Source organism: Enterococcus bulliens, from assembly GCF_053761865.1.
Window position 1 is genome coordinate 1 of record NZ_JBSMXK010000019.1, and the last position, 42,058, is coordinate 42,058.

The following is a 42,058-nucleotide window of genomic DNA, read 5'->3' on the forward strand; positions in this document are numbered from 1 at the left end:
AGTGTAAAATGTACTTGGGTCATGTAACGTCCTCCTGGGTATGTTTTTGTGGTTAAAAACATTGTACCGTAAAAGGGCTGTTACATGGCCTTTTATCTTTTACACAATTATATGGACGTAATCTAATCCCATGTGAAAAAAATATTAAAATAAGTTTTTTTGTTTATTTTAAAATATAAAAATAACTTATTTTTATATTTCATTTTTGTTAGTTTATCGTACGAAAACGTTTGGTTATTCGATTAATAATTTTTAATACAAAGACTATACTTAATACAAATAAAAAAATCATCTACTGACAATGAGCTAGTAGGGAATAGTGAATGCGAGGGGGAGCAGGATGAATGGAAATGAGAGTAAAAAAGAGGGGGATCATCATGAAAGAGGAGATGGCTAATGAAGAAACTAGTTAGTGGAGCACTAATGGCTTCTGTTTTAAGTGGCTTCTTCATGATACTACTCGCTTGTCCAGTACAGGCTGAAACAGAGAGCACAAACGTTACAATGATTGTACACGAAGATGAAAGTGACAGTGAACAAGCTGGAACTGGTGGACGTCAGGTCGCGTTGTACGATATCACTTCTATTTATTTAGAAGCAAAACAAGCGACTGGTTTTGATGAAAAAAAATTTAGCGAAACGTTGTCAGAAAAAGCATTGCACAGTGATGAAGGGTTACCAAAACCTTTGGAAACGAGTGTGACGAATGCTCAGGGTGAATGTCGATTTGTTGTACCGATGAAACAGCAAGGAGAATATGCTGTATATCTCATTCGAGAAAGCAGTCAAGCCCAAACCAAAAAAGTCTTACCTTCTGTAATTTTACTGCCCATTCGATCAGTCGATACCAATGAGATTTTAAATACGATCGATGTGTATCCAAAGTATATTGATGGACAGGTTCCAGAAAAACCATTGACACCAACAGAACCCAGTACGCCACAAGAGCCTTACACACCGACAGAGCCGAGTACTCCAGAAGAGTCCTATACACCAACGAGCAAAGAACCGACAAAATTTGGGCAATTTCCAAGTACGAATGAGCTGAAAACCAAAGCATCGTGGGTAGGTGCGGGGATTATTATATTTGCGGGAGTACTTATTGTCTTGCGTAAAAAACAAAAAGAAACTAGAGGATAAAAAAAATGAAGATGAAAAAACGAAATCTTTGGATGAGTATGATGTTATTATTACCTGTTCTTACAGGAATATTAAGTATGGGAAGCCATAATGTGGACGCCGCAGAAACCGATGATGTGACTGTTGTGATCAATAAAAAAGCATTTGATAGTGATCAAGCCATGCAAACCATTCAAAATACTGGTGTATCCATGTCAGAATTTGATAGTGCAAAACCACTACCTGGTGTAGGCTTTACACCATATAACGTAACAAGCGAATTTAACACACAATATAAAAAAGCTTTAAACGGAGTAGCTGCTCCTACAGCTGCACAACAAGAAGCAGCGATGAAAGAAGCGCAAAAAGCATTGGCTAAAATGTATACCAATGATAATTGGCCCAAAAAAGATGATGAAGATTATATTGAAAAAAATCAGAAGAAAACAGATGCTAATGGACAAGCATCATTTACATTATCATCAAAAGTTAACAATCAATATCAAGCGTATATGTTCTTTGAAACATTTGCACCATCAAATGTAAAAACCAAAGCGACACCAATGCTCGTTGTATTACCTGTTACGTATAAAGATCAAACGTTAAAAACGATTCAATTGTATCCAAAAAATATTGTAAAAGATGAGTTCAATAAAGAAATGGTAGGTCACATTAAAGGTGATCAAGAATCAGGTCTATCAAGTAACGAAACACAAGATCCATACACGATCACAACAGATACAGGGTACACACATGCTGTAGGAGATCAAATCAAATATTATGTTGATTTAACTATTCCAAATGGTATCGGTCAAACAATCAATCAAACAATCGATGACAAAACTGTAGCAGTACCTATGTATGATCAATTGCAAGTAACGGATAGCATGAACTACGCCGGAACAACATTAGCTGAAAACCCAATTGATAAAATTGAAGTTATTAAAACAAAGGATGATAAAACTACATTTGAAACCGTAGAAGGATTGAACAATCATTATACATTGGATGTAAATAATCATTTTAATGACGATAAAACAAAACAAACAGCCGGTTCAGAATTTACATTATCATTTAATTTAGCTTATAAAAATTCAGATGGCACTATCAATACAGAAAAATTAGCAACAGCATTAGCGACTGTAAAAGCATTAGAACCATATGCTGGTGAAACGATGCGTATTTACTATACGACAACGATTAATGAATTTGCAGTACCAGATCGTTATATGCAAAATACAGCCGTATATGAATTTAAAAAATCATCAGATTCAGAATCACATCAAGATACATCTAAAGCACCTCAATTAGTTGTGGGTGGTAAGAAATTCAAAAAAGTAGACGGTAGTTCTAAAGACGGTTTAGCAGGTGCTGAATTCGTTATCCAACTGAAAAAAGATGTTTATGGTGAGGAAGCAGTTGTAAACGAAAAAGGTGAAATCGTTTCTTCTAAAAAAGTCGTAGTGGGTAAAGAAGGACAATACATTCAGTACACAACAGAACCTGCTGCAACCTTAAATGGTGAAGGTCAAGGTAAAGCGTTAGAATCATATTACGATCCAATGAAAGCAAAAGGTGTAAGATATGTAACAGATCTTAAAAATGCTACAGTGATCAAATCTGGTGAAAACGGAAAAATTGAAGTAACAGGTTTACGTTATGCAGAAGAAGATGCCTATGCAATGGTGGAAACAAAAGCGCCAGAAGGCTACGCTGTTGTAAATAAAGAAACACTATTTACAGTTCAACCGGGTAGCTTTGATGGAACAGATAATTTAGCAGAGACCGTTATTATTGAAAACGTTCGTGAAGGCTTCTTACCTGGTACTGGTGGTAATGGAATCTATGCTTACTTAGCAGTTGGGGCACTTGTTGTAGCAGCAGCAGGTTTCTGGTTTGTAAGATCTAGAAAAGACGAAGCACATTTTTAATCAAACTTAATTAAATTGGGGGGGTGACACAGATGAAACGCACAAGAAAACGTTCAGGACCAAAAAATCAATTGTTTAGTCGCTTAATGGTCTTAGGATTGCTTTTGATTGGGCTGTTGATTATGTGTTACCCTTTTTATATTGATGCCGTTAATGGATATATCGATCAATATAGAATTGGAAAATACCAAAAAGAAATTGCAGAAACGAAAGCTGAAGATTTAGTTGCACAAAAGAAAAAAATGGAAGAAAAAAATAAAGAGATCGCCAAAAATGGGTTGGTTGCTAATTCAGATCCGTTTACGGATATTTCCGAAGAGGATATCACATCAAATGCGATGCGAAAAGAACACCTGATTGGATCGATCAGCATCCCGGCCATTAAAATTACGATTCCTTTATTTGATACGACCAATGATTTCTTATTGCAAGATGGAGCCACTGTTTTAGATGATTATTCTATGCCGACTGGTGGTGAAGGAACCCATGCGATTATTGCAGGTCATCGTGGTTTAGCGCAGCGTAAACTATTTACTGATTTAGATAAAATCAAAGAAGGCGATACCTTTGTTATTAATGTACTAAATGATAATTTAGCGTATGAAGTAGAAAAAATCCAAGTAGTGAAACCAAACGATATTTCCGCTTTAGCGATCCAACCACATCGCGATTTGGTCACGTTAGTTACATGTACGCCTTATATGATCAATAGTCATCGTTTATTGATTACAGGCCATCGCGTACCGTATACACCGGTGATTGCCAAAGAAGTTGCAAAAGGAAATCAAGGAATGAATTTGCAACGAATCTTGATTTTAAGTGCCTTTGTCACAGTTACTCTAACTATATTTGCTACGATGGGCTATATGATCTACCGTGCACGTCAAACGACAAGAATGATCACGATTCGTTTACTTGTAACTAATCAAGAAAATCAACCGCTGGCACATGAGCAAGTGTTGCTATATCCCAAAAAAGGTAGTCAACCATTGATGGAAAATGGACGCCGAATGATTCGGACGACAAACGCTCTAGGGATTGTAGAATTCAACTATTTAAAAGCAGATATCTATCGAGCAAAGTTAGTCTATCATGAAGATGTCGAAGTATTTGTTGGCATCAAATCGAAGAAACAAAAAGCAATCGAAGTCTATCAAGTACAAGTGAAACATCAAACACATCAAAAACAAAAGGATTGTCAAATCTAGCTTGTTCAACCAAGAACGTCATTTGCAATCTCTTAAAGAACACATCCGTTTAAAATAGGATGTGTTCTTTATTTTAGTCCGAAAAATATGCAAGATATAAAAAAAAATGAACTTTAAAATTTGTTATTTTTTGATAGAATTAAATTATCAAAAGTTATTGAAACAATATTTTTATAAATAACCTTATATATATTATTGTTTTTTTATTAGTGATTTTAAAGGAATCGAATACTGACAACCGTTATTCAAAAAAATATCTTCTTTTGCTTTTTAATCTAATAAAAATAAGTATCTTTTGATACCTCCCCAAAAACCTATGAAAACAAGCAGAGCAATGGATGTTTCGTTAAAACCATCCGTTGCTCTGCTTGTTTGTTATGCATAATAATGCCATAATTTTTTTAAATCACGTATACTAGATAAAAACAAGTGGGAGGAAATGACGATGACTTCAGTAATGTGGTTTCGTAAAGATTTACGACTTTCAGATAATAAAGCACTAGCAAAAGCTTGTGAGGAATCAGAGGAATTGATTTTATTTTTTCAATTAAATCCAGAACAATTTATCGAAGGCAGTCCTAATCATCAGGCCTTTTTTTCAAGTGTAGCGTATCTAAAAAAACAAATCGATCAACATCACCACTTGCATGTTCATTTTGGAAATCCTAAAGATTCATTTAAAGAACTATTGAAGGCTGTGCCAGAAATTACAGATATTTATTTTAATACTGATGAAACGGGATATGGTGCTACTCGTGATCAAGAAATGCGTACTTTTTTTAAAGAACAAAAGATCCAAGTCCACGAATTTATGGATGGGTATCTGCATGGAGCAAGAGAAATTACACGAAATGGTAACTATTACAAAGTCTATACACCGTACTATAAAAAATGGATCGAGCAAGTGAAGGAAAGTCCAATCGAAGTGAATTTAAGCAAAACGACAGTAAAAAGTCAGCTGATTTTTGAAAAAGAAGAAGCGCGATTCAAGAAGTTTTGTGAGCAATTACCTGTGCTTGATGATCAGCCTTTAGGTGAAGCCTATGCAATAGAACGACTGAAGAAATTTGTCAAAGAAGATCTTAAAGTATATGATCAAAAGCGCGATATTCCTGAAGCAGATCAAACCAGTCGTTTGTCTCGTCACTTGCGTACCGGTGAAATTTCGATTCGTACAGTTTGGCAAGCAGTTCAAAAGGCACCGAATTCGACCGGTAAAACGACATTCGAAAAAGAATTGTGCTGGCGTGATTTTTACCACATGATCTACGTAGCTTTTCCAAAACAAAAAGAAGAAAGTATCCAAGAAAATTATCGATATGTCGAATGGGAAAATAAACGAGCTGACTTTAAAAAATGGCAAGCTGGTCAAACGGGGTTTCCAATCGTGGATGCGGCGATGCGTCAGTTGAATGAAACCGGCTGGATGCACAATCGTTTGCGGATGATCACAGCTTCTTTTTTAACTAAGGATCTTTTAATCGATTGGCGCTGGGGTGAAAAGTATTTTCAGCAGATGCTAGTTGACTATGATCCGGCAAGCAATATTGGCGGCTGGCAATGGGCGGCTTCGACAGGTACCGATGCAGTTCCTTATTTTCGAATTTTCAATCCGACTACGCAATCCGAAAAATTTGATCCAAAAGGAGACTTTATTCGAACGTTTGTACCAGAGTTAAAAGCAATACCAAATAAATTTATCCATCAACCTGAAAAAATGACCGAAGCACAACAAAAAGAATATGGGATTCAGTTAGGTGAAACGTATCCGTTGCCGATAGTGGACCATAAAGAACAACGTAAAAGAGCACTTGCAAAGTATGAATTTAGTAAAGAAAGAGCACAAGAATAGTATTGCGAAAGGACTTACAGTACTGTAAGTCTTTTCTTTTTGTTTAATTCTTGACTTCAAAAAATAGTTCGATTAGAATAATAAATAAGAAGTGACGAAATGTCACTTTTGAAGGAGCGAGTAAAATGCCAACACAAACTTTTTATAATTTAGCCGATGAAAAACGTATGTTGATTGAAGGAAGCTTAATCGATTTGTTCAATGAATTCCATATTAGTCAAGTCAAAGTAGCGCAAGTCGTAGAAACGACTGGAATCTCACGAGCAGCGTTTTATAAATACTTTGTCAATCTAGAAGATGCCCATCGGTATATTGTCCAAAAATTTGCCAATCAGATCCATCATGATATTTTAGATGCAGTCATGGCGACACCAGAAGACATATTCTTTGGTTTGAAAGAATATTTGATAACAAGTCTGACGCTCGATCGTTTGAGCCAAGAATTCAAAGGATTACACTTATTGCTTAAAGGAGAGACGACGACTTTATATAAGCGCACAACAGTCGACGAGAGTAAACACTTCATCGGTCAGTGGATGCGTTTATTAAAACAAAACCAATTTAACATCGAGACGAAAGAAGAAGCACATGCGTTTTTATTCTTTTTAATGGATCTGGTGACAGATTCCATCACTTCAGCGCTCGTCAATGAATGGACTGAAGATGAACTAGTAGCTGATTTTGATTTTCGAACACAATGGTTAATTAAAGGCTTAGGATAAAATTGGAGGGATAAATGATGTTTTTAGCTTTAAACGAAATTCGACATTCAAAACTACGGTATAGTTTAGTGATCGGTGTGATGTTTCTGATTGCTTACTTGGTCTTCTTTTTAACAGGCCTATCTTATGGGTTAGCGCAAGAATTTCAAATGTCGATTGATAAATGGCAAGCCGATAATGTTATTTTAACAAGTGTTTCAAATGATAATTTAAATATGTCGATGATTACGCAAAAAGAATTCGATGCTATCAAAGCAAGTGACAAAGCAGGTTTAGTTCAAAAACCAGGTATTTTGGTCAAAGGTAATGATCAAGATGATAAGGTAAACGTTACGTTTTTTGGAATCGACAAAGAGCAGTTTATTGCGCCAAATATTATTGAAGGGAAAATGTTTAGCGAAAAGAATGAAGCAGTGGCCGATGAAAGTGTGAAAAAACAATATAACATCAAACTGGGGGATACAGTCAGTGTAGCTGGGACAAATGAAAAAGTAAAAATCGTTGGATTTACAGATAAAGCAAGTTACTCTGCCTCACCTGTTCTTTATGTATCGTATGCCACAACGACCGATTTAGGTGGTGCACCCACTAAAAATAACGAACAAATATATAATGCAGTCGTGACCAGAGGGACTGTCAAAGATCTACCAAAAGGTTTAGAAAAATTAACGATCGCAACATTTATTAATAAACTACCAGGATACAACGCACAAGTATTAACATTTAGCTTTATGATTGGCTTTTTAGTCGTGATTGCTGCTGTCGTAATTGGGATTTTCGTGTATGTACTTACGATGCAAAAAATCAATATCTTTGGTGTGATGAAAGCTCAAGGGATCTCAAGTACTTATATCGCACGCTCCATAATTGCCCAAACGTTCTTTTTAGCTGTCGTAGGAGTCGTTGTCGGGTTGCTTGCAACACTAGGTTCTGCATTGTTATTGCCTCAAGCCGTACCATTCCAAGTGAATACGATGTTCTTTGTAGGTATTAGTGTCTTGATGGTGGTCATTGCAATCTTGGGTGCGGTGTTCTCAGTACGCACGATCGTGAAAATCGACCCGTTGAAAGCCATTGGATAAGGAGGAGATTAGATGAAAGCTATTGAATTAAAAAATGTAAGCAAATATTTTAAAGACGGCGACGAAACGATCGAAGCCTTGAAACCCACTAATTTTTCGGTTGAAAAAGGCGAGTTTGTTGCAATCATCGGTCCTTCTGGTTCGGGAAAAAGTACCTTTTTAACGATCACTGGAGGCTTGCAATCACCTTCTGAAGGAGAAGTATTGATCAACGGACAACCATTTAGTGATAAAAAAGAAAAGGAACGTGCTAAATTACGATTTGATGAAATTGGTTTTATCTTACAAGCATCAAATCTCGTTCCATTTTTGACGGTCAAACAACAAATGAAGCTTGTGGATAAAGTGACACGGGCAAAATCTAAAATCGATGTTGAACAGTTATTCGAACAATTAGGCGTAGCAAAATTAAAAAATAAATATCCAGAAGAATTATCTGGAGGAGAGCGTCAACGAATCGCGATTATCCGAGCGCTTTACAATGATCCAACGATTATTTTAGCCGATGAACCAACTGCGAGTTTAGATACAGAAAAATCGTATGAAGTGGTTAAAATTTTAGCAAAAGAAACAAAAGAAAAAAATAAAGCAACGATTATGGTTACACATGATATTCGTTTAGTTGATTTTTGCGATAAAGTATACGTGATGAAAGATGGCGTATTGACACAAAAAGATCATGTAAAAGCCGAGGAAGTTTAGGGGGAAATGATGAAAAAACTAGTCAGAGTAAGTATGTCGTATATGATCATTGGATTATTATTTGGGGTTTATTATAGAGAATTGACTAAATGGTTTGATTTTAGTGGGAAAACACAACTAAGTACCCTACACACACATACGTTAGTCTTGGGGATGTTTTTCTTCTTGATTGTGTTATTATTAGAAAAAAATTTCCATATTACAGCACATAAATGGTACAAGCGATTTTATATCACGTACAATATCGGTTTGGGAATCACCTTATTACTTATGTTGATCCACGGAACAATGACCGTGATGGGGATTGAAAGTTCAGCAGCGATCTCAGGTATTGCCGGTCTAGGACATATTATCATGACGATCGGGTTAGGTTTTTTCTTTGCTATATTATTTGGTTCAGTAGAAGAGCATGCGTAGAGCATGTTCTTTTTTTGTCATAAAAAGTAACGTGTTATTTAATTAGTAGAAAAAAGCGCTTGAATTTGAGCAACAATCTAGGCATGAAAATGGAGATATGCTACACTTTGCTTATCAAGTGATAAGGGAAGGAGGAAGAAAAATGATGTATAGGATTGTTGCATTTGCATTACTCATCTATTTTATTTGTTGGTTTATTATTTCAACAGGTAAACGCAAGTATTCGTTAGTCGATATTGCTTGGGGTGGGGCGGTTCGTTGTAGTAGCTTGGGTCGGTTTGATTGCTACAGATTTGATTACATTACAACAATTAGCCATTTTAGTACTCGTGACATTATGGGGTGGAAGATTATTTACCCATCTTGCTCGTCGCAATTGGAACAAGCCAGAAGACTATCGCTATGTGAACATGCGTAAACGCTAGGGGACAAAATATGTCGATATCAAAGTGTTCTTAAATGTAATTCGTCTTGCAAGGCGTATTATTATTTATTATTGCGCTACCGATCACGTATACATTTGCTAACCCAAATGAATCCATGATGTGGTGGCAATGGCTTGGCGTTTTGATTTGGATGATTGGCTTTATTTTTGAAGTTGGCGGCGATCGTCAATTAGAACAGTTCAAAAAAATCCACAGAATAAAGGCAAATTACTAACAAGTGGTTTTTGGTCGATAACACGTCATCCAAATTACTTTGGTGAAGCCGTTTGTTGGTGGGGTGTATTTTTATTGCGCTGACAAGTTGGTCGACATTATGGCTGATTTTAAGTCCAATCTGTATTACATTGTTGTTATTATTTGTTTCAGGAGTTCCATTATTAGAAAAGAAATACCATTATTGTCAAGACTTTAAAGAATATGCAGCACATACTGCAAAATTCTTTCCAATTATTGGGAAAAAAGGGCTATAAGTTTAGCCTTTTTTTCTACTAAAAAGGGGGGGAAATCGATGTTTTTAGCATTAAATGAAATTAAACATTCTAAATTACGTTACACATTAGTCATTGGTGTGATGTTTTTAATTGCCTATCTGGTCTTTTTTTTGACAGGATTAGCTTACGGATTAGCTCAAGAAAATCGAATGGGAATCGATAAATGGCAAGCAGATAATATTTTATTATCCAGTGAAGCCAATGATAATTTGAATATGTCGATGATCGATCCTAAAGATTTTGATAAGGTTGATGTCAAAGACAAGGCTGAATTTTCACAACTTTCTGGTATCGTCTATCGTGAAGGGGATAAATCAGAAAAAGAAAATGTCAGTTTCTTTGGAATCAATTCAGATCAGTTTATTACTCCAGAAGTTACAGAAGGAAAATTATTTACAAAAGATAATGAGGTCGTTGCCGATGAAAGTTTAAAAATCAATGCAGGGTATAAAATCGGCGATACGATCATCTTAGCAACAAATGAAGAAGAATTAACTATCACAGGATTTACAAAAAATGCAAAATTTAATGTGGCATCAATCCTGTACACAATGCTAGATACGGTCCACAAACTAAAATACGGTGAACGTGCGCAAATGCAACCGATGAAATTAAATGCCATTGTGACAAAAGGGAAACTAACGGATGTACCAAGTAGTTTACAACGTTTAACGATTTCAACGTTTATCAATAAACTTCCGGGATATAATGCCCAAGTGTTGACTTTTGGTTTTATGATCGGCTTTTTAGTCGTCATCGCTGCAGTAGTTATTGGAATCTTCATCTATGTTTTAACGATGCAAAAAACGGCGATTTTTGGTGTGATGAAAGCCCAAGGAATCTCTAGTAGTTACATTGCCCGCTCTGTTATTGCTCAAACGTTCTTTTTAGCGGTTGTGGGTGTTGGGATCGGGTTGCTTGCTACGATCGGCTCAGGACTTGTGTTGCCAGAAGCGGTACCGTTTCAAAGTAATGCGTTATTTTTTGCCGCAGTCAGTATGATGATGGTTGTCGTTGCAATTATTGGAGCCTTTTTCTCGGTTCGTACTATTGTCAAAATCGATCCATTAAAAGCCATTAGTTAGGAGGAAAATAGATGAGTGCGATAGAAATGAAACACGTGACCAAGCAATTTCAGGATGGTGATGAGACGATTCATGCGTTAAAAGAAACGAATTTTTCAGTAGATAAAGGAGAATTTGTAGCTATTATTGGACCATCGGGATCTGGAAAAAGTACATTTTTAACCATTATCGGAGGCTTACAGAGTCCAACTTCAGGTGAAGTTTTGATCAACGGCCAACCATTTAGTCAGAAAAAAGAAAAACAACGAGCGGCTTTACGTTTTAAAGAAATCGGCTTTATTTTACAAGCATCAAATCTTGTTCCGTTTTTGACCGTCAAAGATCAATTGAAATTAGTCGATAAAGTCACGAAACAAAAAGCACGGTCAGTTGGAACAGAATTATTTACTCAACTAGGTGTCGAAAAATTAGTTTCAAAATATCCAGAAGAACTTTCAGGAGGAGAACGTCAACGAATCGCGATCATCCGTGCTTTATATCATGATCCTACGATTATTTTAGCTGATGAACCCACTGCAAGTTTAGACACAGAAAAAGCCTATGAAGTGGTCAAAATTTTAGCAAAAGAAATGAAAGAAAAACAAAAAGCGACGATCATGGTTACACATGACCTCCGTTTAGTCGACTATTGTGATAAAGTATATATAATGAAAGATGGAGAGTTAACCGAAAAAAAAGAAAAGTCAGGTGAATAGTACATGGAAAAAATTATAGTGGTTGGAGCAGGCGTAGCAGGATTAAGTGCAGCTGTTCGTTTACAAAATCTGGGTTATGCTGTTCATTTATATGAAAAAGACGTCAAGCCTGGTGGGAAAATGAATCAAATCGAAAAAGATGGCTTTCGTTTTGACGTAGGACCGACGATTGTGATGATGCCCGAAATTTATCGTGAGGTGTTTGAAATCTGCGGGAAAGATCCTGATGACTATATTCCAATGGAAAAAGTCGATCCAATGCTAGAATTGTTTTTTGCAAACGATGATCCATTGCTATTTTCAAGTGACCTTACGACGTTGACAAAAACGTTAGAAGATATCTCAGAAGAAGATGCGCAAGGCTATTTTGCCTTTTTAGCGGATATCTACAAACGATACTTGATTGCAAAAGAACACTTTATCATGAAATCGTTCCGTGGTCCGCTTGATTTTTATAATCCAAAATCATTGTGGGCGGGTGTTCGTTTGCGTACGTTTAGTGATGCCTATTCTTCGATCTCTAAATTTGTCAAAGATGACCGCTTGCGTAAATCGCTTGCCTTTCAGACATTGTATATCGGTGTTTCACCGTATCAAGGTCCATCACTGTATACGATTATTCCAATGATCGAGCTCTTTTATGGGGTGCATTTTATGAAAGGTGGGATGTACACCTTAGCAAAATCATTAGACCGATTGTTTAAAGAATTAGGTGGAACAGCTCATTATGGCACACCAGTCGATGAAATCGTCATCGAACAAAAGTCTGCCAAAGGAATCCGTATTGGCCAAGAAATGATCGCAGCCGATGCTGTCGTGTGTGGAGCTGATTTTCCATATGCAATGAAACATCTGATTCCAGATGAGAAAAAACGTGGGAAATATACCAACAAAAAAATCGATAAAATGGAGTATTCATGTTCTTGCTTCTTAATGTATCTAGGCTTAGATAAACATTATCCAGGAGAGACGTTACATAGTATTTATTTTGCTGAAGATTTTGAACGCAATGTGAGTGATTTGTTTGAAGACGGTGTACTTCCAGAAGATCCTTCATTTTATTTGTACCGACCAACTTTACTTGATAAAGATTTAGCACCAGAAGGCAAGGAAGGTCTATATGTCTTGATCCCAGTACCAGAAGTGTCAAAATATAATGACTGGTCAGATCAGGCGATTCAAACGTATCGCAATAAAATTGTTGAGTTGATCCAAACGAAAACGCAATTTACAGATCTAAATGATCATATCGTGTTTGAAGAATATTACACACCAGATAAATTCAAGCAACAATTCAATGCCTATAATGGTGCGACATTTGGGTTGAAGCCAATCTTGTCACAAAGTAATTACTATCGTCCACACAACAAATTTGATTATGCAGAAAATCTTTATTTCTGTGGAAGTAGTACCCATCCTGGAGCGGGAGTGCCGATCGTCATGCAAAGTGCTAAACTTGCAGTAGAGGAGCTGGTCAAAGATGATCAATAATCAATATACACTTTCTTCTCAGCAAGCTGATTTTTTAGCTTGCGAGAAAATTATCAAGCATCACTCGAAAACGTTCTATTTTGCTTTTTCAAAATTACCCAAAGAGCAAGCTCAAAGTATTTTTGCAATCTATGCATTTTGTAGAGAGGCAGATGATATCGTTGATTTAACTAAAGATCGCGAAAAACTAGAGACCTTATATCAAAAATTAGTTGCATTTGAGCAAGGAAATATTCCGAACGAACCGATTTTCAGAGCATTAGCGGTAGTTTTTCAACACTACCCAATGGACATCGCACCATTTTATGATATGTTAGAAGGCCAAGCAAAAGATCTAGAATTCAGACAACCTAAAACATTAGATGAGTTAAAAGAATATGCTTATTACGTTGCAGGAAGCGTCGGGTTGATGTTATTGCCATTGCTATCACGGTATCCTGAAAAAATCCAAGAACCAGCTAAAAAATTAGGAGAAGCAATGCAAATCACTAATATTTTACGTGATATTGGTGAAGATTATCGTATGGGACGGATTTATTTACCAATGGAAGACATGCTTCGCTTTGATGTTTGTCCATATGACTTGGGTAAAACTGAACCAACAGAAGCAGTGGTGGAATTATGGGAATTTCTAGCACAAGAAGCGGAACGGTTGTACGATGAATCATTTGAAATGCTGCCATTATTGGAAACTAAGGCACAAAAACCTTTATATCTAGCTGCGACAGTCTACCGTGAGATTTTAATGGAGATTCGTCATAAACAGTATCAAATGTTAACTAAACGGCAATCGGTCAGCCGATTTAGAAAGTTGGAGTTATTTCAACAAGCGACCAAACAAGTTGCGCGCCTGATAGCAGGTGAAGCGAATGTATGAAGAAATCTTAGATGTAGCAGAAGAATTATTTATGGTCCAAGGCTATCGAGCGACGTCCACAAGGCAGATTACCGAAAAATTAGGTGTGACACAACCAACGTTGTATTATCATTTTAAGAAAAAAGAAGATATCTATTATCATGTGATGTTGCGTTTATCCGCAACTGTTGAAGCGCAGTTGCGGATTATCGCGAATGACGAATCTCTACCAGCTGAAAAAAAAATCTTACATATGGCTTTATTCCTACAGCAAAAACATCCATTTAATCTTTTTGTGATGATGCATGATATCCAACATTCTTTATCCAAAGAAATGTCACAGAAACTATACCGATTGTGGACGACTTCTTATAAAACACCATTTATAGAGTTATTAGAACAAGCGGAATTTCATTTAAAATCAGAAATTGATCCGACATTTGCTGTCAGTCAATTATTTATCTTGATTGCTGCTTATTTAGAGACACCGAACCGACAAAGCGATTTAGCTAAAAGTGTTCAGGTATTTTTATATGGCGTTATGGCAACAGAAATTAAAGAGCAGAGGGAGTAGAGAAATGAAAAAGTGGCCCCGTTGGAAAAAAATTGTTGGAATTGTTGTGTTTGTACTACTCGTTGTAGTCATTGCCAGTACAGTTTTTATCCAAAAGAGTCGGTATCCTGCAACAGTAGAAGCACAAAAGCAAAGTCAAGTCGCTACATCAACCAAAAGTTATGACCTTTATACAAGTGGACAAAAAGGTGCAACGAGTATCATTTTCTATCCGGGTGCTTTTGTGGCCACAGCAAGTTATAGTAACTGGGCATCGCAACTGGCAGCGGCAGGAATCAATGTTTATGTGCTAAATGTTCCGCTTGATTTGACGGTATTAGCACCAGATGCAGCGAATACGATTCTCAAAGCACATCCTGACGAAAAATTTATTTTAGCGGGACATTCATTAGGTGGTGTAATGGCAAGTCGTTTTGCCAAAGAACATGCAAGTCAAGTAGCTGGAGTTATTTTTTTGGCGAGCTATCCAGATAAAAAAGGTAGTTTAAAAGAGGAAACGTTCCCGGTTTTATCCATTACAGCTTCAAACGATGGAGTTTTAAATTGGGATAAATATGATGAAGCGAAGCAATATTTACCTAAAGATACAACTTATGTCGAAATAAAAGGTGGAAATCATGCTGGCTTTGGAACATATGGGGATCAAAAAGGGGACAATACTGCAACGATTTCTAATGCGATGCAACAAACTAAAATCAGTACCTATATTATGGAATGGATTGCGCAGTATATTCTACCAAAAACTTCTTAATCTGTTCGATTAAGAAGTTTTTTTGAGGAGTGATCAGATGGAACAAGATAAAGAACACTTAAAAGCATTTCAACGTTCGTGGGCCTATCATAAATATTGGGTGATGCTGCACTCGCAAAAAGCCTATGAAGAAATTCGAAAACTGGCTAAACATAATGATTGGAACGAAATAAAACAAAAACGCTATGAAGAAATTTTAGTAAAATGTGCCACCCTAAAACCAACTCGGGGAAGTACAATCAATACCTGTTTACATGTTTGGGGGTACTTTAAAAAAGAGGCAACTGTTGAGGAGAAAACACAGTTTTTTACGTGGATTGAAGAAGATCCCATCCCTGTAATATTAATCTTTGATTGGTTACATGATCTTTCTATTAAATATAAAAAATGTTATTTAATCAATAACAAACTTTTTGAAAAAACATGTGAAAAAAAGACTTAAAAAGTTTAAATTTTTTATGAACTTCGCTGTAATTGGGGTGTAATTAAAGAATTTAACATGAATGAAATTATTTTGAGTATTTGCTAGTGATAGTGATATGAAAGATGGTTTGATTCATGTTTTTTTATCTATATTGTGAAAAATATTCAATAACTTTCGTTTTGTTAAAAGTGATTAAAAATAATTAAACCTTAAATTTAATGTTTTGTCACAAAAAAAGGAAGTGATGTAGTTACCTTTCGTTTGACACCAATCGCTCGTCAGATCAACCAATCAACGCAGATAAGATTGTGGGAAAAGAAGTGTTTCGCATCCCGGCAATCGGAGGTTGGCTATTGTTTATTCGTGGACATTTATTATTATCGCTTACGGTTCTAGTGGCTGTCTTAGCACTAGTTTGGGGAATAACGCAATTATTTTCAAAAGATCCATCCTCAATAAAGGAAACATAAGAAAAAATCAAGATTGGGAGGAAATAGAAATGAAGAAAAATAATCGGAAGAAGTGGATTGCAGCTGCAACTGCGCTCGCTGCACTCGGAGTATTAGTCGGAACATTTGCTTGGTTTACAAGTAATGACCAAACAGTCAATAAATTTGAAGGTGGCGTAGCCGGAAATGACGTAGAGATCGTCGAAACCTTTACACCACCAGAAGATTAGCAGCCTGGACAAACAGTAGATAAGAAAGTTAAGGTTGCAAATACTGGTGAATATGATTCTTTAGTAAAAGTTTCACTAGAAGAAATGCTACAAAAACTAGAACCGATATCTAGTGAAGACGATCAATCAGAATTTGCAGCATTTGCTAGTGATGGGACTGTTTTAAGCGGTAAAAATGTTTACCTCTATACTTATTCAGGTGACATAACTGGATTTACAAAAGTGACTAACGTAGTAAAAAATGAATCATCAGATACACTGAGCTTTACTGTAACAAATAATGCTACCTATAATGGAACTTATAATTTAGTCGTACTAAAAAATAGTACTAGTGGATTATATACATCTTATTGGGAACGTAACGACGCTAGGAAATGCTTCGTCAGAGATTCAGGTGTATCAAGCATCATTGACAAAAACAAATGATAAAGCCAAAACTGGTGCTATTGTTGGACAAACGGTAACATACACATTGACCGCAAATAATTTAGCCTCTTTTGCTGCTGAAATCAAATACATTACGACACTAGCTAGTTTAAATACAACGTCTTCTGATGCAGAAAAACAAGCCGTGAAAAAAGAAAATACAGCAAAACTGTTTAACGTAAAAAAAGATGAGCTGGCGACTGCAAAATCTGAGTTTCCGATCATCAAAGGCGAATTGACTACCCCAAATGATCAACCATTGGGGGTAGTCAAAGTTACCCAGAAAAAAGGTGAGAGTGACGCTGCTTATCAAACTAGAGTGAAAAATGATACGATTGAGTATACGTTGAAATTTAAAAATACCTCTTTGATTAATTTAAGTAATACATATATCAAAGATAAGTTACCTGAAGGATTAAGTGAACCTAAAACAATTCTTTTAAATGGTAAAGTACTCGCTAATGATGATACAGCGAAACTCGAAAATGGCTATTTGATTATCAATTTAAATTATACGGTACTTCAACCTAATGTCGAACAAACACTTACTTATAAAGCTTATATGACGTCTGATGAAGTGCAATCGCCATTTGTAAATACGGCAGAATTATTCACTCAAGACAATCACTCTTTAGCAACTGCAGATTCGACGGTAAACTTATTTAAGGGTAGTATTATCAAAGAAAACAATAAACCAAATGGAGCCTTCACAGGTGATGTAGTGCATTACACAATCAATGCAACAAATGCGAAAAATTCGTCAGTTTTAGAAAATTCTTATATTAAAGATAAATTACCAACAGAGATGTCTACGCCAACGAATATTATGATGAATGGTAAAGCATTAGTTGAATTTGACAAAGATACTTCAAATACTGAAAATCGTAACAACATCGATACGTATGAATTGGATACGAAAAACAATATTTTGATTATCCATATCAATGGTAGTGATATTGCACCAGGTGGAACCCTTAAGATCGAGTATGACAGTACGATTACAGCAATAAATAGCGGCGAAGTACAAAAGGTAAATACAGCCACGTTTTATAAACGGGGTAGCCGTAATGCAAATAATAAGTGGATCGATCACGAGCTAGATACTGACAATTTGACCGCTAAACTTGTGAAGCCGAACCGAACGGTCAAACTCAATATCAAACAAGAGTATTTTACCACTTCGCAAAATAATCGTTTAGTCTATCCAAAAACAGGTTATTTTAACTTAAAGAATCTATCGACGGCAAGTAATAAAGTCGTTGAAAGTTATTCTGTGACAAGCAAATCTTACGCAATCGACAGTCCGGATGCGGTGTATAAAACCGTTCAATTGATTTTATCTGAAGATGCGCTGAAAGTCGTACCAAATCTGATTATTCCAGAATTTTATCAATATGCTGGCTATAACGTAACGGATACGAATACAGCTCATGTGTCTGGAAATCGTACAGAAGCCGGCATGCCAACACTTGATTATACAAATAAAGATGAATATTGGGTGACGATGTACATCAAACCAGACGATTGGCTCAAACCAAAAAACGAAGAAGTCGAATCGCCAATGTATAATTGGGATTATGCGATAAATGAATTCAAATAAGAAAAACGATCGTGTATTTTGAAAGAATATACGATCGTTTTTTGTATATAAAATGGCTAATGTTTTTTAACTGTGAACTTATGATAGCTTCTATTAATTCAGATAAAACTTTGCTATCATTGAACAATAAAGAGTTTTAGTCATCAATTTGATAGAAAAGGAACGTAAAATATATGATTAAACAAAGAGAGTTGATGCAACGTCTAGTTTGGAGTGCGATGCTATTGACTGTTTTTCAAATTGGGCGGCATATCGATTTGCCTATGTTCTTATCTCAAGGAGCAAAAGGTGATAGTGCGAATTCTGTGTTGCGTTTTTTATCGACTGCCACAGGAGGGAATTTTTCTAGTATTACGCTATTTTCATTAGGAATGGGTCCTTATATGACAGCACTGATTATTTGGACGACGATCAGTATGATTGACGAAGAACGCGTCAATAACTTTTCGACAAAGCAAGTAGGCTACATTCAACGAGCATTAACGCTAGTATTTACTATTCTTCAAAGTATCGCGCTCGTTTTTCGATTCAAATCTTCAGTGGAACCTACCTCATTTTTAGCAGGTGATACTAGGGCCTTACTTGCTGGGGTTTTATTATTAACTACAGGTGGGCTATTTATTGCTTGGTTAGCTGATATCAATATCACTAAAGGAATCGGCGGACAAAGTTTGTTTATTTTACCAGGCTTGATGGCCAATATTCCTTCGATGTTGATTTCTGGTCAAACGGCTACAGTAGCGTTTAACAATCAGTTTATTATCGCTTTAATCGTGATTACCTTACTTTTTATTTATTTAACGATGTATCTCTATCATTCTGAATATCGGATTGTGATTGAGCGCACAGGTTTGGATACAGTATCAAAACATTCGTATATTCCGATTAGACTTCTTCCAGCAGGCGCGATGCCGTTCATGTTTGCTGTGACCGTATTTTCAATGCCACAACTTATTTTATTAAATGAAAAATGGAATGACACATGGTTCTCCAATTTTATTACGACTTATTTTTCATTCAATACGATCCAAGGAAGTATTATGTATGGAGTCGTACTTTATCTACTTGGTTGGGGCTTTAGTTTTATTAATATTCGACCAAATGATATTGCTAAAAACCTGAAAGAATCGGGTGATTATATTTTAAACGTACCACCTGGTGAAAAGACAGAGAAATATATCCGAGAAAAATTGACACGGATTGCTTTTGTAGGAAATGCATATCTAGTACTTATCTCGTTGATTCCAATGTTTATTGGACTTCGCTCACCTTTTATTTCAAATCTAGCTTTTTATTTTGGTAGTTTGTTTATGTTGATCATTATCTTAGATACGCTTGTACAAGAAATTCGATTTGTCTATTCGAAAAAAGAATATCGCTTATTCGAATAAAAATGAGGTGAGAAAAAATGGTTTATTTTATACCGCATTGGAAAAATAAAGAAGAAAAATTAGATGAAGATCGAGTGCTTAACATATTGAATTTATTCAAAGAAAATCAAGTGCCGGTCAATTTGATATCGATCGAGTACTTACCGTTCTTACGCTATGTATTAAATGAGTATCAATTACAACAAGTCAACTCATTATCGTTATTTGACTTTTTACAACAAGTCGATCGAAAATCGGGTTTTCCCATTACGATAGAAGATCTACAGTTTCCAGAAGATGTCGATCAAATTTATACACCCTTTGGGATCACTTTGATTCGACAGCAGCAACCATTTGGCTATGTTCGTTTTGAAAAACATGGTTTTATACGGCAAGTCGAATATCTGACAGAGAAAAAACGAACTGAAATTTATGATGATCGCGGTTTTTTATCTTCTATTATTTATTTTGATGATCATATGGATAAAGTAAAACAAGAATATTACAATCCACTAGGAAAGATGGTGATGACAGAATCTTTTGGTGAAGATCCGATCATCGAACTGTATCATCATCAAGAATTAAGATTGACTGTTGAACGATATCGTACATTTGCTGAAATTTTTGCAGAATGTATCAATCGTCAGTTGATCACTGTGGCGCTTGAGCCGTTGTTGATCGATGTCTGGCCTTTAGGACTAGAAGTACTTGATCGTGTAAAGAGCAGCCATCCGATTTTGACGATTTTAACAAACGAACAAAATATCCATGAATACTCATTAGCAGAACAGGAAATTTTATTTTTGAAAAGTCGGTTTATCGTGACAGATGCCGCCAAAAAGCGTGACCAACTAGTGGTAACTCAACGTCAATGGCCTAAATCAATGGCTAAAATATTAGATATTCCAATGTATCCCACTCGATTAAACTTAGGAAATAGTAATTCGGTCGAGCATTTAGTGATGTATTGGCGAAATCGACATCCTTTTGAAGAAGAAGAATTTTTAGTACAGTTATTGACAAATTTATTACTAAAAGAAAGTTTATATGCAGTCATGATTGAAATAAATGATCACGAACAACAATTGCGAGTCGAGCAATTACAGCAACGATTGATCGATAACTATTTCAATATCGATAGCCAATCAAAAGAATATCAACAAGTCGTCGATTATTTGGAAGCTAAAAATGGACGTACGCTTTCAAAAGCTCAAGATGATGCCGTAAAAGAATTAAAGACCTTACCGATCTGGCGCCAGTATGTTCAAGCTGCAGAAACCTATGCACGCATTGAATTTAAGATCCAACCCAATATTGAAGAGGTTCAAGCGGTACTAGCGACTACTCGTGTCTATATCGATTTAAATGAACAGATGCAATTGCAAAAGCAGTCTTTTGCTGTGAATGCAGGGATTCCTTTGATTTTAAAAGAGTCATCTGACTATGTAGAGCATTTGAGAAATGGTTATATTGTTGACCAAATTACAGAATTAGCAGAAGTTTTACCATTTTATATGGATGGCCTAAAAAATTGGAATGAAGTGTTGGTCGAAAGTGTAGCAATGATTGAGACGAACAGCTCACATAATTTGCTCAAGAAATGGAGAATACTATTTGATGAGTGTGAAAAAGAAACTTAAAGTGGTTTATTTTGGTGAACAGATAGAGGCTTTTCTTACACATCTACCTGAACAATTTGATCCAATCATTCTTCCAGCAAACTACGATATGGATCAAGATCAAGAGAGTGCGGTTCACCTGTGGTTAAAAAATAAAACACTAAATCCAAAGTATCGTAAAGCGATTTTTATCTTCTCTAAAGAAGCAACGATTTTGACCCAAAAAGAAGCGTTGCTTACGTTACCTTCTTATCGCTTGATGTATTCACATCAAACGGAGTTACTCAGTTCGATTTCCTATATATTAGCAGCGAAAGGCGCCTATGCATTTGATTTTAATGATGCTGTGACGATGATTGAGTTTATGGAAAAGCAATATGCCGAAATCGTCTATGGGCGTAAGCTCGAAATGGACTATATTAAGGTCGCTTCACGTTTTCAAGGAAAAGTGATTAAAAAAGGGCATACACAATTAGCTCTATCAGGTCATTTTGGAGATGAATTCACACAATTATTGTCTTGGCGTATGACAGATTTAATTGAAGCCAAACAATGGTTGGAGGCTTATTTAGAGATCCAACACGATCAAGTCGAGACAGATTTTTTATTGGAAGTGTATTTTATTCGCAAAAATAGCGTGATGTTTGAAAAAGAATTTGTCTTTACTGCAGATGACTTAGCCACACAAAAAGTAGCATGTTTTTATAATGAAGCGGATGAAGAGATGTATTTAAATTTTGCGTTGTTTGCGAAAGGTCAAGGAACGATCAAAGTTGCCCATTTGCACGTACGCAATACCTTTGCGGATCAAAGCTATATGATTCCTGGTGGAAAAAGTATTCAAGATAAGCAAAATTTAGGCATGGAGATTGGCTATTACTTTGAACCAGCTGATTTTAAGCCACCATTAGCTGTATATTTTTCAGGTTATCGAACTGCAGAAGGGTTTGAGGGGAAAAATATGATGGAAGCATTTGGCTCTCCTTATCTATTGATTTCTGACCCTAGAATCGAAGGTGGAAATTTTTACCTAGGTAGTGATGAACTTGAACAACAATTGATCGACATCATTCAAAAAAAATTGAATTATCTTGGATTTTCTGCTCAAGATTTAGTGCTTTCTGGGTTGTCGATGGGGACTTTTGGTGCCCTTTATTATGCAAGCGATCTGTTACCAAAAGCTGTGATTGTGGGTAAACCAATGATGAGTTTAGGAACAGTGGCGTTAAATGAACGAATCAAACGTTCGGATACCTTTGCGACTTCACTGGATACGCTGTTGATGAATACTGGCGACGTTACTGTAGAAAAAGCATTGGCATTTGATGCAAAATTGTTTGAAAAATTTCAAGCTGGTGATTATCAGCATACAATGTTTGTTTTTGCTTATATGAAACAAGATGACTATGATGATAAGATTTTTGCACAAGTGTATACCTTCTTAAAACAAAAGTTTCCATTGTCAAAAGTGTTACATAAAGGCTTAGTTGGACGGCATAATGACAATACACAAGGTATCGTCCGTTGGTTTGTCAAACAATACTATAATATTCTAGAGACTCAATTTCATCGCGAATATACCAATAAGGGAGGGAATTAAGTGAGTAGTCAATATATCGTAAAATGGGGCAATATCCTACAAGACAATTATAATTATGGCGCCACGATCTCTTTTGAACAAAATGGTGCTGTCACCTATTCGGCTCCACTTATGCCTCCAAGTTTGTGTATTAAAAGCTGGTATTCGCAAAGAAATTTCCAACTTAGTCGAAATACTCCATATTTACCGATTTTGGAGCCAAATAAAAAATACCAGCTTCAAGTTCAACTAGAGCTTTCTGAGACGAGTGCGATCCAAGTGAAAATACTGTTTTTTGATCGGTACAACACCATGGTCGAAGAATTGTTTTTCTCACAACTTACAGAAGCCTTTACTTTTCCTGAAAAAGCTGTACATTACGAAATCCAATTGATCAATAAGCATCATCAGCAAATTATTTTCTATCAATTAGTCATTACGGAACTCGATTTATATGAACTTTACGAACAACAAGATCGCAGAAAAACCGATTTATGGTATTATCCAAATCGTTTGTCGCAAACATCGAGTATCCAATTGATCTTTTTACTAAAGAAAAATCAAGTGCAACATTTACACTTTACGACGGATTCAGACTATCTTTTTTGTCTGATTGATCCTGAAAAAGAACTCGATATGCTCGTATTGAGCAAAGCGATCTATACGATTTTAGTTAAAAAAAATCTACGAGAATTGACTTTTTCGATCACTAAAGAAATTGGCTATTACAACTTGCCATCTGAGGTCTATGCGATCCCGCGCATTATGAATTTTCTTTTAGGTAAAAAAATGATGACAGAACCACGAGAAGTACAAGGATTAGCCTATTTAGACCAAAAATTAGATGAGATGCAAGTGTCGATCCAAGTATTACAACACTTTTTATTAGAAAATAGTAAAGGAAAGTAGGGCGATTGTGATGCATTTTTTTGTAAATAAAGCGATGGGTATTGGGAATTCTGGCGTTGAACATGCGCAATTTTATCGAGCAAAGCGTTTTGATCAGGCGGGATTGTCGTACAAATTTATTTTTGTTGAATTGATAAAAAATCTACATGAAGCAATGGAATCTTGGCAATTAGCAGAACGAGATGTGTTGAATATGTGGGAATTTTTTGTCTTCGGAGATCGCTATTTAACACGCGAGACGATCGATCCATTTACATTCAAAGAAGAGATCATGATCGATGAAACAAAGACGCATCGAATCAAGACGATCCATACTAAATCAGGAATGATTATTGTGGAACATATGGAGAAATCCAAAAGTCCAAAACAAAAAGATATGCTACTTGTGTCTACTTATCGGATTGAATTATTCGAAGCAAAAACACAAAAACGCAAAGTGATGTTTTCTTATATCAATGATCCTGATCGCGGTCGTGTGATGACGAATATCCATTTATTTGATTTTCATCAAGAGCACTTGTTTTTTGCAAACGAGGTATTACTACAACGCTTCTTCTTTCAATATCTAACGACGTTTTTTGATGATGTTGAAAGTTTCTTTGTTGATCGAGGAGAAGAAACTCTAGCGGCATTGATGGGATATCTTCCAAAAAATGTTAAACTGATCCAGATTGTCCACGCAGATCATTTGTCTGATCGCGATGTTATCTCGCATCCTTTGTGGAACAACTACTATGAATATGCCTTGACACATACGGATCAACTCGATCGAATTATCGTGGCCACTAATCTACAACGAGAAGATTTACTAAAAGATTTTCCAGAGGCTACAGATAAGATTCAAACGATCCCGGTCGGTGGGATTCGAGACAATAAAGAGCAACCGATTATTGCTAGAGAGGCTAACAGTTATCCGAAAAAATTTATTACGGTCTCACGTCTGGCTTCAGAAAAACATATCGATATCGTAGTGCGTGCGTTAGTTCAGGCTCGTGAGCAATTCCCGGATTTGTCACTAGATATCTATGGTCAAGGTTCAGAAGACCAAGTTATCAAAAAGACAATCGACGAATTAGATGCTGGTGACTATATCAAACTTAAGGGACATTCCAATACATTAGATACCGTCTATCCTCAATATGATGCCTTCATCTCTGGATCTTATTCAGAAGGATTTGGACTGACTTATATTGAAGCACTGAATGCAGGATTACCGATTGTTACCTTTAAGGCAAGATTTGGAGCGTTAGAGTTAGTCAAAGATGGTGTCAATGGATACTTGTGTGACTTTTCGCGCACAGATGCGACCTTTAGTATTTTTTGCTTAGCTGAAGGAATCCAAAAATTATGTAGTGCACCTAATCAAGTTTACCAAGATAAAACGCGAACTTCTGTTGAAGCGTTTCAAGACTCAGTAATTGCAGAGAAATGGAGAGTGTTGATCGATGAATTATGAGTTGATGACCGTGATTAGACCAAACGGTGAGATTTGGGAAAAACAAAAAGAACAGTTACAACAGCCGCATACTAAGATTTTATCGATTTCACCAATGCCCGATTTTCAAACCGTGTTACGACGACTTGACGTAACGGGGATCAATTTGTTGGATGAGTTAACCAATCGTAGCTTTGATCCAGAGACGTTTTTATTTTTCAACCAAGTACCAACAGTAAAAAATGCAGAAATTTTTATGAACGAAAATCGGAGTATTTCGATTTTGTACGATGGTTCTGAAATTGGTAAGGTGTTCTTATACCCACAAACAAGACGTCATGTTCGAGAAGTGCGTTACTTCCATGCTGATCGATCATTAGATTTTGTGGAAGAATACAGTGGTGACGGAAAAGTCTATAGTCATATTTTTTATGATAAAAACCAAGTACAAGAGATCCAATTTTTAAATGATCATGAGCAACCAATCGTGACCTATTATTTTTATCAAGGCCAAATCAATTTTATTACGATTCGCGACCCAGAAACCTTATCCATCCGTGAACGTTATCAAACGTTAGCCCAATTTATCGCGGCACAACTAGCTAAAGTAGTCAATCCAGAAGACACAGTGACGATCTCATATCTAGGAATGGAATTATTTGCACTAGAAAAAACGACTTCTTATAATATTTTGCGCTTAATGGAAGAACCGATTGGTGAAGATGGTCAAATTAAAGGGAATTTAAGATCGATTTTAGAAAATAAAATCGCTTATGTCCATCGTGTCAAAATGAAGCAAGAATACTATGAACAACTAAAAGCGACCGGCGTAAACTTACAAAAAATCGATGTAGAAAACAATTAGGAGGAGTTTATTATGACAAACGAAGCAGCAAAAGAAATCTTTGGACAAATGCAACAACTAGTAGCTGAAAATCCACAATCCGTATTAAATTTCGATCAAGAATTGCAACAAGCAGAAGTTCTGACAGAAAAACAACAAGCAGAAATCAAACAAATGACGCTCGTTCATACCAAAATCAAAGAAGTTGCAGCAAGTAAAACACACGTCACCACACAACAATTACAAGAATTAAAAACACAATTTACAACACATTATACACAATACCAAACAAATGAAGCAGAATTAAAATCGTTATATACGACTCTAAAAAGTGCTTATGACATTGAAAATAAGATTATGAAAGATTACTTATTAGCTGAGAGCACACAAATGTTAGAATCGTTGATCGGCAAATTAGCAGATCAAGATGAACATTTGGAACAAGTAAAACAGGTTTTTTCTGAAGTTTCAAAAGCAGAACAAGACATTGAAACGGAAGTAGTAGAGTCTTTACCGGATTCTACGATTGATCAAGAAGTGGTCGAAGAGGTGTCATTAACGGCCGATTTAAGTGAATCAGATTCAAGTACAGAGACGATCGATGTCGCTGTGACAAGTGAAACTGTCGATGTCCATGATCAAATCTTAAGTGCTCAAGAGATGTTTTTAAGTGAATCAACACATTCGACTCTCTAATTTCTATAGTAGAGATATAAAGAAGGTGAACGGTCTTGAAACAGAACAAACAATTAGATGAAGAGATTCAAACCATTTTCGCATCAGAAACCAAACGTGCGAAAGATCACTCTCAAAAAAGTACCAAAAAAAATAAAGCGATCACAGTTGTCTTAGCGATCACTATGTCCGTTTTGATTTTAGGTTCTCTAGTTTATTCATTGATTACTGCTATCATGAATTAGTCATAGGAAATGAAAAATACTGCAACATATATAGTGAATAAACTGATAATCAAAAAAGTATCGTTTTTTAATACAATAAAATTAGTTTGAAAGAACTAATGAGTCACTATATAAATTAAAAAAAATAGCTATAGTAATCAGTAAGCAACTAACTAACGGTCTATTTACACGAAAAAGTTTATTATCTGCTGAACTGATTGCACTCGAATCAAAGGAAGAAGGGAGTCATTTGGATGCGGATTGATTCAACTAACGAAGCCATCAACCATTTAGTGAACGAGATCGATGAATTAATCCAAATTAGAGATCAGCAGTATAAAAGTCTATATAAATTTTTAGAACAAATAAAACAATACTCGAAAGTGTCTTATCAAGAAATTTTGACGCTTCAACGTCTTTTTCAATCTTTCAACGAAACCTATGATACAATTGAGAAACAACTTGCATATCTAGAAGGTAGACTGATAGAAAAAAAAGATACGGTCTCTATTTTGACACAAGTAACGACGATCAAAACAAAGCTAGCTACACAAGAAAATCAACTACAACAATTATCTTTACGGATCAGTGATCGTTTTCGCTAAAATAGTGTTGTAATACAGGAGGAAACTATACGTGAAACATATTATCGGATTAGATATTGATGAATATCGAGTAGGAATTGTAGCAAATGGGTATCACAAGGTATTAAGCGCAAGTTACTCTTCCGTAAAGAAAAACAACTGGAAAGCCGTTTTGTTTCGTGATAAATTAGGTGGCGATCATGGAAAACGGATTCAATTGAAAGATAGCTTGAATGCTATCGATTGGGGAATCAATCATTTATATAGCCGTCGTCCTAAAGCGTATGAAACATTTGGGAATGTTTTAAAAAATCTAAAAGGGCCTGAAACACGTGCTTTTATCAAAACGATTTTGTCGTATTTAGTAGCTGACAAACAAGAATTGTTCGATGCGAAATATTCAAATACATTTGCTTGTTCATTATGTATTGGTGTTTCAACTAAGAGTACAGATGATTTAGCAGCAATCGAACAAGCATTTACTGGTGAATTTCACACAATGGTCGATGGTGAAACTTATACGATCATAGTTGAAGATGTAACGATGATCCCAAGAACACTATGTGCTATTTTAGAAGATAACCATACTAAAGTCGATGTCGATATGGAAGAAATGAACTTTTTAGATGGTTTGTCTTACGTACTTGATTTAAGCGACCATTATTTATGTTGCGATGTCTATGAAGATGGGGAAGTCATCAAAAGTGATTACATTTCGACAGGTTTGATTGCTTTAGCAGACCGTGTCGTTCAAGAATATCGTACAAGTTGTTTGCGAAAAGGAGAACGTCCATTTCAAATCAATAGTGAAATCGTATATAATTTGATCACGACTGCTGCCAGAAGAAGTGAATTTGTATTAAAAGTAAACGGTCAAAATACGATCGATCTTACACCATTTGTTCGTGCAGAATTTGTTGAAGAAACGAAAAAAGTTTTATCTTATTTGAAAAAAGACAACGATGTACAGTATGCAGATAGCATCTTAATACGTGATATCCAAGCAGAAGTGATCAACCAGAAACAAGTTGATCTTGCCTTAGAAACGGTAGGATTATTCTGTAAAAAAATGGATAATGTTTGTTCTAAAGGAGAATATCTATTTGGTGAAATTATGTGGAACGGCCAAAGCGATTTAGAGTTTGCAACCGATGAAACCGTGCAAACTAAAGCGCAAGAACCACTATTTGAATCTGTAAATGAAGAGCCATCAAGACAAGCGTATATATCTGACTCTAGTTCAGCCCAGTTGAGTGAACAACAATATGACAACAATCAAGATGTCGATTATTTTGCTGAAGAATCAAGCACACAAGCTATTAGCTCTGATGCAACAGATGATTTTATGACGGAAGAAAGTTCACTTGATCTTGATGCTATATTAAAAGAACAACTAGATGTTTTAAATGAGTTGTCTTTAAATATGGAAGATGATCGTTAAGGATCAAGTATTATGAAACGTTTGTTTATGATTATTGTAGTATTAGGCTTATTTATCTTTGGGATTTACTATTTACAACAAGCTGTGGATTATCGACAGACAAGTGTGACTCAAAAGACGACTGAATCAACGGTACCTATCGAGCAAGCAGAATTAACGATGAAAACGAAAGTCGTGACTAAGGAGTATCAATTGTCACAAAAGACAGATGATTTTGATCAAAGTCAAATCTATCAAGGCGAGTTTCCTTTTGAAAAACTGGATCGTAATAAATCGTATGTCTTTACGATCACCTTAGTCAACAAAAAAGGAGAGCGTTTAGTCACAAAAGAAGGTATTCCGCTTGTTGCGTCCGAAAAAATCCGATTGAAAGCAGCAGAAGGTAAAATCGTGTTTGATCTATTTGCCAATCAAGCACTGCGCGAACAGATCCAAGAACTGGATAGCTTTCAAGCAAAAGGTGTATTAAAAGAGTCAGAAAAAGGCGACTAGCACCAATTACCATATGTTTACTTCGTTGAAATGAGTGATAAGGATGAAAAATCGAAAGTTTAAACGATATGAAAAAATCGCCCATAAAATTATTGCGTTGGCAGATACGTATCAACAAATGAGCGATGATGAACTGCAAGCACAAACCTTGAACTTTCGGGAACGACTGGAACAAGGAGCTAAGTTAGAAAGTTTATTGATACCCGCCTATGCGGTAGTAGTTGAAACAAACCGCCGTTTATTAGGGATGAAACCCTACTTCGTCCAAATATTAGGTGCTGTAGCTTTGTTTTTTGGAAATGTAGCAGAAATGAAAACAGGTGAAGGCAAAACTTTGACTGCGACGATGCCATTATACCTTCATGGGCTAAGAGGGAAAGGGAATTTTTTGATTACGTCAAATCCGTACTTAGCTAGACGGGATGCGCAAGAAATGGGAAAAATCTACCAATTTTTAGGATTGTCGGTTGAAATCGGCGTTCCTGAATTTGAAGATGAAGAAATCGATAAAGAAGTGGTATACAATGCGGATATTGTGTACACCACAAATAGTGCATTAGGTTTTGATTATTTGTTTGATAATCTAGCTGTAACGGTTGAAAAACAATTCATCAATCAATTTAATTATGTCTTGATTGATGAAATCGATGCGATTTTATTAGATATGGCACAGACTCCTCTAGTGATTTCCGGGGCACCAAAAGTTCAATCGAATTTTTATTCTTTGGCAAACTGGTTTGTTCAAGGAATTGTTGAAGAAGAAGATTATCAGCTTAGTGAAAATCAAAAATCAGTCTGGTTTACAGAAACAGGGATCAAAAAGGCTGAAGAATACTTTGGAGTCGAGCATATTTTAAGTGAAGAATGGCGCGATTTGTATCGTCATTTGGTTATCGCGTTACGAGCAAACTACATTTTACATATCAATCGTGATTACGTAGTCGATGATGGGGAAATCGTATTATTAGATGAAACAAATGGTCGTAAGTTAGCGGGAACGAAATTACAAGCAGGTCTGCATCAGGCTTTAGAAGCGAAAGAAAATTTAGTGATCACCAAAGAAACGCGCTCGATGGGATCGATCACGTATCAAAATCTATTCCGAAAATTTGCTATCATTTCAGGAATGACTGGGACTGCGTTAACCGATGCAGATGAATTTCGGGAAACGTATAATTTGGATGTTGTCAAAGTACCTACGAATAAACCAATCAATCGAATCGATCATCCAGATTTAGTATTTTTAACTAATCGCGCTAAGATCATGGCCTCACTAGAAGCAGTGAAAGATGCATTACTAGTGGATCGTCCGATCTTAATTGAAGCGGGTTCTGTTTCAATGTCGACATTGTATTCATTAATTTTACTGCAAAATGGAATTCCTCATAATCTATTAAACGCGACAACGGCTTCTAGAGAATCTTGGATCATCTCAGAAGCTGGAAAACATGGAGCTGTAACTGTAGCAACTTCAATGGCTGGTCGCGGTACTGATATCAAATTGGATAGTCGATCGAAAAAACAAGGCGGACTATTTGTAATAGGGACAGAACGCATGACTAGTGACCGTATCGACAATCAACTTCGCGGACGTTCTGGCCGTCAAGGTGATCCAGGTGATAGTATCTTTTACGTTTCACTAGAGGATCGTATCGTAGTGGAAAGTGCGCCAAAATGGGCTAACCACAAACGTCAAGAGATGTTAGAAGAATTAGACGAAGGAAAAATAGCTGAAAATGTTTCGTTGAGCGAGCGTAAATATCGTAGAGTTATTGATAAATCACAAGCAATCCGTAAAAATCAAGAAGTGGCTGCACGTCGAAACACGTTAGAGTTTGATGAAATTATTACGATTCAGCGTGATACTGTTTATAAAACACGAAATAAGATCATGTCTGCTTTACTTGAAGAATTAGATAAATTTATCCATTACTCGTTTAATCAAGCTATTGTAAATTATTGTAAAGATGCTGCAAATCTAAATTCAGAAACATTAACTGATTTTATTTTTAATACGATCGACTATGATTTTGACCCTCAACGCGTACTTGATTTAGGCGAGTTGAATAAAAAAAACGTAAGAGAATTTTTGATCGAATTGATTCGGGAACGTTTGGCTGTTGCAATAGCGCCGTTAGATAATTTATACCAACAAATTTATTTTAAACGTTTGATTTTATTAAAAGCACTCGATCAACAATGGATCGAGCAATCAGATAATTTACAACAGTTAAAAGTGGTCGTCAATGGCCGTAACTGGGGACAACACCGTCCTATTTATGAATTTCAGGTAGAGGCTAAACGTTCTTTTGAACAAATGAAACAAGAAGTTTCCGTTCAAATATTGAAAAATATGCTGCTTTCTGAATTAGTTCCAGACGAAGATGGTTCTATCGATGTCGAATTTCCTTAATTACGTCAGCTAAGAATGAGCAATAGTACTTATTTAATCTTGGTGTCTTAAGCACTAGATAAAAACCAGAATGAGGGAAGTGAAAATGTCCATCTGTTCTGGTTTTTTTCTTTTAATCAGAAGAGCCCATTTTCATTTAGCAATGATAATTGAAAATAAACAATTAGTGAATAAATAAAAAATGCCCTTTATCTTTCAATTCTTGTTTCATAAAGGTTGACTTATAATCAATTTAATATAATAATGATTATTGTAAATAAAATTACAATTTTAAAATTTTTAGGAGGAATGATCCATGTCATTAATTGGAAAAGAAGTCGAAGCATTTCAAGCTCAAGCATTTAGAAATGGTGATTTTGTAGAAGTGAGTTCAGAAGATTTAAAAGGACAATGGAGTCTATTTTGTTTTTACCCAGCTGACTTCACATTTGTTTGTCCAACTGAATTAGAAGACTTACAAGATCAATATGCGACATTAAAAGAATTAGGAGTAGAAGTATACTCAGTATCAACAGATACGCATTTTACTCATAAAGCTTGGCATGATCATTCAGAAGCTATTGGTAAAATTACCTATACGATGATCGGGGATCCAAATCACCGTATCTCTCGTATTTTTGATGTATTAGATGAAGAAGAAGGTGCTGCTCAACGTGGTACATTCTTGATCGATCCAGACGGTGTCGTTCAAACTGTTGAGATCAATGCAGATGGTATCGGACGTGATGCAAGTCACTACATCGATAAAGTAAAAGCTGCGAAATATGTACGTACCCATCCAGGTGAAGTTTGCCCGGCTAAATGGAAAGAAGGTACAGAAACATTGAAACCTAGCTTAGATTTAGTAGGTAAAATTTAAGGAGGGACACTATGAGTTTAGATTTAGATATCAAAGAACAACTTGTTCAATATCTAGCCCTTTTAGAAAATGATGTCGTCTTTACAGCAAGTTTAGATGATCAACAAGAGTCGACTGAAGTACGTGCATTTATCGAAGAAATCGTGGCGATGTCTGATCGCTTGACTTTCGTTGAAGCAAAACTGGACTATACACCAAGCTTTCGTTTAGACCAGCCAGGAAAAGAATCAGGCGTCATTTTTGCTGGAGTTCCTTTAGGTCATGAGTTCACGTCATTTGTATTAGCTTTATTACAAGTGAGTGGTCGTGCACCTAAGGTCGATGAAGATGTGATCAAAAAAATCAAACAAATCGATCGCCCGTTACATTTTGAGACATTTGTAAGTTTGACATGTCATAACTGTCCAGATGTCGTGCAAGCCTTGAATATCATGAGTGTCTTAAGCGAACATGTTTCTCATACGATGGTTGAAGGTGGAATGTTTAAAGAGGTAGTCGATGCAAAAGGAATCATGGCAGTACCGACTGTTTTCTTGAATGGCGAAGAGTTTGATAGTGGTCGGATGTCGATTGAACAAATTTTAGACAAATTAGCAATCGGTGAATCAGATCATGAAGAGCTATCTGCTAAAGAACCATTTGATGTTTTGGTTGTTGGAGCAGGTCCTGCTGGAGTGAGTGCTGCAATTTATGCTTCGCGTAAAGGAATTCGCACAGGAATCGTTGCAGAACGCTTTGGTGGTCAAGTTTTAGAAACTGTTGGGATCGAAAATTTGATTGGAACACCTTACACTGAAGGAGAAAAATTAGCGATTTCACTAGAAGAACACGCAAAAACTTATCCAATCGATATCATCAAAACAAGACGTGTGATCGATATTCAAGAAGATGCTGGTCTTAAGGTTGTTGAATTAGACAATGGTGCAATTTTAAAAGCAAAAGTTGTGATTCTAGCAACAGGTGCGCGTTGGCGCAATGTTAATGTTCCTGGTGAAGCAGAATTTAAAAATAAAGGAGTCGCCTATTGTCCACACTGTGACGGTCCTTTATTTGCTGGAAAAGATGTTGCCGTGATTGGTGGCGGAAACTCTGGAATCGAAGCTGCCATCGACTTAGCCGGTCTATCTAGTCATGTTACGGTATTAGAATTCTTACCAGAACTAAAAGCTGATTCAGTTTTACAAGAACGTGTAGCGAGTTTACCAAATGTTACGGTCATCAAAAACGCACAAACGAAAGCGATCTTAGGTGATTCGAAAGTTCATGCATTGACGTATATCGATCGTGAAACGAACGAAGAACATCAAGTTGATTTAGCTGGTGTATTTGTTCAAATCGGCTTGGTTCCCAATACAGAATTTTTAGATGAACGATTTGAAAAAACACGTATGGGAGAATTGGTAGTGGATAAATTTGGTCAAACAAGTGTACCAGGTATCTTCGCTGCCGGTGATTGTACCGATAGTGCTTATAAACAAATCATTATTTCAATGGGATCTGGTGCGACAGCTGCGCTAGGTGCTTTCGATTATATGATTCGTCAATAGAATATGGTTCAATCATTTTTAAGAAGAGTGACAGATTTCTGTCGCTCTTCTTTTTTTAAAAGCATATTTTACACATCAAATTAGAAAAATAGAGATTTTCTAAATTTAACGTGTTATGCTAACTTTAGAAGAGATTGGAGGATATCAATGGAAGAAAAATCAGTCGGGATTCTAAGTGGATTAGTATCCTATTTATTTTGGGGTGTGTTAGGATTATTTTGGGCGCTGTTGGCTATCGTCCCAGCATTAGATATTTTAGCCTATCGTTTTGTATTTTCACTTGTATTTATGGCACTTATTTTAACGGTTCAACGTGATTGGCGTGCCTTTTTCTTAGCAGTCAATACATTGATTCAGTCTAAAAAAATCATTTGGGTTGCCTTAGCTTCTTTTTTGATTGCAGTCAATTGGGGGACCTATATTTACATGGTCGGTCATGGTCAAGCGACTGAGGCTAGTTTAGGGTATTATATTATGCCTTTGTTTAATGTAGCGATCGCATTGATCTTTTTTAAAGAACCATTGACGAAGACGAGTGTTCTCGCTATTTTATTTGCAGCGATTGGTGTGGTTTGGTTCACGATTCAAACAGGGTCGCTTCCAATCAATACATTGATCTTAGCTACAGCTTTTTGTTTGTACGGAGTCATTAAAAAGAAAATCCAATTGCCTGCGAGTTTTTCCTTAATGCTAGAAACGATTATGTGCGTGCCTTTTGGACTGGTCTATTTATTCTTTTTCACGGACATATCATTTTGGTCTTATTCGCCTCTTGTGATGGTACTTTTAGTATTAAGTGGTATTGTGACTGCTGTACCTTTACTTTTATTTACTGTGGCGGCAAAAAATGTTGATTTTGTGACATTGAGTTTCATTCAGTATATCAATCCCACAATGCAACTGATTGTAGCTGTCTTCTTTTTACATGAAGCATTTGACCCACACAAATGGTTTGTTTTCACCTTTATTTGGCTAGGAATCGCCATCTTTACGATTGGAACGATTCATGAATATCGTCAAGTGATGTTTCAAAAAACAAAATAAATCAAAGAGGGAACCTATCTTAATAGGGAACCTCTTTTTTTATGCAAATTTGTAGTACACTAATAAGAAAGGGGTGAAGAGAATGAGCCAAACATTTATCTTAGCACCAGATTCATTCAAAGAAAGCATGACGGCAAAAGAAGCAGTTGTTGCAATGTCAAAGGGGATTCGTCAGGTTTTTCCTGATGCTACTATCCATCATGTTCCTCTAGCAGATGGCGGGGAAGGAACGCTAGATGTTATTAGTGAACATGCGGATTATGAAAAAGTGACGCGGCATGTGATGGGACCATTCTTTGATGAAGTAGTACCTGCAACATTTCTATATAATCAAAAAACCAAAACAGCTGTTTTAGAATTGGCACAAACGAGTGGACTGGAACTTGTAGCTAAAGTGAAACGAACACCGTTAACTACGACAACATTTGGTACAGGACAGTGTGTATTAGAAGCCGTAAAATTAGGTGCGAAAAAAATTATTTTAGCAGTTGGAGGCAGTGCAACACACGATTTAGGATTTGGGATTTTACAAGCGTGGGGTGTTCGATTTTTTACAAAACAACACGTTCAAATTCCAAATGGCCGACTTCAATTATCTAAAATCGATACTTTATCTAGTGAAACGATCGATCCAAGGATCAAGCATCTCGAATTTATCGTAGCTAGTGATGTGGAAAATCCATTGTGTGGTATCCAAGGAGCAGCACATGTCTTTGCTAAACAAAAGGGAGCTACAGCAAGTGAGATTTTACAATTAGAAAAAGAAACGGTTCGTTTAGCTCAAACGTTTAATCAAAAACATAACGATTATTTACAAACTGCTGGTATGGGCGCAGCCGGAGGTATTCTTTTTGGGTTAAATTTAGTGAATGAACGTTGTCGAAGAATTTCTGGCATCGACTGGGTGTTAGATGAAGTCAATCTAGAGCGTTACGTAACAAAAGATACGATTGTCTTCACGGGAGAAGAAAAAATTGATTACCAAACAGAAAAGGGAAAAGTGATTGCAGGAGTAATCCAACGCCTTACAACTCATCAGATTCCAATTTTAGCATTTGGTGGAAGTGTAGAAAAAGACTTTGACCTAATAGGGATAACTGCTTGCTTTAGCATTATACCCGCGCCGACTTCCCTTAAAGAAGCGTTGAGAGATGGTCCAGATAATTTAGCCTATACAGTGGAACAAGTATGCCGAATTTTAGCGTTAATAAATAAAAAATAAGCAACATAAAAAACACTGAAAAGGCTTGCATATGGAAAATATCTATGCTAAGATAGCTCTTGTAATCAGGATTGTTACTGCTTGGCAGGCAAAACCGGAGTTATCTCGTGTAATTGTATGGGGATGATTCTAGGTTTTTTTTTATGTTGATTGGAGGATCAAGATGATCATTGAAAGAGTATTGAACAATAATGTGATTTCTTCGTTAAATCAGCGCGGTGAAGAAGTGATTTGTATGGGAAAAGGGATCGCTTTTCAAAAGAAATCAGGGGATGTCGTTGAGGATACTTTGATCGAAAAAGAATTTGTATTAAAAGATTCAGTAACGAGTCAACAGTTTCAGCAATTGTTTGAAGATGTTCCGGCTGAGGAAATCGAATTAGTCAAAAAAATTGTTGATTATGCTGAAAAAGAACTTCAAGTGACCCTAGCACCAACTATTTATTTAAACTTGACCGACCATATGCATTATGCGATCATGCGAGCTAAAGAAGGAATCGAATTACCAAATCCGCTACTTTTTGAAACAAAAAAGTTTTATCCTAAAGAATTTCGGATTGCGCAACATACTTTAGCCAAAATCTCAGATTATTTTTCAGTGACATTACCAGAATCAGAAGCCGGATTCATCGCGTTTCATATCGTGAATGCCCAACAAAAGCATGCGGATATGTCGACTACGATGGAAACGACGGAGATGGTACGCAATATCTTAAGAATCATCAGTCGTTATTTTGGAATCACTCTTAATGCTGAAACGCTAAGTTATCAAAGAATCGTGACATATTTGCAATACTTCGCCCAACGCTATTTGGAAAATAAACTTTCAGAAGAAACAGATGAATTTTTATTTGCATTGATTCAATCAAAATATCCAAAGGCATTTCAGGCTGTACAGCGGATCAATGATTTTTTGATTACGCGTTACGATCATCTAATTGGCGAATCGGAAATGATTTATTTAACGATCCATATCGAACGGGTCGTGCAGGAACAACAATAATCAATCGAATGGATTGTGACTGGTTAGGCAGGCAAAACCCAGATTGAAAAGACAACTATGCATCAGCACTAGTGTTTTTTCAATTTGGGTTTTTTGTTTATAAAAAATAGTAAAAAAGGAGTATATCTTATGTCGAAAAATCAAGAAATTGCAAGCCGTGTGCTAGATGCGGTAGGAGGAAAGGGAAATGTAAACAGTATCGTCCATTGTGCAACACGTTTGCGTTTTAAATTAAAAGACGAAGAAAAAGCTGATACAGAACGCTTAAAGCAAGATCCAGATGTGATCCAAGTCGTCCGTAGTGGTGGTCAATATCAAGTCGTGATCGGAAGTCATGTAAGTGATGTGTATCGTGAATTGATCGACCAATCAAATTTAAGTAGTTCATCCGGTGAAGATTCTGACAAAAACGAAACGATACTTGGGCGTTTGATCGATATCGTATCATCGATTTTCACACCTTTTTTAGGTGCGATGGCAGGAGCTGGGGTATTAAAAGGATTCCTAACACTCGCTTTAGCATTAAATTGGTTGACAGATACTTCAGGTGTTTATATCGTCTTGTTTGCCATTGCAGATGGTTTCTTTACTTATTTACCAGTCGCTTTAGCCGTAACGGCTGCACGTAAATTTAAAACCAATGAATTTTTGGCATTAGCGTTAGCGATGGCACTCGTTTATCCAACGATTACCGCTTCTGCTGGTCAAACATTGAGCTTTTTAGGATTACCAGTCATTATCGGAGCAAGCGCATATACATCTTCGGTTATTCCGATTTTATTAGCTGTATTTATTCAAAGTTACGTAGAACGTTTCTTTAAAAAAGTTGTTCCGGACTTTTTACAAATTATTTGTGTTCCTGTAGCGGTCTTCTTGATCATGGCACCTTTAACATTTATTGCGATTGGTCCGATTGGATCGATTTTAGGGGATTGGTTAGGTAAAGGCTATGGTGCGATTTACGGGCTAAGTCCATTAGTAGCTGGTGCTGTAATGGGTGGTTTATGGCAAGTTTTTGTAATGTTTGGGATGCATTGGGGCTTTGTACCAATCGCTTTATTGAATTTAACACAATACGGATCAGATTCGATGGTACCGATGTTACTACCTGCTGTTATTTCTCAAGCAGGTGCAGCTGTAGCGGTCTTCTTTATGACTAAAAATACCAAATTAAAAGGATTAGCCATGTCGTCTACTATCACGGCATTTTTCGGGATCACCGAACCAACTGTGTACGGAGTAACATTACCACTTAAAAAACCATTTATTGCAGCATGTATCAGTGGTGCAGTGGGTGGGGCGATTATTGGTTTTTCACATGTTCAAAACTATGCCTTTGGATTAGTGAGTATTTTAAGCTTACCAAGTTTTATCCCTCAAGATACTAAAAGTTTAGATGGTGTCATTTGGGCTGCCATCGGTGCTGCAGTCGCTTTTGTATTAGCTTTTGTATTGACGATGGTGTTACGTTTTGAAGATCAACCAGAAGTAGCGGCAACAACGCCATTAGCAAAAGTAGATGAAGTAACAGATACACGAATCAATCCAACAAGTGATGCGCATCATTATACGATTTCAAGTCCTTTAAAAGGAACAGTGTTGCCTTTAAGCAAAGTCGAAGACCAAGTCTTTGCTTCTGAAGCACTAGGTAAAGGCGTGGCCATCGAGCCTGTGATCGGCGAACTATACGCTCCTTATGATGGTGAGATCACAACGATTTTTCCAACAGGACATGCAGTCGGATTGACGACGATTGAGGGAATTGAAATTTTGATGCATATTGGAATGGACACTGTTGCACTTGAAGGAAAAGGGTTCACAGCACATGTGAAACAAGGTGACCATGTCCAAAAAGGTGAGCGATTAATCACTTTTGATATTGAATTTATCAAAGCTCAAGGGTACCCAGTGGTAACGCCAGTCGTGATTACGAACACGGCACAATTTACCGATGTATTAGATCTAGATCAAGAAACGATTCTAAATGGTGAAGATCTGTTGACGATTGTAAAATAGAAAGGTAGAGGCAATATGACAAAATCAGTATTTCCAAAAGGTTTTTTATGGGGTGGCGCTACAGCAGCGAACCAATTAGAAGGAGCATATCAAGAAGGCGGTAAAGGATTATCCGTAGCAGATGCTATGCCTGGTGGAAAAACTCGGCTTGAGGTTCTAGGTAGTGATACATTTGATTGGACGATCGATGAAGCACAATATGTTTATCCGAATCATCGAGGGATCGATCATTACCATCGTTTCAAAGAAGACATTGCTCTGTTTGCAAAAATGGGCTTTAAATGCTATCGCTTTTCAATCGCGTGGACACGCATTTTCCCTAAAGGGGATGAGTTGACACCTAATAAAGAAGGTCTGGCATTTTATGAACAAGTAATCGATGAATGTCTTAAATATGGCATCGAACCAGTCATTACGATTTCTCATTATGAAATGCCGCTACATTTGGCAAAAGAATACGGTGGTTGGAAAAACCGTGAATTGATTACTTTTTACGAACGTTATGCAAAAGTGGTGTTAGAAAAATTCCATAGTAAAGTCAACTATTGGATGACATTTAATGAGATCAATTCAGCTTTCCATTTTCCAGCTTTGAGTCAAGGAATGGTAAATTCGACTGGAGCTAGTGATTATCAAAATGTCTTCCAAGCATGGCATAATCAGTTTGTAGCCAGCAGTAAGGCCGTAAAAATCGGGCACTAATTGAATCCGGATTTACAAATTGGCTGTATGATCATCTATGCAACAACCTATAGTATGGATTCTAATCCAATCAATCAAATGGCAACGATCGAACAAAATCAAGAAATGAATTTTTTCTGTGCGGATGTTCAAGTTCGTGGAGAATACCCAGCTTACACCAAACGGATTTTTGACAAATACAATGTCAGCGAGTTAGACATTGCAGAAGGTGAACTAGAGTTATTAAAAGATTATCCAGTTGATTATATTGGATTTAGTTATTATATGTCTAGTGTAGTTGATATTACGGATGAAGAAGCAGCAAAAGCAAGTGGAAACTTACTTGCCGGTCTAAAAAATCCTTTCTTAAAAGCGAGTGAATGGGGGTGGCAAATCGATCCAGTTGGGCTGAGAATCGCGTTAAATGAATTATACAATCGTTATGAAAAACCGGTCTTTATTGTAGAAAATGGTCTAGGTGCGATCGATAAAGTTGACGAGAACTTCTATGTAGCAGATGATTATCGTATTGATTATTTACGCGAACATATCGAGGCGATGGCCGCAGCAATCGTTGATGGTGTGGATATTATGGGGTATACGCCATGGGGGTGTATCGATTTGGTCAGCGCTTCGACAGGTGAAATGAGCAAACGTTATGGTTTTATCTATGTCGACTTAGATGATGAAGGCAACGGTACAGGAAATCGTTATGAGAAAAAATCATTTGACTGGTACAGACAAGTGATTGCGACAAATGGGACAAATCTAACTAACTAAAAAGTGAATACAAAATGTAGTGCTCCCCCAAATGCTAGACACCTGTTCTAGCTTTTAGGGGGTTTTACAACTGCACTCATTTTTTAGTATACTGTGTCAAAAGGGGGAGTTAGATGGACAATCAAATCACACTAGCGTATTTAGATCATGATGATCTAGATGCTTTACAAGTTGTAAGTGTTATCAGTTTTTATGAATCGTTTATCGCTGGAGCAGATCCACTTGATATGCAAGGATATTTACAGACACAGTTGACAACTGAAATATTGGCAGTAGAATTAGCACAGTCAACTAGTAAATTTATTGGTATTAAGGATCATCAATTACTCATTGGTTATATGAAAATCAATGATGAAAAAGATGCTATAGAGATTCAACGGATCTATCTGCTCAAAGATTATCAAAACAAAGGGTTAGGGCAACGATTACTCGATGAAGCGAATCGTTATGCTAAAACAAAACAAAAACGTTATTTACGGTTGACTGTTTATGAAAAAAATCATGCAGGCATTCGTTTTTACGAACGTCATGGATTTAAAAAAATCGGGATCAAACATTTTCCTTTAGGAAAACAAGATCGTATTTGTCCAATTTTAGAAAAAGCAATCTAAAAAAAACGTCCTCACTTTTGATGCTGAGGACGTTTTTTTGGCTCTTTGTCAAATGATGTTGGTGAAGAGAAATCTTAGAATTATTGGAGATCAAGAGGATTATTTCCTCTTGATCTTTTTTAGTTTAAAAGCAATGCACTACCGTGACGAATCATGATA

The 42,058-nt window shown here is 36.4% G+C and carries 38 protein-coding genes and 2 pseudogenes; all 40 read left to right on the plus strand.

The genetic code is table 11. From position 1 onward, the window contains the following. The first annotated feature begins 396 nt into the window (after nt 1–396). The 40 genes and pseudogenes from ACWOEC_RS09635 to ACWOEC_RS09830 all read left to right on the plus strand — a co-directional run bounded on the left by ACWOEC_RS09635 (nt 397) and on the right by ACWOEC_RS09830 (nt 41,899). A complete protein-coding gene (locus ACWOEC_RS09635) occupies nt 397–1,140 on the plus strand; it encodes a pilin N-terminal domain-containing protein (protein WP_455307778.1) in 744 nt (247 codons plus the stop codon). Nucleotides 1,141–1,151: 11 nt separating this feature from the next. Beyond that, the gene (locus tag ACWOEC_RS09640) at nt 1,152–3,050 is read left to right on the plus strand and encodes a SpaH/EbpB family LPXTG-anchored major pilin (protein WP_455307780.1); all 1,899 of its coding nucleotides are present in this window, start codon (nt 1,152–1,154) and stop codon (nt 3,048–3,050) included. A gap of 32 nt (nt 3,051–3,082) precedes the next feature. Further along, nucleotides 3,083–4,258, plus strand: coding sequence for a class C sortase (locus tag ACWOEC_RS09645; RefSeq protein WP_455307782.1), 1,176 nt, complete (start codon nt 3,083–3,085; stop codon nt 4,256–4,258). A 445-nt stretch (nt 4,259–4,703) separates the two neighbouring features. Further along, nucleotides 4,704–6,110: a cryptochrome/photolyase family protein gene (locus ACWOEC_RS09650; protein WP_455307784.1), complete on the plus strand. Its 1,407-nt coding sequence runs from the start codon at nt 4,704–4,706 to the stop codon at nt 6,108–6,110. Nucleotides 6,111–6,235: 125 nt separating this feature from the next. Next, nucleotides 6,236–6,832: a TetR/AcrR family transcriptional regulator gene (locus tag ACWOEC_RS09655; protein WP_455307786.1), complete on the plus strand. Its 597-nt coding sequence runs from the start codon at nt 6,236–6,238 to the stop codon at nt 6,830–6,832. A 17-nt stretch (nt 6,833–6,849) separates the two neighbouring features. Further along, a complete protein-coding gene (locus ACWOEC_RS09660; RefSeq protein WP_455307787.1) occupies nt 6,850–7,914 on the plus strand; it encodes an ABC transporter permease in 1,065 nt (354 codons plus the stop codon). Between the two features lie 12 nt (nt 7,915–7,926). Next, nucleotides 7,927–8,616: an ABC transporter ATP-binding protein gene (locus tag ACWOEC_RS09665; RefSeq protein WP_455307789.1), complete on the plus strand. Its 690-nt coding sequence runs from the start codon at nt 7,927–7,929 to the stop codon at nt 8,614–8,616. Between the two features lie 9 nt (nt 8,617–8,625). Next, complete coding sequence (locus tag ACWOEC_RS09670; RefSeq protein WP_137614766.1) at nt 8,626–9,033, plus strand: DUF2871 domain-containing protein; 408 nt, start codon at nt 8,626–8,628, stop codon at nt 9,031–9,033. A gap of 142 nt (nt 9,034–9,175) precedes the next feature. Next, nucleotides 9,176–9,949 (plus strand): annotated as a pseudogene (locus ACWOEC_RS09675) (DUF1295 domain-containing protein). Nucleotides 9,950–9,987: 38 nt separating this feature from the next. Then, the gene (locus ACWOEC_RS09680; protein WP_455307791.1) at nt 9,988–11,055 is read left to right on the plus strand and encodes an ABC transporter permease; all 1,068 of its coding nucleotides are present in this window, start codon (nt 9,988–9,990) and stop codon (nt 11,053–11,055) included. 11 nt (nt 11,056–11,066) lie between these two features. After that, nucleotides 11,067–11,750, plus strand: a complete 684-nt coding sequence (locus ACWOEC_RS09685) for an ABC transporter ATP-binding protein (RefSeq protein WP_455307793.1) — start codon at nt 11,067–11,069, stop codon at nt 11,748–11,750. Between the two features lie 3 nt (nt 11,751–11,753). Then, complete coding sequence (locus tag ACWOEC_RS09690; protein WP_455307795.1) at nt 11,754–13,241, plus strand: phytoene desaturase family protein; 1,488 nt, start codon at nt 11,754–11,756, stop codon at nt 13,239–13,241. Beyond that, entirely contained in the window at nt 13,231–14,118 is an 888-nt protein-coding gene (locus tag ACWOEC_RS09695; protein WP_455307797.1) for a phytoene/squalene synthase family protein, read from the plus strand. Before ACWOEC_RS09690 ends, ACWOEC_RS09695 begins: the two co-directional genes overlap by 11 nt. Beyond that, a complete protein-coding gene (locus ACWOEC_RS09700; RefSeq protein WP_455307799.1) occupies nt 14,111–14,671 on the plus strand; it encodes a TetR/AcrR family transcriptional regulator in 561 nt (186 codons plus the stop codon). Before ACWOEC_RS09695 ends, ACWOEC_RS09700 begins: the two co-directional genes overlap by 8 nt. A 4-nt stretch (nt 14,672–14,675) precedes the next feature. After that, on the plus strand, nt 14,676–15,422 hold the full coding sequence (locus ACWOEC_RS09705) for an alpha/beta hydrolase (protein ID WP_455307801.1): 747 nt from the start codon (nt 14,676–14,678) through the stop codon (nt 15,420–15,422). 37 nt (nt 15,423–15,459) lie between these two features. Continuing rightward, a complete protein-coding gene (locus ACWOEC_RS09710) occupies nt 15,460–15,864 on the plus strand; it encodes a YbgA family protein (RefSeq protein ID WP_455307803.1) in 405 nt (134 codons plus the stop codon). Nucleotides 15,865–16,154: 290 nt separating this feature from the next. Beyond that, complete coding sequence (locus ACWOEC_RS09715) at nt 16,155–16,316, plus strand: hypothetical protein (RefSeq protein ID WP_455307805.1); 162 nt, start codon at nt 16,155–16,157, stop codon at nt 16,314–16,316. A gap of 29 nt (nt 16,317–16,345) precedes the next feature. Then, entirely contained in the window at nt 16,346–16,525 is a 180-nt protein-coding gene (locus ACWOEC_RS09720) for a SipW-dependent-type signal peptide-containing protein (protein ID WP_455307806.1), read from the plus strand. Between the two features lie 84 nt (nt 16,526–16,609). After that, nucleotides 16,610–16,951, plus strand: coding sequence for a hypothetical protein (locus ACWOEC_RS09725; protein WP_455307808.1), 342 nt, complete (start codon nt 16,610–16,612; stop codon nt 16,949–16,951). Beyond that, nucleotides 16,935–18,551 carry a hypothetical protein gene (locus ACWOEC_RS09730; RefSeq protein ID WP_455307810.1) on the plus strand — a complete coding sequence of 539 codons (1,617 nt, stop codon included), beginning with the start codon at nt 16,935–16,937 and terminating at the stop codon, nt 18,549–18,551. The genes ACWOEC_RS09725 and ACWOEC_RS09730 overlap by 17 nt, the downstream gene beginning before the upstream one ends. Nucleotides 18,552–18,724: 173 nt before the next feature. After that, nucleotides 18,725–19,942 (plus strand): accessory Sec system protein translocase subunit SecY2, encoded by a 1,218-nt coding sequence (gene secY2, locus ACWOEC_RS09735; RefSeq protein ID WP_455307812.1) that lies wholly within the window; start codon nt 18,725–18,727, stop codon nt 19,940–19,942. Between the two features lie 17 nt (nt 19,943–19,959). Beyond that, complete coding sequence (gene asp1 / locus ACWOEC_RS09740; protein WP_455307814.1) at nt 19,960–21,561, plus strand: accessory Sec system protein Asp1; 1,602 nt, start codon at nt 19,960–19,962, stop codon at nt 21,559–21,561. Continuing rightward, nucleotides 21,539–23,140: an accessory Sec system protein Asp2 gene (gene asp2 / locus ACWOEC_RS09745; RefSeq protein WP_455307817.1), complete on the plus strand. Its 1,602-nt coding sequence runs from the start codon at nt 21,539–21,541 to the stop codon at nt 23,138–23,140. The genes asp1 and asp2 overlap by 23 nt, the downstream gene beginning before the upstream one ends. Continuing rightward, the gene (gene asp3 / locus ACWOEC_RS09750) at nt 23,141–24,028 is read left to right on the plus strand and encodes an accessory Sec system protein Asp3 (RefSeq protein WP_455307819.1); all 888 of its coding nucleotides are present in this window, start codon (nt 23,141–23,143) and stop codon (nt 24,026–24,028) included. A gap of 10 nt (nt 24,029–24,038) precedes the next feature. Next, nucleotides 24,039–25,484 (plus strand): glycosyltransferase, encoded by a 1,446-nt coding sequence (locus tag ACWOEC_RS09755; RefSeq protein ID WP_455307820.1) that lies wholly within the window; start codon nt 24,039–24,041, stop codon nt 25,482–25,484. Then, nucleotides 25,474–26,328, plus strand: a complete 855-nt coding sequence (locus tag ACWOEC_RS09760; protein ID WP_455307822.1) for a hypothetical protein — start codon at nt 25,474–25,476, stop codon at nt 26,326–26,328. The genes ACWOEC_RS09755 and ACWOEC_RS09760 overlap by 11 nt, the downstream gene beginning before the upstream one ends. Before the next feature lie 12 nt (nt 26,329–26,340). Then, a complete protein-coding gene (locus ACWOEC_RS09765; protein WP_455307823.1) occupies nt 26,341–27,003 on the plus strand; it encodes a hypothetical protein in 663 nt (220 codons plus the stop codon). Between the two features lie 35 nt (nt 27,004–27,038). Further along, entirely contained in the window at nt 27,039–27,227 is a 189-nt protein-coding gene (locus tag ACWOEC_RS09770) for a hypothetical protein (protein ID WP_455307825.1), read from the plus strand. Between the two features lie 233 nt (nt 27,228–27,460). Continuing rightward, nucleotides 27,461–27,811: a hypothetical protein gene (locus ACWOEC_RS09775; RefSeq protein WP_455307827.1), complete on the plus strand. Its 351-nt coding sequence runs from the start codon at nt 27,461–27,463 to the stop codon at nt 27,809–27,811. A gap of 31 nt (nt 27,812–27,842) precedes the next feature. Beyond that, nucleotides 27,843–29,231 carry a hypothetical protein gene (locus ACWOEC_RS09780; RefSeq protein WP_455307829.1) on the plus strand — a complete coding sequence of 463 codons (1,389 nt, stop codon included), beginning with the start codon at nt 27,843–27,845 and terminating at the stop codon, nt 29,229–29,231. A 12-nt stretch (nt 29,232–29,243) separates the two neighbouring features. Continuing rightward, a complete protein-coding gene (locus ACWOEC_RS09785; RefSeq protein ID WP_455307831.1) occupies nt 29,244–29,723 on the plus strand; it encodes a hypothetical protein in 480 nt (159 codons plus the stop codon). A gap of 43 nt (nt 29,724–29,766) precedes the next feature. Further along, nucleotides 29,767–32,136, plus strand: a complete 2,370-nt coding sequence (gene secA2 / locus ACWOEC_RS09790) for an accessory Sec system translocase SecA2 (RefSeq protein ID WP_455307833.1) — start codon at nt 29,767–29,769, stop codon at nt 32,134–32,136. A gap of 295 nt (nt 32,137–32,431) precedes the next feature. Next, nucleotides 32,432–32,995 (plus strand): alkyl hydroperoxide reductase subunit C, encoded by a 564-nt coding sequence (gene ahpC / locus ACWOEC_RS09795; RefSeq protein WP_016186430.1) that lies wholly within the window; start codon nt 32,432–32,434, stop codon nt 32,993–32,995. 11 nt (nt 32,996–33,006) lie between these two features. Continuing rightward, the gene (ahpF, locus tag ACWOEC_RS09800) at nt 33,007–34,542 is read left to right on the plus strand and encodes an alkyl hydroperoxide reductase subunit F (RefSeq protein ID WP_455307835.1); all 1,536 of its coding nucleotides are present in this window, start codon (nt 33,007–33,009) and stop codon (nt 34,540–34,542) included. A 147-nt stretch (nt 34,543–34,689) separates the two neighbouring features. Then, the gene (gene rarD / locus ACWOEC_RS09805; protein WP_455307837.1) at nt 34,690–35,586 is read left to right on the plus strand and encodes an EamA family transporter RarD; all 897 of its coding nucleotides are present in this window, start codon (nt 34,690–34,692) and stop codon (nt 35,584–35,586) included. Between the two features lie 82 nt (nt 35,587–35,668). Then, nucleotides 35,669–36,808, plus strand: coding sequence for a glycerate kinase (locus ACWOEC_RS09810; protein WP_455307839.1), 1,140 nt, complete (start codon nt 35,669–35,671; stop codon nt 36,806–36,808). 163 nt (nt 36,809–36,971) lie between these two features. Further along, nucleotides 36,972–37,811: a BglG family transcription antiterminator LicT gene (gene licT, locus ACWOEC_RS09815; protein ID WP_455307841.1), complete on the plus strand. Its 840-nt coding sequence runs from the start codon at nt 36,972–36,974 to the stop codon at nt 37,809–37,811. Between the two features lie 129 nt (nt 37,812–37,940). Continuing rightward, complete coding sequence (locus ACWOEC_RS09820) at nt 37,941–39,827, plus strand: beta-glucoside-specific PTS transporter subunit IIABC (protein WP_455307843.1); 1,887 nt, start codon at nt 37,941–37,943, stop codon at nt 39,825–39,827. A 15-nt stretch (nt 39,828–39,842) separates the two neighbouring features. Further along, a pseudogene (locus ACWOEC_RS09825) lies at nt 39,843–41,288 on the plus strand (glycoside hydrolase family 1 protein). Between the two features lie 113 nt (nt 41,289–41,401). Beyond that, on the plus strand, nt 41,402–41,899 hold the full coding sequence (locus ACWOEC_RS09830) for a GNAT family N-acetyltransferase (RefSeq protein ID WP_455307845.1): 498 nt from the start codon (nt 41,402–41,404) through the stop codon (nt 41,897–41,899). Nucleotides 41,900–42,058 lie beyond the last annotated feature (159 nt).

Coding starts and splice junctions, on each gene's coding strand:
- ACWOEC_RS09690 (WP_455307795.1), top strand. CDS start 11,754: ATGGAAAAAATTATAGTGGTTGGAGCAGGCGTAGCAGGATTAAGTGCA.
- ACWOEC_RS09820 (WP_455307843.1), top strand. CDS start 37,941: ATGTCGAAAAATCAAGAAATTGCAAGCCGTGTGCTAGATGCGGTAGGA.
- ACWOEC_RS09680 (WP_455307791.1), top strand. CDS start 9,988: ATGTTTTTAGCATTAAATGAAATTAAACATTCTAAATTACGTTACACA.
- licT (WP_455307841.1), top strand. CDS start 36,972: ATGATCATTGAAAGAGTATTGAACAATAATGTGATTTCTTCGTTAAAT.
- ACWOEC_RS09655 (WP_455307786.1), top strand. CDS start 6,236: ATGCCAACACAAACTTTTTATAATTTAGCCGATGAAAAACGTATGTTG.
- ACWOEC_RS09775 (WP_455307827.1), top strand. CDS start 27,461: ATGCGGATTGATTCAACTAACGAAGCCATCAACCATTTAGTGAACGAG.
- asp2 (WP_455307817.1), top strand. CDS start 21,539: ATGAGTGTGAAAAAGAAACTTAAAGTGGTTTATTTTGGTGAACAGATA.
- ACWOEC_RS09700 (WP_455307799.1), top strand. CDS start 14,111: ATGTATGAAGAAATCTTAGATGTAGCAGAAGAATTATTTATGGTCCAA.
- ACWOEC_RS09645 (WP_455307782.1), top strand. CDS start 3,083: ATGAAACGCACAAGAAAACGTTCAGGACCAAAAAATCAATTGTTTAGT.
- ACWOEC_RS09760 (WP_455307822.1), top strand. CDS start 25,474: ATGAATTATGAGTTGATGACCGTGATTAGACCAAACGGTGAGATTTGG.
- ACWOEC_RS09635 (WP_455307778.1), top strand. CDS start 397: ATGAAGAAACTAGTTAGTGGAGCACTAATGGCTTCTGTTTTAAGTGGC.
- ACWOEC_RS09665 (WP_455307789.1), top strand. CDS start 7,927: ATGAAAGCTATTGAATTAAAAAATGTAAGCAAATATTTTAAAGACGGC.
- rarD (WP_455307837.1), top strand. CDS start 34,690: ATGGAAGAAAAATCAGTCGGGATTCTAAGTGGATTAGTATCCTATTTA.
- ACWOEC_RS09755 (WP_455307820.1), top strand. CDS start 24,039: ATGCATTTTTTTGTAAATAAAGCGATGGGTATTGGGAATTCTGGCGTT.
- ACWOEC_RS09640 (WP_455307780.1), top strand. CDS start 1,152: ATGAAAAAACGAAATCTTTGGATGAGTATGATGTTATTATTACCTGTT.
- ACWOEC_RS09810 (WP_455307839.1), top strand. CDS start 35,669: ATGAGCCAAACATTTATCTTAGCACCAGATTCATTCAAAGAAAGCATG.
- ACWOEC_RS09705 (WP_455307801.1), top strand. CDS start 14,676: ATGAAAAAGTGGCCCCGTTGGAAAAAAATTGTTGGAATTGTTGTGTTT.
- ahpF (WP_455307835.1), top strand. CDS start 33,007: ATGAGTTTAGATTTAGATATCAAAGAACAACTTGTTCAATATCTAGCC.
- secY2 (WP_455307812.1), top strand. CDS start 18,725: ATGATTAAACAAAGAGAGTTGATGCAACGTCTAGTTTGGAGTGCGATG.
- ACWOEC_RS09785 (WP_455307831.1), top strand. CDS start 29,244: ATGAAACGTTTGTTTATGATTATTGTAGTATTAGGCTTATTTATCTTT.
- ACWOEC_RS09695 (WP_455307797.1), top strand. CDS start 13,231: ATGATCAATAATCAATATACACTTTCTTCTCAGCAAGCTGATTTTTTA.
- asp1 (WP_455307814.1), top strand. CDS start 19,960: ATGGTTTATTTTATACCGCATTGGAAAAATAAAGAAGAAAAATTAGAT.
- ACWOEC_RS09725 (WP_455307808.1), top strand. CDS start 16,610: ATGCTACAAAAACTAGAACCGATATCTAGTGAAGACGATCAATCAGAA.
- ACWOEC_RS09650 (WP_455307784.1), top strand. CDS start 4,704: ATGACTTCAGTAATGTGGTTTCGTAAAGATTTACGACTTTCAGATAAT.
- ahpC (WP_016186430.1), top strand. CDS start 32,432: ATGTCATTAATTGGAAAAGAAGTCGAAGCATTTCAAGCTCAAGCATTT.
- ACWOEC_RS09720 (WP_455307806.1), top strand. CDS start 16,346: ATGAAGAAAAATAATCGGAAGAAGTGGATTGCAGCTGCAACTGCGCTC.
- secA2 (WP_455307833.1), top strand. CDS start 29,767: ATGAAAAATCGAAAGTTTAAACGATATGAAAAAATCGCCCATAAAATT.
- ACWOEC_RS09710 (WP_455307803.1), top strand. CDS start 15,460: ATGGAACAAGATAAAGAACACTTAAAAGCATTTCAACGTTCGTGGGCC.
- ACWOEC_RS09660 (WP_455307787.1), top strand. CDS start 6,850: ATGTTTTTAGCTTTAAACGAAATTCGACATTCAAAACTACGGTATAGT.
- ACWOEC_RS09830 (WP_455307845.1), top strand. CDS start 41,402: ATGGACAATCAAATCACACTAGCGTATTTAGATCATGATGATCTAGAT.
- ACWOEC_RS09765 (WP_455307823.1), top strand. CDS start 26,341: ATGACAAACGAAGCAGCAAAAGAAATCTTTGGACAAATGCAACAACTA.
- ACWOEC_RS09670 (WP_137614766.1), top strand. CDS start 8,626: ATGAAAAAACTAGTCAGAGTAAGTATGTCGTATATGATCATTGGATTA.
- ACWOEC_RS09685 (WP_455307793.1), top strand. CDS start 11,067: ATGAGTGCGATAGAAATGAAACACGTGACCAAGCAATTTCAGGATGGT.